Origin of the sequence: Rhizobium sp. NPDC090275 (assembly GCF_044772225.1) — a bacterium.
Lineage (GTDB): Bacteria > Pseudomonadota > Alphaproteobacteria > Rhizobiales > Rhizobiaceae > Rhizobium.
On record NZ_JBIVYL010000007.1, the window covers coordinates 224,907 to 279,849 of the forward strand.

Genomic DNA, 54,943 nt, shown 5'->3' on the forward strand with positions numbered 1-54,943 from the left:
CCTGCTCGCAGGCCAGCTTCCCAAGGCCGGTACCGTGAGCTTCACGCGCCAGCAGGAGCCGCTCGGCCTCGGTCACGCCGTATGGTGCGCCCGCGAGATCATCGGCGACGAGCCCTTCGCGCTGCTGCTTCCCGACATGATCATGAAGAGCGAAGCCAAGGGCTGCATGAAGGGCATGATCGACCTTTATGCCCAGAGCGGCGGCAACATCATCGCCGTCGAAGAGTGCGCGCCCGATCAGGCCCACAAGTACGGCATTGTCGGCGTCGGCGACGCGATCGGTGACGGCTTCCGCATCACCGGCATGGTCGAAAAGCCCGCCAAGGGCACCGCGCCGTCGAACTTCTTCATCAACGGCCGCTACATCCTGCAGCCCGAAGTGTTCAAGATCCTGGAAACTCAGGAACGCGGCGCCGGCAACGAGATTCAGCTCACCGACGGCATGCTGAAGCTCCTGAAGGACCAGGCTTTCGCCGGTTACCACTTCAAGGGCACGACCTATGACTGCGGCGCCAAGGATGGCTTCATCCTCGCCAACGTCGCCTTCGCGCTCGAGCGTGCGGATATCCGCCCGACAGTGATCGAAGGCTTCAAGGACCTGCTCAAGGGTCTCTGATATCAGGCGATCGAAGGGGAGGCCGCAGCGCGGTCTTCCCGATTGCTCTCAGCGTTTGAGCTTCAAACCGACGCCGGCTCGCCATTGCTGCGAGTCGGCGCCGACTTTTCTGGAGGTGAGTTCGTAGCCGATGGTGCTCGTCAGATCGAGATATCGGTTGATGTTCCAGGTCAGGCCGGCGCTGGTCGTATAGACCGTCTCGTCGCTGATCGTGCTATCCGACGGATAGTCGCGCAAGGTTATCCCACCCAGGAAGGTTCCGACCAGATTGTCGCGCAGCTGATGCGTGACCGTCGTCGTCATGGCGCGCGAGATATAGCCGGCGACACCCGGCGTGGTGGATGGCTGCAGGCTGGTCTGCAGGCCGAAATCGATATCCGTGCCACGCAGAGGCGACCAGCGGACGCTGGCATCGAGCACGGTTGCGTCGATATCGGAGAGCCTGTTGTCGTCGAAGCTGGCGATCTCGTAGCCGACGCCCACTTCGCCTCGCAGCTTTTCGCCGAGATCCACCTCGACGCCGACCTTGGCGCCGTAGCTGTCGCCGGAGCGCTGGTAGCCCGCCACGTCCGTCGTCTGGTCATACACCGTCTTGCCGACATTGCCTTCGAGGAAGGGGATCAGGGCCGGCGAGAGCTCGTAGCCGATGCGGCCGCGCAGGGTGCCCGATGTCTGGTCGCGGTCGCTGAGGGATACCACGGTGCCATCAGACAGCGTGGCGTCGGAATAGATCGTGCGGGTGAAATCGATGCCGGTGCTGCCGCGCAGGATGCCGAAGTCGCGCTCGATCGAGGCGCCTAGGGTGAACTCCTGCACGTCGGATTGTTGGTCGGCGTTCTGGATGGCGTTCGGGTCGTCGGTGTCTTCGCGGTAGAAGTGGTAGCCGCCGGTGATGTGGGCCGTGGTTTCCTCGGGGAGATCGAGCCTCAGATCGCCGTTGATCCGGAAGTCCGGCTGCTCCTCGCCTTCGCCGCTGACATTCTTCTGCCAGGCGCCCTCGCTGGTGATCAGCAGCTGATGCAGCGCCCAGTCCGACGTCAGCGTCGTCTTCATGTCGGTTTCGAGGAAGGCGCGCGTCTGCTTGACGTCGCCGTCCTTCTGCGTCTCGGTGTTGATGCTCTGCGTCACGGTCGGGCGCAGCACGAAGGTGCCGACGCGGATGCCAGGCGTTTCCTCGGTCGAGAGATTGACGTCGGGCTTGCGCGGCCTGCGCTCGTCGAGCGGCGCCTCGCGGGTGTTCAGCCGCATCATGTCTTCGTCGAGAATGGAGCCGGTGGTCTCATCGCTCGGCTGGTCGCCCGATGTGGTTTGCCGTGTGGTCGCGGTGGTGGCGTTGGCGGTGCCGTCGTTCGCATTGGCCGGGTCGTCGGCGGAGGCCGTGGCGCCGGGTATGGCCGTGCCGTCATCCGGTTGATCGCCCGTGGCATCGGGGGTGGCGATGTAGGCGGACTGGGAGAGCGGGGAGGAGGATGCGGCCGTGCGGGCCGATTGGGCGAGCGCCGAAGTGGGGGCTGCGAGCTCAAGACCTGCCAACACCACAGACACGGCAACGCCCGCCGCGCGGAGCGGCGTCAGACTGCTCGTATGTCTCCAATGGCCCATATGGTCGCGCTCGGCATGCTTCGAAGTGGTTACCCGAACGTAAAGCCTCGTGGTTAACCATTCGTTGCCATTTGGCCGAAGGCGGTGCTCAATCCGCCGCTATGGTGGACACCGCGCTGGAAAGCGGCTAACGGATGGCGATGATCAAGCGAGCGGTAAATCTCATCGACAACGGCGTGATCGACTCGGCCAGGCGCACACTCGCCACCGAACGACAGTCGTTGGTGTCCCTCGAACAGGCCTTTGACGGCGATCTCGCCGGGCCTTTCATGCAGGCCGTCGAAACGATCGGCGGGATTTCGGGGCGGGTGATCGTCACCGGCGTCGGCAAGAGCGGCCATATCGGCGTCAAGATCGCCGCGACGCTGGCATCAACAGGAACGCCCGCCTTCTTCATGCACGCCGCCGAGGCCAATCACGGCGATCTCGGCATGGTGGGGCTGGGGGATGCGGTGCTGGCGCTGTCGAAGGGCGGCGAGAGCGCGGAACTGCGCAACGTGATCGCCTATACGCGCCGCTTCTCCATTCCGCTGATCTCCATGACCTGCTCGCCGGACTCATCGCTGGCCAAGGCCTCCGATGTCGTGCTGTTGATGCCGAATGTCGAGGAAGCCTGCCCGCACGGCTTGGCGCCGACCACGTCGACCATGATGCAGCTGGCGCTCGGCGATGCACTGGCAATCGCTCTTCTGGAGGCGCGTGGCTTTACGGCGCGCGATTTCCATGTGTTCCATCCCGGCGGCAAGCTCGGTGCGGCCTTGAGCCACGTCGCCGACGTCATGCACACTGGCGAGCGCGTGCCGCTGGTTGCCAAGGGCACACCGCTGCCGGAGGCGATCTCGACGCTATCGCGCAAGCATTTCGGCTGCGTCGGCATTTTGGACGATGACGGCCGGCTTTGCGGTATCGTCACCGAGGGCGACATGGCGCGCAATCTGTCGCGCAACCTTTCGGAGCTCGTGGTTGACGATATCATGACGCGTTCGCCGAAGACGGTGAAGCCGAATGTCCTGGCGACCGCGGCGCTGGCATTGCTCAACAAGCACAGCATCGGCGCGCTCATCGTCGTCGATGATGACAACAAGCCGGTCGGGCTCATTCATTTCCACGATCTTCTCAGGATCGGCGTGGCCTGATCAAGGCCAGCTTGATCGGGATCAAGGCCAGCTTGATCGAGATCAGGCTTCCTCGACCGTCAGGTCGCGGCCGTTGCTTGATATGACCTTGACGCGCGCGCCCACGGGCAGATCCGGGCCGCTCACTTTCCATTGCGTGTCATCCAGCTTGATACGGCCGCGGCCCTCGGTGATCGGCTCGGCGAGCGTGGCCGTGCGGCCGACGAGGCTGGCGCCGCGCTGGTTGAGGAAGGGCTCGTCCGTCTCGCCATGATCGCGCGTCAGCTTGCGGCCGATGAAAGTGGCGGCGACGGCGAAGGCGGCGAACAGGATCGCCTGTAGCTGCCAGACCCAGAAGGCGCTATCCCAGAAGAGCAGCGACAGCGCGCCGACGGCGATTGCCGCAAGGCCGATCCAGACGAGGAAGAAGCCGGGCACCAGCATCTCGGCGGCGAGCAGCACGAGGCCGACGACCCACCAGCTCCATGGCCCCAATTCCGATGTGATGGCGGCCAGCATCTATCAGCGCTCCGGGTTCTGGTTGAACGGGTTGACCTGCGGCGTGGTGCGCGGTGCCTGAACCTGACGCGGGGCAGGGGCTGCCGGCGGAGTGTCGCCGCCGCCGAAGACTTCCTTGGCAATGGCGCCGATGCCGCTCAGCGAGCCGATGATTGACGAGGCCTCGATCGGCATCAGCACGACCTTGGAATTGGTGGCCGAGCCGATAGCGGTCAGCGCCTCTGTGTATTTCTGCGCCACGAAGTAGTTGATCGCCTGCACGTCGCCGGCGGCGATCGCTTCCGACACCATCTTGGTGGCCTTGGCCTCGGCCTCGGCCAGACGTTCGCGCGCCTCGGCGTTGCGGAAGGCGGATTCGCGCTGTCCTTCCGCCTGCAGGATCGCCGACTGCTTGGCGCCCTCGGCGCGCAGGATCTGCGCGTTTCTTGAGCCTTCGGCCTCCAGCACCTGGGCGCGCTTCTCGCGCTCGGCCTTCATCTGGCGGGCCATGGCGTCGACGAGATCGCGCGGCGGCTGGATGTCCTTGATCTCGACGCGGGTGACCTTGATGCCCCAGGGCTGGACGGCATCGTCAACGACGCGCAGCAGGCGGTCGTTGATGGCGTCGCGGTTGGAAAGCAGCTCGTCGAGGTCCATCGAGCCCATGACCGAGCGGATGTTGGTCATGGTCAGGTTGAGGATGGCGTTTTCGAGGTTGGAGACCTGGTAGGCCGCCTGGGCGGCATTGAGGATCTGGTAGAAGGCGACTGCATCGGCCGAGACGGAGGCATTGTCGCGGGTGATGACTTCTTGCGTCGGAACGTCGAGCACCTGCTCCATGACATTCATGCGGGCGCCGACGCGCTCGATGAAGGGGGTGATGATGTTGAGGCCGGGACCCAGCGTGCGGGTGTAGCGGCCGAAGCGTTCGACCGTGTACTGATAACCCTGCGGGACCGTCTTGATGCCGGCGAAGAGCACCAGGATGACGAAGACCACCAGCGCGATGACCACGATGTCGAAGCCGCCCAAAACCATGAAATACCTCCCAAATCCGAATCGAATAGCCGCACCTTAGCCGAGACGATTTCAAAAGCCACGCTCTCAGGTAGTCGTGCCGCGTTACCCATCAAATATGGGGGTTCGATTGGTTCTTCACAATGCGGTCCCTTTGGCCTAGAACGCGCCTATCCGGTCGCAGCCCACCCGGTCAAAACAAGGGATCAAACATCATGAAGACTATCGTCATCTGCTCCGGCGGATTGGACTCCGTTTCGCTTGCGCACAGGATCGCCGCGGAACAGCAACTTATCGGCCTGCTCTCGTTCGATTACGGCCAGCGTCACCGCAAGGAACTCGACTATGCCGCCGCCTGCGCAAAGCGGCTCGGCGTGCCGCATCAGATCATCGACATCAGGCCGATCGGCAGCCATCTCACCGGCTCGGCGCTGACCGACAATATCGACGTGCCCGACGGCCACTATGCCGAGGAAACCATGAAGGCGACGGTGGTTCCGAACCGCAACGCCATCATGCTCGCCATCGCCTTCGGGCTTGCCGCCGCGCAGAAGGCGGATGCCGTTGCCGTTGCCGTGCATGGCGGCGATCACTTCATCTATCCCGATTGCCGCCCCGGCTTCATCGACGCGTTTCAGGTGATGCAGGATGCCGCGCTGGACGGCTATGCCAGCGTCAAGCTGCAGGCGCCCTACGTCAATGCCACCAAGGCTGATATCGTCACGGATGGGGCAAAGCACGGCACGCCGTTTGCGGAGACGTGGTCGTGCTACAAGGGCGGGGCGCGCCATTGTGGGCGCTGCGGCACCTGCGTCGAGCGGCGCGAGGCCTTCCATCTGGCTGGCGTCGCGGACCCGACGGAGTACGAGGACGCGGATTTCTGGAAGTCGGCGACATCGGGCTTCTCGGCCACGGAGGTGTAACCCCGTGTTCCGCATTACCAAGGAATTCCACTTCTCCGCCTCGCATCAGCTCTCGCACCTGCCCGCCGATCACCAGTGCGCGCGGCTGCATGGCCACAACTATATCGTCGTCGTAGAGCTTGCCGCGTCAGAGCTCGACGCGGACGGCTTCGTGCGCGATTATCACGAGCTTGCCCCGCTGAAGCGCTATATCGACGATCGTTTCGACCACCGGCATCTGAACGAGGTGCTTGGTCATGATCGGGTGACGTCGGAATATCTCGCCAAGCACTTTTACGACTGGTGTAAGGCGATCCTGCCGGAAACGTCGGCCGTCCGGGTCAGCGAGACGCCGAAGACGTGGGCGGAGTATCGGCCATGAGCGCCGATCACAAGATCCGCGTCAGCGAGATCTTCGGGCCGACCATCCAGGGCGAGGGGGTGCTGATCGGCCTGCCGACGGTGTTTGTGCGTACCGGCGGCTGCGATTACCGCTGTTCGTGGTGCGACACGCTGCATGCCGTCGACAGCGAATATCGCGATCAATGGACGCCGATGTTGGTGGAGGAGATTTGGGCCGAGGTCGTTTCGCTCTCGGGCGGGCAGCCGCTGACCGTCTCGCTCTCCGGCGGCAATCCGGCGATCCAGCCGCTCGGGCCGCTGATTGCGCGCGGCCATGGCGAGGGCTATCGGTTCGCGCTGGAGACGCAGGGCAGTGTCGCCAGGGATTGGTTTGCCGATCTCGACACGCTGGTCTTGAGCCCGAAGCCGCCGTCGAGCGGCATGGAGACGGATTGGGGGCAGTTCGAGGACTGTCTGCGGAAGGCTGCCGGCGGGCCTGAGGTTGCGTTGAAGATCGTGGTGTTCGATGAGCGGGATTATCGATATGCGCGGGAGGTTGCGGGACGGTATCCGGATTTGCCGGTCTATCTGCAGCCGGGCAACCACACGCCACCGCCTGCCGATGACGATGATGCCAGGATCGATATCGACGGGATCATGGAGCGGATGTTGTGGCTGGTGGGGAAGGTGACCGAGGATCGGTGGTTCGAGGCGAGGGTGCTGCCGCAGCTGCATGTGTTGTTGTGGGGGAATCGGCGGGGGGTGTGAGTGGGATTGGTGGGGTGCTCGATAAAAGACCCCTCCCAACCCTCCCCACAAGGGGGAGGGCTTAACCTAGCCTCGCGCTCGGTGCGCAATTGAGGCAGTCGAGTGCCGCGGGTCTTCTCCCCCCTTGTGGGGGAGATGGCCGGCAGGCCAGAGAGGGTGTTTCAGGCCGCAGCGTAACTTATCTCAAACCCATCCCAACAATTCCCGCCGCACCACCTTCTCCAGCACCGCCATCCCATCATCGCTGTCGTTCAGACACGGAATATGCGCGAATTTCTCGCCGCCGTTCTCATGGAAGGAATGGGCCGCCTGCTCGGCGATCTCTTCCAGCGTCTCCAGACAGTCGGAGACGAAGCCGGGGTTGAGGACAGCGATCTTTCTCACGCCGTCCTTGGCGAGCTGCTCCACCGTCTTGTCGGTGTAGGGCTGCAGCCACTCTTCCGGGCCGAAGCGGGACTGGAAGGTGACCATGAACTGGTCTTTCGACAGACCGAGCTTTTCGCGCAGCAGGCGGCCGGTCTTCTGGCACTGGCAGTAATAGGGATCGCCCTTCTTGAAGTAGGACATGGGGATGCCGTGGAAGGAGGCGATGATCTTTTCCGGTTGCCAGTCGAGCGTCGACAGGTGCTTCGTGATCGAGTTGGCCAGCGCCTCGATATAGGTGTCGTCGTCGTGATAATCGGGCACGGTGCGCAGCGCCGGCTGCCAGCGCATCGTCAAGAGGTGCTGGAAGGCCTTGTCGTTGACGGTCGCGGTGGTGGCGGCGGCATATTGCGGATAGAGCGGGAAGAGCACAATGCGGTCGCAGCCGTCGTCCTTCAGCGCCTGGATGCGCGAGGCGATCGAGGGGGTGCCGTAGCGCATGGCCCAGTCGACCTTGACGTTCTCCAAATCCTTCAGCCGCTCGGCCATCAGGTCGGACTGGCTGCGCGTGTAGGTGCGCAGATAGCTCTCGTCTTTTTCCTTGTTCCAGATCAGCTCGTAAGCCTTGCCGACCTTGCCCGGGCGGGTGTTCAGTACGATGCCGAAGAGGATCGGATACCACTTCCAGGGCGACCACTCGATGACGCGCTTGTCGGTCAGGAATTCCTTGAGATAGCGGCGCATCGAGGTGTAGTCGGTGCCGTCAGGCGTGCCGAGATTGACGAGCAGGACGCCCACCTTGCCATAGTTCACCTTCGGGTGGTTCGCCGGATGGTGCGTGGTATCAACGGTCGTCATTCAAACCTCAGTTCTGCTGCTCAGCCGCTCATACGCGGACGAGATCGAATGGTTCACCCTATAGGAACAAAAGCCGGCCCGGGAAACCCCGGACCGGCTCACATCATTGGGACAAATCGTCATACTTTATGCCGTCCAGCCGCAAGGCTTACTTGGACGGGATCTGCAGCTCCTTGCCAACAGTCAGGTGGCGCGGGGTCGGCTTGCCGTTGGCCTCGGAGATCTTCTTCCAGAGCGTGCCGTCGCCATAGAACTGCTTGGCGAGATCCCACAGCGTGTCGCCCGATGCGATGACGTGGGTGGTCGGCGTGTTCGGAGCGAGGGCCGCAGGGGCTTCCGTGGACGGTGCGGTTGCTGCCGGAGCGGTGGGAGCGGGCGTTGCCTCAGGCGTGGCCGGTGCCGGTGCGGTTGCTGCCGGTGCCGAGGGGGCTGCCGGTATGGTCGTCTCGGATGCCGTCGGTGCAGGCGCTGCGGCCGAAGAGGCGACCTCGGTCACACGTCCATCCGTGTAGGGCTTGTAGGGCGAATGGGCGGCGAGGAAGTCCGCGGTGACGTCGGCGAGATCGGGGCCGAAGTCATAGGCGTTCTTGCCCGCCGTGGCGAAGATCGAATAGCCGTCGCCGCCTGCGCGCATGTAGTTGTTGGTGACCACGCCGTAGGTCTTGGCGTCGTCGAGGGGCACAAAGGCATCGCCGTCCTTGACCTCGACGGAGACGACGCGGCTGCCTGGCGGCTTCGACTTGTCGAAGCTGTACTTCAAGCCCGCAACCTGCGGGAAGCGGCCGGCGCCTTCCTCGATCTTGCCGAGGCCGTTTTCCAGCGCTGCGCGGATATCGGCGCCTGTCAGCTGGAAGGTTGCGAGCGTGTTCTGGAAGGGGAGGACGGTGACGACTTCGCCCTGGGTGACGTCGCCGCCGTCGATCGACGAGCGCAGGCCGCCGCCGTTCTGGATGGCGATCTGCATGCCCTGGCTCTTGCCGCGATCGAGCATGGCGTCGGCGACGAGGTTGCCCATCGAGCACTCCTCGACGCGGCAGACCTTGCGGTCGCCTTCGATCGGGCCCTCGGAGGAGCCGATGACCTTCTTGCGCAGGTCCTCGATCGGCTTGGCGAGCTCGGTGATGCGGGCGGCGATTTCGGGATCGGGCGTGAACGAGCTGTCGATCAGGATCGGATCGCCCTTGGCTTCCTTGACGACGCCGTTGTCGTCGAAAGTGATCACGACATCGCCGAGATACTTGCTGTAGGAGGCGGCGGTGACGACGGGGACCTTATAGCCACCGGGATTGTCGACCATGGTCGGATAGGGACCTTCGGCCTTCGGGTCGGTGTTCGACAGCAGCGTGTGCGAGTGGCCGCCGACGACGACATCGACATCGGGGATCTTGGCGATGTCGGAGAGGTCCCTGGTATAGCCGACATGCGTCAGCGCGATGATCTTGTTGACGCCCTCGGCCTTGAGCTTGGCGGCTTCCTTGGTGATAGCCGCGACATCGTCGGTGAACTTGACGTTCGGGCCGGGGGAGGCGAGCTCCGGGGTTTCGGTGGTGACGACGCCGATGATGCCGATCTTCTGGCCGCCGATCTCGAGCACGACCGACGGTTCCGGCTTCTTCTTGATCGTCGAGGCGTCGGAGATTTCGACATTGGCGGCGGTGACGGGGAAGGCGACCTTGTCCATGAACGGCGCCAGCGCCTTTTCGCCATCATCGAATTCATGGTTGCCGAGCGTCATGGCGTCGAACTTGATCGCGTTGACCATCTCCAGTTCGGCGGTGCCCTTGTATGTCGAGTAGAAGAGCGAGCCCTGGAAATTGTCGCCGGCGTTGAGCGTCAGCACGTTCTGGCCGGCCAATGCCGCGCGGCGCTGGTCGATCGCGGTCTTGAGGCGTGCGGCGCCGCCGAAGCATTCCTTCTTGCTCTCCTCTTCGGCCGAGCAGGTGGAATCGAACTTGTTGATCGCCTCGATGCGCGAATGGAAATCGTTGATGTGCAAAATATTGAGCTGGTAATCGGCAAAGGCGGCGCTGCTCGACAGCGCCAATACGGACGCGGTCAGCAGACCGAATTGAAACGACTTCGTCATCCTGTTCTCCTGGTTTTTATCGGCGACGCTCGAACCCGATCCGTTTTGCCGGATGCCAGTCCCCCAAGCCCCGCCGTCCCTACACGGTCGATGTTTCCATCAACCCTTAGTGGCCGCAAGAGAAAAACCTGTGACAGCGCGGGTGCATTCCAAGAGCGGTAAACAAAAAAAGCTCCCGCGAGGGGAGCTTTTCCGATCGACCATACAAGGCGATTTACATGTGGCGGTTGAGGCTGAACTGCGAGCCGCTGTCGGAGGTGCAGTTGAGCTGGCTCTGGGTGACCAGCGCGCAGTTGACCTTGGACTGCGTCTTGCGCACCAGCGAGGTCATGTTGATCTCGACCAGCGTCGGCGACGTGTTGATGTAGGTGCCGGAGGCCAGCATCTGGTTGGTGTCGGTCGTGCGCGTCGTGAACGTCCCGGCCTGGAAGGTGGAGATGATGCCGTTCGGATCCGACCAGGAGCCTTCCACGCCTGTCGGCGCCGGGGCGGCGGCAACGGGCATCGGACGCGGTGACTGCGGAACGCAGGCCGAAAGGGCCGCCGAAGCACTCGCGATCACGAGGAGGGTTTTGAGTCTCATAAGATTCTCCCGGAAGTTCAGACCGAAAAACATAACGCTTGGTTAACGAACACATGGCGCGAGCGTTCCGGGAAGGCAAGGCTTCTTGCGCGCGTCAGGGCATTTATACAGCAGGCGTTACAAAAATGCCCGCCTTGCGGCGGGCATCTGGTGATCGTGATCTCGTTTCTATCAGCGAACGAGGATGTTCTTGAACTGCCAAGGATCCTTGGTGTCGATGTCCTCTGGGAAGAGGCCCGGGCGGCCATCGAGCGGGGTCCAGTCGGTATAGTGACCTTCGACCGGGCCGAGGTAGGGCAGCTGTACTTCGAGGCAGCGCTTGTAGTCGATCTCGTCGGCTTCGACGATGCCGGCCCTCGGGTTTTCAAGCGCGTAGACCATGCCGGCCAGAACCGCCGAGGTGACCTGCAGGCCGGTGGCGTTCTGGTAAGGCGCGATGCGGCGGGTCTCTTCGAGCGACAGGCGCGAGCCGAACCAGTAGGCGTTCTTCTCGTGGCCGTAGAGCAGCACGCCGAGTTCGTCGACGCCGTCAACGAGTTCGTGCTCGTCGAGAACGTGGTGAACCGGCTGCGCGGTGCCGCCATTGCCGAACATCTCATGCAGCGACAGAACGGCGTCGTTGGCGGGATGGTAGGCATAGTGGCAGGTCGGGCGGAAGGTCACTTCGCCGTCCTTGTCGCGCACCGTGAAGTAGTCGGCGATCGAGATGGACTCGTTGTGGGTGACGAGGAAGCCATACTGCGGGCCAGGCGTCGGGCACCAGGTGCGAACGCGGGTGTTGGCGCCCGGCTGCTCGAGGTAGATGGCGGCCTGGCAGCCCTTCTTGTGCTTCTTGGCGTTCTTCGGCATCCAGTTTTCGTGGGTGCCCCAGCCGAGTTCGGCCGGCTGCAGGCCTTCGGAAATGAAGCCTTCGACGGACCAGGTGTTCCAGAAGACGTTGAGCGGCTTCGGGGTCTTGGTGAGCTGCGTGTCGCGCTCTGCGATGTGGACGCCCTTGACGCCGAGCTTCTTCATCAGCTTGGCCCAGCCTTCGCGGTCATGCTGATCCGGCTCGTCGAACTTGAGGCCGGTGTCGTTGGCGAGGTTGACCAGCGCCTGCTTGACGAACCAGGAAACCATGCCCGGGTTTGCGCCGCAGGTGGAAACGGCGGTGGCGCCACCAGGGTTCTTGGCCTTTTCCTTGCGAACGGTTTCGCGCAGCGCATAGTTGGTGCGGTCGGCGTTCTTCATGGACTTGTCGAAGTAGAAACCGAGCCACGGCTCGACGACGGTGTCGATGTAGAGAACGTCGAGCTTGCGGCAGAGCTTCATCAGGTCGAGCGAGCCGGTGTCGACCGAGAGGTTGACGCAGAAGCCCTGGCCTTCGCCTTCGGTCAGAAGCGGCTTCAGGAGTTCCTTGTAGTTGTCCTTCGTCACATATTCCTTGATGTGACGGACGCCGTGCTGCTTGAGGATCTCCATGTCGGAGGGCTCTTCACGCGGGTCGATGACGACCATCCGGCTCTTGTCGAACTTGAAGTGGCGCTCGATCAGGGGCAGCGTGCCGCGGCCAATGGAGCCAAAGCCGATCATGACGATCGGGCCGGTAATTTCGGCATATACCGGGTGGTTCTGTTCCGTCATTCTTTTCTCCTGTGGAAGGCGACGAAGGCGAGAAGCCTCTAAGAATTCATTTGAAATCGTTCAAATACCGCTAGGTGACCGGCTCTAATCACAAAATCACGTCACAATAAAGAGCGTTCCGGTCGGGAATGTAAATATCAGGTGAAGCGATCGTTGCTTGCAAACGCGTGCAATTTCGCCGCGAGTTCGCGCTTCTGCAGGCTCAGTCCCTTGTAGGCCGCCTGGTGCTCGTCGAGGCTTTCGAGCTGGGCTGCGAAGCTTAGCGCCAGGCTTTGTGCCTGCGGGTGATGGGCAATAGCGGAGATCGGATCGACGTAGACGCGGATCGTGAAGAGGATATCGCCCGAGCGTGGGAGCTTGCGCAGCGTCTGGCGCTCGACGCGGGCGAAGCGATCGGCCAGCGTGAACGGTTCTGCCTGCGGCGGGCGGCGGTGCTTGGAGAGCGGCAGGAAGAGGGCGCTGGAGGTGTTGACCGACCAGTTCAGCCGCTCGACCGGTTGAGAAACCTGAAGATTGTCGAAAATGCGGTGGATGAGGGTGGCGTTGCGCGTGCCCTCTCCGAAGCCCGGCACATCCGCATGGATCGCATGCATGGGCCGGCCGAATTTTTCGCGCAGCGACCAGGAGGAGGGGAAGGCGACGAAGCCGGCCACGAGATGCCAGCCATCTTGCTTGCGGCGCATGATGACGAGATCGTCCTGGATCATCAGGCCAGCGCGGAGCAGCGGCGGGAGATCGCTGCGAGTGTCTAGCAAGTCGGCACAGAGGTTGGGGTGGCGTTCGCGCAGATGTTGCCGCAGCAGGTCGAGCGCTTCCTGCTGTGCGTCCAATGTGTCGGCTTCGGCGACGAAGATATCGTCGCGCCTGCTCTCGACCAGCGCACGCTTTTCGCCAACATAGCGAGCCCAGTCGGCATCGGGCTCGATCCAGCGGTCGGCATCGAGCGGCATCAGGCCGATGGTGAAAGGCTTGGCCGAGCCGTCATAGGGCGTGTAGGTCGGTGGCGTCATGGATGAACTCTAGCGCTCCGGCGTACCCTGATGGAAGACCATGCGCCACGTGCCGTTGGCATCGCGGCGCCAGATGGAGCTGCGGAGCGCCTGGACGGGCGGCTCCCCCCGGACGATGCGCTCCGAGCGATAGGTGGCGAGAACCACGTCGGATGCGAGTGTTTGAATTTCGAAATCCGTCAGCTGGCGCGTCGTGCCGTCGCTGGGCTCTTCCAGCAGAGCGGCGATGATCTCCTCGTAACGATAAAGGCGACCGGAGCTGCCGATCTCGCGAAAATCCGGTGAGAGCAGGGTCTCGAGCAGGCTGCGCTTGTTGCGGACCGTCTGGTCGAACAACCTCTCTTCCAGCAAACGGATATGGTCGCGCAGTTCGCTGTTCATCGGCTTACCCCTCCCAAACCTCCAGCCCGGCTATCTCCGCCGTGAACCAAGGCGTCGCATTCCGGAACAACCAAATAGTGCAATTGCGCCGAAACCATCCATCTTCTTTTCAGATTTCTGCGTCAAACTGCGAATCATCTTATATCCACGCCCCGGAACCATCGGATGAACCAGATATCGGAGCGGCTTGCGGAATTGCAGGAGGACAGTTCCGTCCTGATCGCGCTTTATGATCAGGACGATCGTCTGTGCTATGCAAACCCGGCCTTTCGCACGACCTTTGCCTTGGAACCCGAGGAATGCCCGCTATGGGCCGACTTGATGCGGCGCAATACGCGCAGCGGCAAGGGAACGATCATCCGGACCTCCGACTTCGAGACCTGGCTGGTCTCGGCGCAATCGCGGCGCGGCAAGCTGCCGTTTCGTGCCTTCGAGACGGATGTGGTCGACGGGCGCTGGCTGTGGATGACGGAGACGGTTCAGAAGGACGGCTGGATGCTTTGCATCGCCAGCGACATCACGCATCTGAAGGCCAGCGAGCGGGATATCAGACAGGATCGCGACTTCGCGCTGAAGGCATCGCAGACGGACGAGCTCACCAGCGTCTCCAACCGCCGCTTCATGATGGCGGCGCTCGACAGTCTTGCCAACGGGCATGCCGCGCCGCGGCCCATGGGTGGCTGCATCTGCATCATCGACCTCGATTTCTTCAAGCGCATCAACGATCTCTACGGGCATCAGACGGGTGACGACGTGCTGGTCGATTTCGCCCGCCGGGTGCATCCCCTCGTGCGCCGTCGCGACAGCTTTGGGCGGATCGGCGGCGAGGAGTTCATGCTGATCCTGCCGGACACGACCCTGGCGCAGGGCGAGCTGATCATCGAGCGGATATTGACGACGGTGCGCGGCGCCCGGCCGATCCAGAATGCGCCGAGTTTCTCCTACACCTGCTCGGCCGGGCTTGCGGAACTGCATCCCGGCGATACGGCACGCGAACTTTATGCGCGGGCCGACGAGGCGCTCTATCATGCCAAGCAGGGTGGGCGGGATCGGTTGCGGATCGTGGCCTAGTCAATGAGCCTTGCCGGGATCAGCCCGCGCAGGGAGTTGCCGACATAGAGTTTTCCCGTCTTCAGATCGTCGCGCGTGATGCGGCCGACGCGGGCCTTGCGCTGGCAGATCAGCTCTGTACGCAATACCCCCGCGAGAAGGCCGCAGGAGATCGGTGGCGTGCGCAGCATGCCCGAGCCATCGTCGAGGAAGATCGAGGTGATCGTGCCCTCGCAGGCCTCGCCGCGCTCGTTCAGCATCAGCACTTCGTCGGCTTCATCACTGGTGTATTCGGTGCGCGCGGCCTCGTAGACGGCGCGGCGCGTGGTCTTGATTCGCAGCAGCTTGTCGGCGGAGTCCAGCCGTTGATCGGCGATGCGGATGGTCCAGGTGGTATCCGGCGCGAGCGGCGTGAAGGGCGCGGTGGTGACCTCGATATTCGCGTTCTCGTCGAAGGTCAGCCGGACGCGCTGGTGAGATGTGGCGCCGGCGACGGCTTGCTGCAATCTTTCGAGCGCGCCCACCGGCTGCGGGAAACCAATGCGGCGGGCGGAGCGGGTGAGGCGGGCGAGATGCAGGCGCAGGCGGATGAAGCCGGTGTCCGGCTCGTAGCGCAGGGTTTCGATCAGCGAGAAGTCGGCCACGGTCAGACGCTCCCCGTTCCTGCGATCGGCTGGTCGCCGATGGCGAAGCGGGCCTTCAGGAGGCACTCCTCGTATTCGGCTTCCGCGGTGGAATCGATGACGATGCCGCCGCCGACATTGAAGACGGCGCGGCCGTCGTCGAAGAGGGTGAGCGTGCGGATGGCGACGGAAAAGCGCATGGCGCCCGAGGGCGCGATCATGCCGATGGCGCCGCAATAGACGTCGCGTGGGCCGTCTTCCAGCTCGTGCAGGATGGTCATCGCGCTGATCTTCGGCGCGCCCGTTATCGAGCCGCAGGGGAAGAGGGCGGCGAGGATGTCGCGGATTTCGAGGTTGGGCAGGAGCTTTGCCTGCACGTGGCTCACCATCTGGTGCACCGTAGGATAAGTCTCGATGTCGAAGAGTTTTGGGACGTCGAGCGTGCCGACCTCAGTGATGCGGGAGATGTCGTTGCGCAGGAGATCGACGATCATGCGGTTTTCGGCCTGCGTCTTGATGTCGGCGAGCATGGCTCGCTTGATCGCCTCGTCCTCGGCGGGGGTGCCGCCGCGCCTTGCCGTGCCCTTCATCGGATGCGTCTCGATCCAGCCTTCCTCGTCGGTGCGGAAAAAGAGCTCGGGCGAGCGCGACAGGATGACCGGGCCGCCGAGATCGACCAGCGCGCCGTATTTCACCGGCTGTCGTTCGATTAACGACCAGAAGGCGGCACTGACATCGCCGGACCAGCGGGCCTCTATCGGCATGGTGAGATTGGCCTGGTAGCAATCGCCCTGCATGAGGTGGTGGTGGAGGCGGTCGAAGCGGTTCTGGTAGGTGGAAAAATCCCATGCGGCTTTCGGCGCGGTCAGGAACTCTTCGTTTTCAAGTCGCTGCGCGGGCTGTGCGAGCGGGTGGTCGTCCGGTTGAGGGTTGTCGAATATGCCGAAGCAGAGAAGTGGGGTTTCGCGGTTCTCGATGGCGAAACGGGCGAGCTTGTCCTCGAAGAGATGGCCGGCTTCGTAGGCGATGTAGCCGGCGAGCCACTTGCCCGCCTTTCTGGCCTCCTCCATGCGGGCGAGGCCGGTAAAGACCTCGGCGCGGGTGTGGGCGACGATGATCTCGGTCGGGTCGGCGAAGAGCATGACCTGGCCGGATGTGTCGTCGCGGAAGAGGATGTGGGGGGCGCGCCCGTTCATGCTGAGTCCTGATTATGAAGCGGGGCGGTGCGGCAATCTCCCTTCTCCCCGTCGGGGAGAAGGGACCACACCTCAGCCCTTATCTAGCGCTTCCAGCTCGTCGATCAGCCCCTCGATCATCGACAAACCCTTGCTCCAGAACGACGGATCGGTGGCGTCGAGGCCGAAGGGCTTGAGGAGTTCGGAGTGGTGCTTGGTGCCGCCGGCCTTCAGGAGTTCGAAATACTTGTCCTGGAAGCCCTGATCCGCCTTCTGGTAGACGGCGTAGAGCGAGTTTACCAGGCAGTCGCCGAAGGCGTAGGCGTAGACGTAGAAGGGCGAGTGGATGAAGTGAGGGATGTAGGTCCAGTAGGTCTCGTAACCCTCGGAGATCTTGATCGCCGGGCCGAGGCTTTCGGCCTGGACGGACAGCCACAGTTCGCCGATCTGCTCGGCCGTCAGCTCGCCTTCTTTGCGGGCGGTGTGAACCTTGCGCTCGAATTCGTAGAAGGCGATCTGGCGCACGACCGTGTTGATCATGTCCTCGACCTTCTGCGCGAGCATCGCCTTGCGCTCGCGCTTGTCCTTTGTCTTGTCGAGAAGGGCGCGGAAGGTCAGCATTTCGCCGAAGACGGAGGCGGTTTCGGCAAGCGTCAGCGGCGTCTGGCACATCAGCGCGCCCTGGCCGCCGGCGAGCACCTGGTGAACGCCGTGGCCGAGCTCATGGGCGAGCGTCATCACGTCGCGCGGCTTGCCGAGATAGTTGACGAGCACATAGGGGTGGGCGGAGGGAACGGTCGGGTGCGCGAAGGCGCCCGGCGCCTTGCCGCGGCGAACCGGCGCGTCGATCCACTCCTCGTCGAAGAAGCGCTTGGCGATCGCGGCCATCTCTGGAGCGAAATTGCCATAGGCTGAGAGAACGGTGTCCTTGGCCTCGGTCCAGGAAATGACGGCGTTGGAGGTTTCCGGCAGCGGCGCGTTGCGGTCCCAGAACTCCATCTGATCCATTCCGAGCCACTTCGCCTTCATCGTATAGTAGCGGTGCGACAGGCGAGGATAGGCGTCGCGGACGGCGGCTGCCAGCGCATCGACCACTTCGCGCTCGACGCGGTTGGCGAGGTGTCTTGAATCGGCGATGTCCTCGAAGCCGCGCCAGCGGTCGGAAATGTCCTTGTCCTTGGCGAGCGTGTTGGTGATCAGCGTGAAGATGCGCAGATTGTCCTTGAAGGTCTTGGCGAGCGCCATGGCGCCCTTGCGGCGCACTTCGGGGTCGCGGTCCTGCAGCATGTTCAGCGTCACTTCGATCGACAGCATCTCGCCATCCACCTCGAAGCGCAGCTCGGCCATGGTCTCGTCGAACAGGCGGTTGAAGGCGGCGGCCGAGGTCATCGACTTCTCGAGGAAGAGTTGCTCCAGCTTGTCGTCGAGCTGGTAGGGCTTGTCCTTGCGCAGGTCGACCAGCCAGGGGCGATAGTGGCCGGCATCGGGGTCGTTGGCCATACAGGCGTCGATCACGGCGTCGTCGATGCGGTTGAGCTCGAGCGTGAAGAACAGCAGGTGGCCGGAGAAATTGGTGATCTTCGCCTGCACGTCGCCGTAGAGCTTGCCGTTGGTCGGGCTCGAGGTGTCGGAGAAATAGGTGAGGCCGGCGAATGAACCGAGGCGGCCGATGATGTCGTCCAGCGCTTCATATTCCTTCAGCGCCTGGCCGATGCCGTCTGCGCCCTTCTTCGTTGCGGCGTCCGAGAGCTTGCCCTTCCACTTGGCTTCGAAGGCAAGAGAATCCTTTTCGGCCTTCGCCATGTCGGCCTTGAAGGCGTCGGAGGTGGCGGAAGGATAGAGGTCCTGAAGCTTCCAGGTCGGGAGGTCGCCGAGTTCGATCGTCTTCGCGGAACCGGCATTGCTTACCGAAAAGTTGTATTCGGCGCCGAAGAGCGGGTTTTTCATAAGCGGGATCCTCTTCCTATTTTACGACAGCTCTGACTGTCTAAGCGCCCAAAGCCTTGGCATCAAGGGGCTTTTCGTCGCGCAGGAGCGTCGTTTCGAGGCGAATCCGCCTTCGTCACAAACGTTAAAATGCGATTATTTCTCAAAACTGGATGTTCAAGCCTTTCTGCGACATTGCCATTCAAGGTTTCGCATGAAGTGAGGCAGCAATGACCGGTTACAACGAGCACAAGGGTGCAGCGCAGATACTTGTCGTCGAAGACGATCCTGTACAGCGCAGACTGCTGAAGAACGCCATCGAGCGTCACGGACACGTCGTCCACCAGGCAGAGAATGGCCGGATCGGTCTTGAGATGGTGAAGAGGGCCGGCGGCCTCTACAACGTCATCGTTCTCGACCTGATGATGCCCGAGATGACGGGCCTCGAGTTTCTCGAGGCGATCCACGCCTTCGGTACGCAAATTCCCGTGATCGTCCAGACCGGGCAGGGCGGGATCGAGACGGTGGTGCAGGCGATGCGCGCCGGTGCCTTCGATTTCGTGGTCAAGCCCGTCTCGCCGGAGCGGATTTCCAATTCGATCGCCAATGCGCTGAAGCTCGATCAACGCGAGGTCAAGGCACGCGCCGGACGGCGTTCGCGCTCCGGTGCCGTCGGCTTCGACGATATCGTGTCGGCAAGCCCGGCGATGATCCGCGTGCTGGATCTCGCCCAGCGCGCCGCGCAATCCAACATTCCCGTCGTGCTCGAAGGTGAATCCGGCGTCGGCAAGGAGCTGGTGGCCCGCGCCATCCAGTCCGGCAGCGACCGTTCCGGCAAGCCTTTCGTCACCGTCAACTGTGGCGCCATTCCGCACAATCTGGTCGAGAGCATTCTCTTCGGCCATGAGAAGGGTGCCTTTACGGGCGCCACCGAACGGCATGTCGGCAAGTTCATGGAAGCCGATGGCGGCACCATCTTCCTCGACGAGATCGGCGACTTGCCGCTCGACGTGCAGGTGAAGCTGTTGCGCGCCGTGCAGCAGGGCGAGATCGAGACCGTCGGCGCGCGCACCGCGCACAAGGTCAACGTCCGCCTGATCTCGGCGACCAACAAGGATCTGATCGAAGAGGTCAAGAACGGTCACTTCCGTGAAGATCTCTACTACCGCCTCAACGTGTTCCCCATCACCATCCCGGCGCTGCGCAAGCGCAAGGAAGACATTCCGCATCTGGTGCGGGTGTTCACGGAGCGCTTCTCGAGCGAGCAGAAGAATGGCAACCGCATGACGGTCAATGCCGGCGCGCTGGCGCTGCTCACCGCTTACGACTGGCCGGGCAATATCCGGCAGCTGGAAAACGCGATCTTCCGTGCCGTGGTTCTGGCCGACGGTCCGGAGCTGACGGAAGCCGACTTCCCGCAGATCGCGGCGCAGCTTCCGGAATATGATGTGGTCGATCATCTGGCGCTGGTTGCCGACAACAGCAGCAATGTTCGCCTCGGCGAGATCGCCGCTGCCGAATTCGGTGTCTCGCAGACGGTGGCCGACAATGTCGCGGCGCGGATCAACGACGCTCCCGACAACGCGATTTCGAGCACCAATCCATCAGGCGACGTGCGCAAGCTAGCCGATGTCGAAGAAGAGCTGATCCGATTCGCGCTCAAGTTCTATCGTGGCCAAATGAGCCAGGTCGCGCGCAAGCTGGGCATCGGTCGCTCGACGCTTTACAGAAAGTTGAAGGACTACGGGATCGACCCCGACAACCCGCAAAAGGACGCTGCATAGGGTGTTTCAGTTAAGATTCCGGCAATCATCTTTTGTTACCAATCATAAACCACTTGTTAGTGGCCTGTTCACTATGTAAAGAAAAGGTTGATCATGTGTGGCATTTTTGCCATCGTGTGACCGCATTTCACAGTCAAGGGTCAGATTGAGGGACCATCGGCTGTCTGACGGGGATTGAGTTTGCCGGATCTGAATTGGAATACGAAGCCTTCGCGCCCGACATGGCGCAACAGGTGCGCAGACCTTTGCGGAAAGGTGACAAGGACGGCTATGGCCGCCCTTCTCGCAGTTGCAGTTTCGTCCCCGGTGCTCGTCGGCTCCAGTACGCCGTCCGAAGCGGCGGGCGAAACGCGTAGTCTCAAGCTTTACTTCATTCACACGGGTGAAAAGGCTGTCATCACCTATAAGCGCAACGGCAGGTTCGACCCCAAGGGTCTCGAGCAGCTGAACCGCTTCCTTCGCGACTGGCGCAAGAACCAGCCGACGAAGATGGACCCGCGCCTCTTCGACTTGATCTGGGAAGTCTACCGCCAGAGCGGTTCCAAGGATTACATCAACGTCGTCTGCGGTTTCCGTTCGCCGGGCACCAACGCCATGCTGAAGAACCGCTCGCGCAATTCCGGCGTCGCCGAGAAGAGCCAGCACATGCTCGGCAAGGCGATGGACTTCTTCATTCCTGACGTAAAACTGGCGACTTTGCGCGCGATCGGCATGAAAATGCAGGTCGGCGGCGTTGGTTTCTATCCGAAATCCGGTTCGCCCTTCGTGCACATGGATGTCGGCGGCGTTCGCGCATGGCCGCGCATGAACCGCGACGAACTCGTCCGTCTCTTCCCGAACGGCAACACGATGCACATCCCGGCCGACGGCAAGCCGCTGCCGGGTTATGAGCAGGCGGTCGCCGATTACAAGCGTCGCGTCAGCGACAGCTCGGTGCAGATGGCAAGCTCCGGCGCCTATACCGGTTCGGCCAGCGAAGAGCGCAAGAAGCCGAAGACCTTGTTTGCAGCCCTGTTTGGTGGTGGCGCGGACGAGGAAGAGGATAACTCCGACGACAGCACGCCAGCCGTTGCCAAGGCAACGCCGCCGAAGGCCGCCGATATGCCGAACGCAGCTGATCCGAGCCAGGGCGCCCCGGCTCAGGCAGAAGCTTCGCAGCAGACCGAAGTCGCAAGCGTCAACGCGCCGATCCCGCAGGTGCGGCCGGCGTTCGCAAATCAGCCTGGCGGCAGCGAAGTGGCCAGCGCCCTTGTCGCCCCGCAATCGGGTAATGCCGCGCAGGATGCTCTTGCCGCTGTGACCGATCAGGGCCAGCAGGGCTATGCGGATCTCAGCGCGTATAGCGTTCCGGTGCCTTCGCTCCTCGGTGCACGTCGTTCTCCGGGAGACGCGGAAGTCGCTTCAGCCGATCCGGCTGCCGCGATGACGGGGAATCTCGCGGCCGTGCCGACGCCGGCTGAGCGTCCGGCTCTGGCAGAAAAGCTCCTGGCGGCGGCGAATGCCGATCCGGAAGCCGGTGTCGATGAGGCAGATCAGCAGGGTACGCTTTCTCCAGCTGTTGCCGATGCTCTCAACCAGCAGAACACTGCCAATCACGGCCAGCTTGCAGCCAACCAGCCGCCGGTATCGAGCGTCGAACAGGCTATAAACGCAGCGATGCCACAAAAGGTTCCGGCCGAAAAACCGCCGGTGCAGCTGGCAGCGCTTGCGCCCGCGACCAAGTCGGCAAGCTTCGGCGATGCCTTCGATGTGCCGAAGCCGGCAATCGAGCCGAGTGCGGCTCAGAGCCTGCCCTCGAAGGGTGGCCGCCCGACCAAGCATGAAGCCGCTGAGGCCGATGCCAGCCGCGCGACTGTGACCACCGAGCCGAAGCTGACGCAGAAGATCATCTCGCAGTGGGCGCTCAGCAATGCGCGCATGGAAATGGTGACCAAGCCGGTCAAGGCACCGCGTTTCGTCAGCCAGACGCTGCGCGCGCAGCCGAAGGCCGTCTATGCCGAGGGCTTCACCAAGACGGCGTCGATCGATACGGGCCGTTTCAGCGGTACGGCGGTCAACTTCATGGAAGTGCGCAAGTTCGAATCGAACTAAGCCATCTTCCAGATCAGACAATCAGAACCGTCGGAGCGATCCGGCGGTTTTTTGTTGGTGGCGTTGGATGCGCGCAAGTAACGGAGAGCGGTGATGAAGATTGGGTTCGTGGGCACGGGGATGATCACCGAGGCCATGGTCAAGGGGATGCTCGGCTCGTCGCTCGACTTGTCGCGGATCACCGTTTCGCCGCGCAATGGCGAGATCGCGGCGCGCCTTGCGGAATCGTCGCCGCTGGTCGAGATCGGCGCCGACAACCAGGCCGTGGTTGATGCCGCCGATATTCTGTTCCTGGCGATCCGGCCGCAGATATCAGAAGAGGTGATCAAGGGCCTGCGGTTCCGTGCCGGGCAGAGCGTCATCAGCGTGGTTGCGGCCACGGATCGGGCGAAGCTCGAGGACTGGATCGATACGCCTGTCGAAATCACCCAGGCCATTCCGCTGCCCTTCGTTGCCGCGCGCGCAGGCGTGACCGCGATCTATCCTGGGAATGATACGGTGGCTGCGATCTTTTCGGCGCTAGGCAGTGCCGTCGCCTGCGAGACGCGCGCGGAGTATGATCTGCTGGCGGCCGCAAGCTCACTGATGGCCACCTATTTCGGCATTCTCGACCGCACCACCGGCTGGCTCGCCGATCAGGGGATGCCCGAGGATAAGGCGCGGGCCTATCTGGCGCCGTTGTTCCTCAGCCTCGCGCATGAGGCGGTCAAGCATGGCGAGACGCCGCTCACCGCACTCAAGGAGGAGTTCTCCACCAAGGGTGGCTTGAACGAGCAGGTGTTCGAGGACTTCGACCACAAGGGCGGCAGCGGCGCGCTGATCGCGGCGCTCGATCGCGTGCTGGCACGGATCAAGGGGTAGGGCAGCCCGGTTCAGGGCTTGCCGGGATTGTCGTTGGCGGTCGTGCGAAACTGCTCGTCCTCGAGCACGCGCGCGCCGGTATCGAGCACCCGGATCACCATCTCGTAGATGTTGAGCGCGCGTTTGCTTGAAGGCATGCTGTTGTCGAGAATCGTGAGCGCCTGGCGCAGGCGCTCGGCCAGTTCCTTGTCGGTGATCGTTTTCACGAAATGCGCTCCGCAAGTTGCTCCTCTGACTGTGCAATCTACCGCGAATTGCGTGGTGAAACCACTATCCGAAGGTTGGAGACGGGCGTTGTGCGCCACCTTTCAGCCGGCGATTTCGGACATGACGTGTTCGGCGATTGCAAGCGACGAGGTAAGACCCGGGCTCTCGATGCCATAGAGATGCACCATGCCGCTGACGCCGTGGACTGAGGGGCCGTGAATGGCGAAGTCGGCGGCGGGCTGGCCGGGGCCGGAGAGTTTGGGGCGGATGCCGCTATAGGCGGGCTGCAGGCAGTTGTCGGGCAGGCCGGGCCAGTAGCGGCGGATTTCGTCGTAGAACCGCTCGCAGCGCGTAGGATCGACCTCGTAGTCGATCGCGTCGATCCACTCGACATCGGGCCCGAAGCGGATGGAACCGCCAAGATCCATGGTCAGGTGCACGCCGAGGCCGCCATCCTCCGGCACCGGATAGATCAGCCGCGAGAAGACGTTGCGTGTCGGGGCGGCGAAATAGTTGCCCTTGGCGAGGTGGAGCCTGGGCACCGTGGCGTGGTCGAAGCCCGAGACGAGCCGGGCGAGATCATTGGCGCGCAGGCCGGCGGTGTTGATGAAGTGGCGCGATGATACGTCGTATTCCTCGCCGCTCGTCTTGTCGCGGGTGCGCAGGACGAAGCGGTTGTCGGCGGCCTCGCCTGACATGATCTCGGTGTTGAGGGCGATGAAGGCGCCGTTCTCCTCGGCATCCCCGCGCAAGGCGAGCATCAGCGCATGGCTGTCGATGATGCCGGTCGAGGGCGAGGCGAGGGCGGCGACGCAGTTCAGCGCCGGTTCGCGCGCCGTCGCTTCCTCGCCTGAGATCAGCACGAGATCATCGACGCCGCATTCGGCCGCCTTGATGCGGATGGCTTCCAGTTTTTCGACCTGCGATTGGCTGGTGGCGACGATGAACTTGCCGCAGCGGGCGTGAGGAATGTGCCTGTCCTCAGCGTAGCGATAAAGCTTTCCGCGCCCTTCGATGCAGAGCCGCGCCTTCAGCGATCCCGGTGGATAGTAGATGCCTGCGTGGATGACTTCGGAATTGCGGGAGCTGGTCTCCATGCCGATCATCGGGTTGGCCTCGATGACCAGCGTCTCCAGACCGCGTATCGCCGCTTCGCGCGCGATCGCCAGCCCGATTACGCCGGCCCCGGCGATGATGCAGCCGACCTCATCCATTCCAATCCTCCTGCGACGCCTCGATCACTACCGCAATCGGCAGGGCGATCAAAGTCCTGCAATCCTAGAGCTTTTGGCGTAGAGCTTTTGGCATGAGTGGCATGACCGATTGGGGGGAGACACAGGCCTATTTCGGTTTATAACGTCGCATGCCCTGAGAAACAGCATCCGTTCGGCCTATATGAGGCATGTGCGTAGCGTGCCCCCGGCGCGCCGTTCGCTGTCCGACAAATTGATTTGATGAAGACGACAAGGATTAATCATGCAGACCTATCCCGATGTGAAGCTGTTCATCGACGGCGAATGGAAGAATGCCGCCTCCGGCAAGACGCTGCCCGTCACCGACCCGGCCACGGGTGAGACCATCGGCACCATTCCGCATGCCTCCCGCGAGGATCTCGACGCAGCACTCGCCGCAGCCGACAAGGGCTTCCGCGTCTGGCGCGATACCTCTCCCTTCGACCGTTCGAAGATGATGCGCCGCGCCGCCGACCTGTTGCGCGAGCGCAAGGAAACCATCGCCTGGATGATGACGCGCGAGCAGGGCAAGCCGCTGGCGCAGTCGCTGGTCGAAATCGCCGGTGCAGCAGACGTGATCGACTGGTTCGCCGAAGAAGCGCGCCGTACCTATGGTCAGATCATCCCGTCGCGCGCGCCGAATGTCACGCAGCTGGCGATCAAGTCGCCGGTCGGCCCGGTCGCGGCGTTTACGCCGTGGAATTTCCCGATCAACCAGGTGGTGCGCAAGCTTTCGGCCGCTATCGCCGCCGGCTGCTCGATCATCGTCAAGGCGCCCGAGGAAACCCCGGCATCGCCGGCTGAACTCATCCGCGTCTTCGCCGATGCGGGCATTCCCAATGGTGTCGTCAACCTCGTCTACGGCATTCCGGCCGAGATCTCCGAGTATTTGATCTCGCACCCCGTCATCCGCAAGATCTCGTTCACCGGCTCGACGCCTGTCGGCAAGCAGCTGGCGGCGCTGGCCGGCCTGCACATGAAGCGGGCGACCATGGAGCTCGGCGGTCACGCCCCGGTCATGGTGTTCGATGATGCCAATGTCGATCAGGCCGTGTCGATCATGGCCGGCTCGAAATTCCGCAACGCTGGCCAGGTCTGCGTCGCGCCGACGCGCTTTCTGGTGCAGGACGGCGTCATGGACCAGTTCACGGATGGCTTCGTCAAGGCCGCGCAGGCGGTCAAGGTCGGCAATGGCCTGGACGCAGGCGTCGAGATGGGTCCGCTTGCCAATGAGCGTCGTATCCCGGCTCTCGAAGAGCTGATCAACGATGCCGTCTCGAAGGGTGCTGAACTGAAGACCGGCGGCCGCCGCATCGGCAACACCGGCAACTTCTTCGAGCCGACGGTGCTTGCCAACGTGCCGCTTTCGGCGCGCGTGATGAACGAGGAGCCCTTCGGCCCGCTCGCCATCATCAACCGCTTCTCGACGCTCGACGACGCGATCACCGAAGCAAACCGCCTGCCGTTCGGCCTGGCCTCCTTCGCCTTCACCAGCTCCAGCGCCACCGCGCAGGCGCTTGGCCGCCGCGTGGAAGCCGGCATGCTGTCGATCAACCACAACGGCCTTGCGCTGCCAGAAGTGCCGTTCGGCGGCATCAAGGATTCGGGCTACGGCACGGAAGGCGGCTCGGAAGCGATCAACGCCTATCTCGACGTGCGCTACGTCACGCAGCTCGGCTGATTGCCGAGCAGAGAGACAAAAAGAAAGCCGCCGGGGCGACCCGGCGGCTTTCTTGTTTGGTTCGATCGTAACCGGAAATCAGGCTTCAGCCGGACCTTCGATCATGCCGAGGGCGGCGAGGTAGGTGTCGAGGATTGCTTCTTCCTCGAGACGCTCCTGCTCATCCTTCTTGCGCAACGCGATGACCTTTTTCAGGATCTTGGTGTCGAAGCCGGTTCCCTTGGCTTCGCCGTAGACGTCCTTGATATCGTCGGCGATGGTCTTCTTTTCTTCTTCCAACCGTTCAATGCGCTCGATGAAAGCGCGAAGCTGGTCGCGGGCAACGCCGTGGGCATCAGACATCGTGTTCTCCTGCTAGGGGGATAAAAATTCGGATGGCGTTGACTGCCGTGAAGATCAGCCGGGGTCAAGCCTATTCGACAGAGCCGGGGCTCATTTGTGCGGGTTGTTGCTTTCGAATGCGGCTTTTTGTTGGGGCGACGCTTCGGTCTGGTAGCGGCTTTTCCACTCGTCGAAGGGCATGCCGTAGACGATCTCGCGGGCCTCGTCCTTCGTCAATTCGACGCCATCGGCATCGGCCGCGTCCTTGTACCAGTTCGATAGGCAGTTGCGGCAGAAGCCGGCCAGATTCATCATGTCGATGTTCTGCACATCGGTGCGTTCGCGCAGGTGCGCGACGAGACGACGGAAGGCGGCGGCTTCGAATTCGGTCTGTTGTTCCTTGCTGAGCTCGGTCATTGCGCTCTCCTCTTCTCAGTATGGGCCGGTGCGCGAGGCGTGCACCTGGTATTGATGCAGCGCCGGGTCGGCGTTCATGGTCGCGAAGATCGGCGCCAGCCGGTCGGCCCAGGCGGCGATGCCGGCCGCGTCGCCGATCAGGTCCTGGCGAACCTCCAGCAGCGCGTGCGGGATGCCCGTGACCATGCAATGCTGGTACATGGTGTCACCCTTCAGCGCGCCATCATAGGGCTCGTTGTCGCCGATCACCAGATCGGCATCGGCACGCAGCAAGTCAAGCAGCGGGGCGACGGCGCGGTGGTCGCTGTCCCACAACACGGCGGCGTGCCATGGGCGCGGCACGTTTTTCCAGGCGGGCGTGAAAGAATGCAGCGAAAGGACCAGCGGCGCCTTGCCGGTCGCGGCGGCGACCTTTGCAATCGTCTCGCTGACGGCATTGTGATAGGGGCGGTGGAAATTGGCGATGCGGCCGTTCCACTCCTCCTGGGTGATCGGGTGATTGCCCGGAATGATGGCGCCGTCGGAGATCTTCATGATCAGCGTCGGGTCGTCCTCGCCCCGGTTCGGGTCGATCAGCAGCCGCGAGAAGCCGCCGAGCACGGCGGGCACGCCAAGCTTCTCAGACAGCGCCCGCGTCAGTCCCTCGATGCCGATGTCATAGGCGATATGCCGGGCAAAGGCGCTCTCGGGCAGGCCCAGGCTGCCATAGCGTTTCGGCAGGCGGTTCATCGCATGGTCACCCAGGAGCACCATACCCCTGTCATGATGTCCGCCTAGAATTTCGAAGGATTGGAAGTCGTTCATCGAGGACAATGCCATTGAGTGTTTGCAAGCGTGTCTCTGATCGCACGGGCAGGGGAAGGGTTCAAGCGCGCGCCGCGATCAATCACTTCGCTATGGCTTGGCAATCTCCGCGCGATCCTTGCGGCGGCGACTGCGCCTCTTGTTTGATGTCAGAAATATAATCGATTAGCATTGCGTTGACTTTCGCCGGGAGGCAGCGCAAGAAGGCACGACAACGAATAACCGGGAGCCAATTGGAAGTCGTGTTGATCCAGACCGCGCCATGTTTCCTTACGCGTTCCGGGCCGCTTGCCCGTTTTGCTCTTTTTGTTCTCGCGGCGTTCTCGCCGTTCTTCATTGCCGATGTGGCGCGCGCTGATTTCCGCGTCTGCAACGGTACGCAGAATCTAGTCGGCGTGGCGATCGGGTACCGGGCCAAGGACGGCTGGATGACGGAAGGCTGGTGGCAGGTCCCGGCAACGACCTGCGCGACACTGATCGAGGGAGAACTTCAGTCTCGCTACTACTACCTCTACGCCGAAGACGCCGCCCGGGGAGGACGATGGACGGGCGACGTGCAGATGTGCGTGGCGGAGAACGAATTCAAGATCACGGGCGTCAATGATTGCTACGCCCGTGGCTATCAGAAGATGGGGTTCAAGGAATATGACACGGGCCGCCAGGGCAGCTGGATGGTTCAACTTTCCGATACCCCAGGCACCCAGGAAAGTCCGAACTGATGAAGCGTAACCGCAAAGTAAAAATCCTCGCAACGCTCGGACCCGCCTCGTCCGAAGAAGCGATGATCGAGAAGCTGCACCAGGCCGGTGCCGACGTTTTCCGCATCAACATGAGCCATGCGAGCCATGACACGATGCGCACGCTGATCCAGCGCATCCGCGCCGTCGAAGCGCGCAGCGGCCGCCCGATCGGCATTCTCGCCGACCTTCAGGGCCCGAAGCTGCGCGTCGGCAAGTTCGCCGACGTCAAGGTCGACCTGAAGCCGGGCGACACGTTCACGCTCGACAACAACGACACCCCCGGCGACAAGAACCGCGTGTTCCTGCCGCATCCCGAAATTCTCGAAGCCGTGAAGCCAGGCGACCGCCTGCTGATCGACGACGGCAAGCTCGCTCTGCGCGCTGAAAAGTGCGACGGCAAGAGCATCGTCACGACGGTCATCTCCGGCACCCGGATTTCCGACCGCAAGGGCGTCAGCCTTCCCGACACGATCCTCACCGCCGGCGTCCTGACCGACAAGGACCGGGCCGACCTCGATGCGGTTCTCGCAACCGACGACGTCGACTGGGTTGCGCTCTCCTTCGTGCAGCGTCCGGAAGATCTGGTCGAAGTGCGCAAGATCGCCCGCGGCCGCGTCGGCCTGATGGCGAAGATCGAAAAGCCGCAGGCGATCGAGCGGATCGAAGAAATCATCGAGCTCTCCGACGCGCTGATGGTTGCCCGTGGCGACCTCGGTGTCGAAATGCCGCTCGAATCCGTTCCCGGTATCCAGAAGCAGCTGATCCGCGCCTGCCGCCGTTCGGGCAAGCCGGTCGTCGTCGCCACGCAGATGCTGGAATCGATGATTTCTGCTCCGGTCCCGACCCGCGCCGAAGTCTCCGACGTCGCGACCGCCGTCTTTGAAGGCGCCGACGCCGTCATGCTCTCGGCTGAATCCGCCTCCGGCGATTATCCTGTTGAAGCCGTCTCGACCATGGCATCGATCGCCAGCACCATCGAGCGCGAGCCGCATTATCCCGGCATCATCTACGCCCAGCGCGCCCAGGCGGAAGCCACCGGCGCCGATGCGATTTCACTGGCTGCCCGCCAGATCGCCGAAACGCTGCGCCTGTCGGCCATCGTCTGCTACACCTCGTCGGGCACGACGGGCCTGCGCGCCTCGCGCGAGCGTCCGCAGGTGCCGATCCTGGCGCTGTCGCCTGTTATTCAGACCGCGCGTCGCCTCGCCATCGTGTGGGGCCTGCACTGTGTGGTCACGCATGACGCGACCGACCTCGACGACATGGTCAACCGCGCCTGCCGCATCGTCGCCGACGAAGGCTTCGGCAAGCCGGGCGACCGCATCATCATCTCGGCCGGCGTGCCGCTCGGGACACCGGGCGCGACCAACATGCTGCGCATCGCCTATATCGGTTCGGACGGCCAGAGCGGGTTTTGATCCGGATTTGGTTTGATTGAATTGAGAACCCGCTGCCTCCAGGAGGTGGCGGGTTTTTTCGTTGTTGGGTTGTGGCTTGGTGCATTGCCGGTTTGGTGGGTGGGATACCCCCTCTGCCCTGCCGGGCATCTCCCCCACAAGGGGGGAGATCGGCAAGTGGCTTGCTGCCCAATCAAACAACGAAGGTTGAGCGAGCGGCCGCGCCCAGCCAATCTCCCCACCTGTGGGGGAGATGCCCGGCAGGGCAGAGGGGGGTAACACGCCGACTGGCCTCTCAATCAGCATCCCTCTGCACCTGTCGAGAACTCGCGATCGCCCCTCACCGAAGCGACACATGACCAACGCGATAGATCCGCGTCGACGGCGACACAGCAGGCGCATCCGCGTGCAGCGCAAAGCGCACCATCGTCCAACCCGAGGGATCGAACGCCGCGACGGAGGCGAGCACGCCGGGTTGATCCAACCGCTCACGGGCGTAGGCGGTTTCGCTCTCCCGAACCGATGCGAGCGAAACGTCCGTACCCAGCGGCAATATCTCGCGCGTCGCGAAGCGCGCCTTCGTCACATCCGGCGCCACATCGCCATGCCAGACAATCCACGTCGCCACCTGTGGCCGGCCGAAGGATTGGCTGACGGCCTCAAAGCCGGGGCCGCAGAGGAAGTCGCTCGCGCCTTCAGCATGCCGCCACAGATAGAAGGGCGCGTAGAGATTGTCGGTTGCGCCGAGTTCGCCCTTGCGTGCCGTGAGATAGGCCTTGAAGCCGAGCTTGGGGAAGCCGTCTGTCATCGGGCCCTTGTCGCGGATGCGGCGGTCGATGATCGCCATGTCGTAATCGGCGGGCAGGGTGAAAGCGTATTGCATGGCAATCATGGCGCGGTCTCCATCGCGCGGATTTCCCAGCCGGGCTCCAGCATCTGCTGGCCACCATTGCCGAAGGACCATTCGTCCGGCGCCGTGGTGTTGATGACGATCATCACATCCTCAGGCCGCAGGCCCGGCGACTGACCGAGCAGTTCGACCGCGCGTTTGAAAAAGGCGGTGCGCGCCGCCGCTGTGCGCGGCTTGCCGGCGGTGATGGCGATCAGCACGAAATCGTCGGAGCGTGGGCCGGCGAGATAGTTGCGGTCGAAGATCAGTTCGCCCCGTTCATGCTGGTGAATGATGTGAAAGCGATCGGCCGGCGGGACGTTGAAGGTTTCCACCATGGCGCGGTGGAGGCTCTCGGAAAGCGCCGCGATATAATCAGGCGACTTGCCTTTCAGAAGCGAGATACGAGTGAAGGGCATGTTTGCCTCCTTTTCCCAGATGTTGACAAGGAGAGGATCGCACGGCACGATAATGCAGAAAATCAGAATATAATGGATCATTGATCCCGAAAATACGGACTATTTAATGCGGCGGACGATCTTCGACCTCGACGTTCTCAGAACCTTCGTCACCGGCATGGAGCTCGGCAATTTCGCGCGCGCCGCCGACCGGCTGGGGCGTTCGACGTCGGCGGTGAGCGCGCAGCTGAAGAAGCTGGAGGAGCAGGCGGGCACGCCGATCTTCCGCAAGTCCGGTCGCGGGCTGGCGTTGACCGATGCCGGCGAAACCATGCTCGGCTATGCGCGGCGCCTGCTTGAGCTGAACGACGAGGCGGCGGCGGCCGTGCACAGCGTGGAGCTGGAGGGCTGGGTGCGGCTTGGCTTGCAGGAGGATTTCGGGGAGACGCTGCTGCCCGATGTGCTCGGGCGTTTCGCGCGGGCGCATCCGAAGGTCAGGATCGAGGCGCGCGTGGTGCGCAACGTCGAGCTGATCGAGCGGGTAACGTCGGGCAAGCTCGACCTCGCGCTCGCATGGAGCGACGGGACGCTGACACCGCATTGCGACCGGATCGGCGAGGTGCCGATGCGCTGGATCGGCTCGGCCTCGGTGTCATCGGGGTGGGACCGGACGAGCGGAGAGCCGCTGCCGCTTGCGGCACTCGAGGCGCCCTGCCTGATGCGCAGCGCTGCGACCAAGGCGCTGGATGCGGCGGGGATTTCCTGGCGGCTCGCCTTTGTGAGCCCCAGCCTCGGCGGCTTGTGGGCGGCGACGGCGGCGGGGCTCGGCATCACGCTGCGCACGCCGGTCGGCCTGCCCGCGAAGGTGCGGCCGCTAATCGTTGAGGGACTGGCGCTGCCTGAATTGCCGGGGCTCGGACTGGTGCTGCATCGCGCCGAGGCCGAGAGCGCGCCGGCGGTGGCGAGGCTGGCCGGGCTGGTGCGGCAGTCGGTTTTTGATGTGCTTGGCGAGGTTGCAAGGCCCGTTGGTGGGGTGGTGCGGGTGGTGCGGTAAGGGCGCGGTTGACCCGTTCGCCGGCCGCTGTTAGCCTTCACCCATCATGATGACGCTCACGCTCAACATCGCTTCGGTCTTCTTCTTGAGCCGCTGAAGGCTCGGCCACCACTGTGGCCCTGAAGACGCGACCGCAACCCGGCCCTTCGGCCGGCAGCGGCGCTTGACCGAAATCCGCCTCCTGTCAGACGAGCGACGCTCTGGGGAGGCGCAGATGGAGCAATTTCCATGACCGACAAAACCTATCCGCCTGTGCTCAGCGCGGCCGAGATCGAGCTGTTCATCGAGCGCGGCTTCATCCGCATCGACAACGCCTTTCCGCGTGAACTGGCCGAGGAGGCGCGCGACTTCATGTGGCGCGATATTCCCTGCGATCGCGACGATCCCTCAACCTGGACCCATCCCGTCATCAGGCTTCCGGGCTATGGCGGCGGGCCTTTCGCAGCGGCTGCCAACACGCCGGTGCTGCATCAGGCGTTCGACCAGCTGGTGGGCAAGGGGCGGTGGCTGCCGCGCGATGGGCTCGGCAGCTTTCCGGTACGGTTTCCGCATCCGGATGATCCCGGGGATGCCGGCTGGCATGTGGATCTGAGCTTCGCCGGGGAGACGGGCGACCCGAACGAGCGCAGCGATTTCTCGGCGTGGCGGGTGAATGTCACTTCGCGCGACCGGGCGTTGCTGATGCTCTTTCTGTTTTCCGATGTCGGCGAGGAGGATGCGCCGACGCGTATCCGGGTGGGCTCGCACAAGGATATGGCGCGCTATCTGGCGCCGGCGGGCGAGGCGGGGCGGTCGCATATGTATCTAGAGCAGATGGGGGCGGAGCGGCCGCAGGCGCTGGCGACGGGGGCGGCGGGCACGGTCTATCTGTGCCATCCGTTCGTGGTGCATGCGGCGCAGATGCATCGCGGCAAGACCCCGCGCTTCATGGCGCAGCCGCCGCTCGGGCTGCGGCAGCCGTTCTCGCTCGAGCGGGCGGATGGGGATTATTGCCCGGTGGAGATGGCGATCCGGCGGGGGCTTGCGGAGGGGTAGGGAGCCGGTTGGTGCGGGTGTAATTGCGGGCTTGGTGGGGCCGTGCGGTAAGTGAGTTCGCCGCAGGTTCAGTGCGTGTGATACCCCCCTCTGCCCTGCCGGGCATCTCCCCTACAGGTGGGGAGATTGGCTGGGGGCGGTCGCTCGCTCCTACCTTGATGTTTGGCTGAAAGCGGGCCACGGGTCGATCTCCCCCCTTGTGGGGGAGATGCCCGGCAGGGCAGAGGGGGGTAACACGCCCGCCAAGACCTCGGTCATGGAGCCGGCTATAGCACCCGCCGATCTTCCGGTCTCGCAGCTACCTCCCGCAACACCAACCTCGCGATCCTACCCCTGCAACGTCAGCGCCCGGCCAAACATCTCGTCATCGACATTGCCACCCGAGGTCACCACGATCGCGGCATCCTCCTGCAACTGCTCGCCATGAAACAGCGCGGCGGCCAGTGCGACCGCGCCGCCGGGTTCGACGACGATCTTCAGGCGGGTGAAGGCGAGTGCCATGGCGCGCAGCGCCTCTTCGTCGGTGACGACGAGGCCGGGGCCGGCGAGGCGTTTGAGGATGGGGAAGGTGATGTTGCCGGGCTGCGGGGTGATGATGGCGTCGCAGATCGAGCCTGATAGCGTGGCGTTGCGCTCGATCTTGCCTGAGGCCAGCGAGCGGGTGGTGTCGTCGAAGCCTTCGGGCTCGCAGGGGCGGACGCGGAAGCTTGGCGTGCGGGCTTCGAGTGCCAGCGCGATGCCCGAGGTCAGGCCGCCGCCGCCGCAGGGGACCAGCACTTCGGCCGCGGTCACGCCTTCCTCTTCCGCCTGTTCGGCGATCTCCAGCCCGGTCGTGCCCTGGCCGGCGATGACCTGCGGTTCGTCGAAGGGCTTGATCAGGGTCAGGCGGCGTTCTTCCGAGAGACGCGCGCCGATCGCGTCGCGGTCTTCGGTGGCGCGGTCGTAGAGCACGACCTCGGCGCCGAGCGCGCGGGTATTGGCGATCTTCAGCTTGGGGGCGTCGGAGGGCATGATGATGACGGAGGGGACGCCGTGCAGCTTGGCGGCAAGGGCGACGCCCTGCGCGTGGTTTCCGGAAGAAAACGCGATGACGCCGCGGGCGCGCACCTCTGGCTCAAGTGCCGAGACGGCCGACCAGCCGCCGCGGAACTTGAAGGAGCCGGTGTGCTGCAGGCATTCGGCCTTGATGAACAGCCGGCGCCCGGCGATCTCGTCGAGAAACGGAGAGGAAAGAAGCGGGGTGCGGCGGGCATGTCCACGCAGGCGGGCGCGGGCGGCGACGATCATTTCAATGCTGACCATGGAAAGCTCTTTCGGATGATGATGCCGTCATGCATAGGACGGCGCTTTCACGTTGTGAACGGCTGCTTTGTCACGGTGACATGAAAAGCGTCTTTTGCGGCGCGGGCAGGAATTCCGGCTCCGGCGCAGGCTTTGGGTTGACCGGCCGGGTCTGGTGGCGCCTGCGGTAATCGGTGGGGTTGGTGGCGGTGACGCGCAGGAATTCGCGGTTGAAATTCGACTTGCTGATGAAGCCGCAGTCGAACATCAGCCGGGTCACAGGCTCATCGGTCGTTTCGAGCATCTGGCAGGCGGCACGGATGCGGAAGTCGTTGACATATTGCGAGACGCTCGCCCCGTGCACCCGGTTGACCGCGATCGATACGCGCCGGGCGGGGAGGTTCATCCTGCGCGCGATGCGGCCGAGATTGAGCTCGGGGTCGCGGTAGAGTTGGCGTGATTGCATGAGTTCGTCCAGCGAGCGGGCGATGGCGCCGTCTTCCTCTGTCGGGCCGGATGCGGGTGCCGGTGGTTGTGGCTGCGGCGAAGGCGTAGGTTCGGTGGTCTGGCTGCCGCTGGCGATGGCGGCGGCGGTGCCGAGTGCGAGCAGCGAGATGACATTGCCGATCGCGACCACAGCGCCAGCGTGAGCGCCGCCGGTTCTATAGAAATCGAAGCTGATGACAATATCGGCGGTGGCGGAGGCAAGGAGAGCTGCTGCGGTGATCAGCAGCGAGCGGTAGGAGAGGAGCGCGCCGTCGAGCCGCGAGGAAATAAGGCCATCGGGGCCATGACGGGCGAGCCAGAAGAGGGCGGCGCCATAGGTCGTGAAGGTGGCGGTGATGAAAATACCGACGGGGCCACGCCAGAAGATCATCAGCACGAGGACGATGGCGGCCGGTAGGAGATGCGGCGCAAGACGCAGCCAGGAGAGGGTATTGTCGCGGGCGAGGTTGCTGAAGCTGATCCAGGCAAAGGCGGCGATCAGGGCGGCGAGCACCGCCTGGCCGGGCATCAGGGCGATGATGTCATAGCCCCAGCGCAGGCCGAGCAGCACCGATTGCAGCGCGTAGAGCCCGATCAGGATCAGGAAGGGCCGCCGTTCAGGGGCCAGCCCATCGCTTTGCCTCACCATCCGGACAAGCAGGATGGCGAGCAGCAATGTGACGACGAAGGGCAGCGGCACGAAGATCATGGGTGCGGATCCAGCAACAGAAGAGCGATATGAGCACGACAATGACCTCGATCGCAATCGCGGGCGACCCGGATCGCGATCGAGGTCTCGATTTCCTGTGTTCTCAGCGACCTTGGGTCCGCCGCTCGATGGGAGCGGTGTCACGCAAGGAGACTGCCATGATGATCATCCTAACCATACCCCTGCTCCTGTTCACGCTGGTTTCAAGCTATGCCGATGGCTGGCGGACGGGAGAGACGATCGACGTCTCGGCGATCCGCTCGATCGTGATAACAGGCGACGCCAGCTCGATCCGGATCAGCGCCAATTCAGACGAGCCCTATCGGGCCGAGACGCGCGGGCGGCGCGACGGCTGGTTCAGCCGCTGGTATTCGAGCTGGTTCTTCAGCGGTTGCGAGGACCAGAGCAGGATGACGATCGATGGCACGACGCTGTCGATCGTGGTCGCCTCGACGAAGTGGTTCGATCTCTCCGATTGCTCGCCCGAGGTCGTCGCCAACATCCCGCCGGGCGGGTCGATCGAGGTCAACCAACAGGCCGTGATGGCGCGGTTCGACGGGGAGTTTGCGACGCTCGGCCTGTCGAGCAAGGCCGCTGACGTGACCTTGCTAGGGCATGCCTCGAACGTCGCCATCGATAGTGCCGCGCTCAGGGCGCATCTGACCTATGACAAGCTCAACGCCGACGAGACGATCGACGTCAAGGCGCATTCGGTCGACAGCTATCTCGACTTCGGCAAGGACGTGCCTGTCGATTACACCGTCACCGCGAAGGCGTCGCTGATCGACAGCCCCCGGCCGAGTGTGGTCGGCGCCAAGCCTCTCGTCACCATCAAGGCCGAGTATGCGCATACGACGATCCGCTGACCGGCTTGGAGCCTTCCTGCCTCGATTGCCTAATAGCCGCCGGCCGAGCCCTCGGTCGAGCGGCTGTCCATGGCGCCGTAATAGCGGGCGCCGCCGCCTTTCTCGATATCTTTCAGGCTCTTGCCGCCGACGAGGATGCCGGCGGCCTGGCCCCAGACGGGCGGGCCGCTGCCGTCGTCCATGGTGTGGCCCATGGCGATCAGCGCGCGGATCGTGTCGGGTGAGAGCGAGTAAGGCTCGAAATAGATCTTGTCGGGCTGCCACTGGTGGTGGATGCGCGGGGCGTTGACGGCCTGGCTGATGTCCATGCCGAAATCGACGACATTCAGAATGGCTTCCAGCGTAATCGTGATGATGCGCGAGCCGCCGGGGCTGCCGATCACCATGAAGGGCTTGCCGTCCTTGGTCACGATGGTGGGGCTCATCGACGAGAGCGGGGTCTTCTTGGGCGCGATGGCGTTGGCTTCGCCCTGGACGAGGCCGTAGAGATTGGGGACGCCGGGCTTTGAGGTGAAGTCGTCCATCTCGTTGTTCAGCAATATGCCGGTGCCGGGCGCCACGACGCCGGCACCGAAATTGCCGTTCAGCGTATAGGTGACGGCGACCGCGTTGCCCTCGTCGTCGATGATCGAATAATGCGTGGTCTCGGTGCTCTCCTTGGCGCCGAGCGGCTTCAGGTTGGCGGAGGTGCCTGATTTGTTGATGTCGATCTTGGCGCGGATAGCCTTGGCGTAGCTCTTGTCGAGAAGAGTGGTGACCGGGTTGTCGACGAAATCCGGGTCGCCGAGGGCGGCGTTGCGGTCGACATAGGCGTAGCGCATGGCCTCGGTCATGAGGTGCACGGTCTCGGCCGAGCCGTAGCCGAGGAAGGAGAGCGGATAGCCTTCCAGGATGTTCAGGATCTCGCAGATGATGACGCCGCCGGAGGAGGGCGGGGGCGAGGAAATGATGTCATAGCCGCGATAGCTGCATTCCACCGGCTTCAGTTCGCGCACCTGATATCGCTCGAAATCCTCCTTGGCCAAAATGCCGCCCTTGGCCTGGCTGGCCTTCACGATCGCATCCGCCGGCATGCCCTTGTAGAAGGCGTCGGTGCCCTTGTCGGATATGCTCGACAGCACTGAGGCGAGTTCCGGCTGCACCAGCTTTTCCCCTGACGTGAAGAGCTTGCCGTCGGGCTTGAGGAAGATCTTGGCGGCGGCCTCGTCCTTGGCCAGCCGCTTGGCGCTGTTTTCGATCGAGGCGACGTCGCCCTGTTCGAGGGTGAAGCCATCTTTGGCGTAGCGGATGGCGGGGGCAAGGAGATCCTGGCGCGACTTGGTGCCGTATTTCTCGCGCGCGGTCTCGAAGCCCATGACGGAGCCGGGCACGCCGACGGCCAGATAGCCGTCGAGGCTGGCGCGGGACACGATATCGCCCTTGGCGTCGAGATACATGGTCTTGGTGGCGGCAAGCGGCGCGCGTTCGCGGAAATCGAGGAAACTGGTCTTGCCGTCCTTCATGCGGATGGTCATGAAGCCGCCGCCGCCGATATTGCCGGCGGTCGGATAGACCACGGCCAGCGCATAGCCGACGGCAACCGCCGCATCCACGGCATTGCCGCCGTTCTTCAGCACCTCGACGCCGACATCGGTCGCCAGATGCTGGGCGGTGACGACCATGCCATGCTCAGCCTCGACCGGCGCGGGCGAGGCGGCAAGCGCCGGTGCGATTGGCGCCAGCGTCAGCGACAGGGCAGCGATGAGGGCTGCGGATTTCGTGGGAAGGCGGTCCATGATGTTCCCCTCGTTGGACTGACATGGGGAACATATGGGGTTGCAGGCGTGGCAGGCAATGCGCGGTGGGCGCTAAGTGGTGCCTTGCAGGTCCGGCGTTGCGACGGGCTTTGGCGCCGAGGTCGGCTGCGGGATAGACGGCAATTTGGCTTCCGGCGCTGGAGGTGCGGTCGCGGCAAGCCTTGCCTCGGCGATCCGTGCGGCGGCCTGCAGGTCGCGGTCGTGGCCTGACATCTTCTCCATTGCCGCGATGGCGACGTCGGTGGCGAGGTAATCGGGCTTGTGGCCGACGCCCTTGATCTTGACCAGTTCTGAGCCGGCGATGTCGCGGGCCAAACCTTGCGAGTGCAGGTGCTCCCAGACGATGTCGTCGCTATCACCGGTGATGATGACCGTGGGTGCCGAGATCTGCACATAGAGATGCGACTGGGTCTTGAAGTAATCGAGCAGGCGCACGAAGTCGGCGGCGTTGTTGTGGAAGGTGGCGGGGCGCAGCACCAGCGAGGGGCCGGTTTTCATGATGTAATCGTCCGGCCGTGGATTGGGGCGGAAGACGTTGAGGGTGCCGCGTTCGAGGCGTCGGAGGCCGAGCGGCACGACGAGCGCGTGGTTGAAGAGCCAGCCGATCACCGGTGCTGTCGAGACGTGATAGTACCAATCGATGCCGCCGGGCCATGGGTGCGTCGCGGGCGCCAGGAAGAGCAGGCCGGCCGTCTTTTCCGGATGGCGGACGCCGAATGCGGCGGCGATTGCGCCGCCGAAGGAATGGCCGACGATGATCGCCTTGTCGATACCGCGCTTTTCCATCAATGCGGCGATGGCGTCCGCCTGGCCTGAGGGGAGGGCGTTATCCGGTCCGCCGCGTTCGGAATAGCCGTGGCCGGGGCGGTCGATGAAGAGCATTTCGGCGCGGCCACGCAAGGGCTCAAGGAAAGCGCCGATCTGGTCGAGCAGGTTGCCGCTGGCGCCGTGGATGAAGACGAGCGCCGGCAGGTCGGCGGTTTCGGGGCGCTCGATGTGGACGGCGTTCATGCGGTAGCCGCCGATATCGGTCAGCTCGCCAATGTTCGGATAGGCCTGCTCGAACTGGCGGGCCTTATAGGACGAGTAGCCGATTGCTGCGGCTAGGGGGGCGAGAAGGGCGGAGACGAGGGTAAGCATGGTGCGACCTGCGGCAGGGACTAACGGACCATACGTTAGATTGGCTCGCGCGGTTCACCTTCAAGAGGGGCCGGGCAAGAGGGGAACCTGTCACACAGTAATATGTCAGGTGCGGCTGCCGGCGAGCTTTTCGGAGAGCGTGTTCAGCTGTTCCTGCGCATTGCGGTTTGCGGGGTAGATTTCGAGAAAGCGCTCCCATGCCTTCAGCGCCAGCTGGTCGTTGCCGCTGTCACCAAGAATGGAGGCCATGCCGGCAAGCGCGCCGAAATGGCGCGGCTCGATGTCCAGCACATGTTCGATATCGGACATGGATTTGCGCATCGCGCCGTTGGTGTAGTTCAGCGTGGCGCGACGGTTCCAGCTCTCGGAGTAGCCGGGCTTCAGCGCGATCGCCTGGTCGAGGAAATCGAGTGCGGCGCTGTTGCGCTTCTCTTCGATCGCCTTGTCGGCCCATTGCATCAGCAGGTTGACGGTGGCGCTGCCCGAATCGTTCCATTCTGCGCGGATCTCGTTGGCGATGTCGTCGGCCTTGTCGGCGTCGCGCTCGCGCTTCAGTGCTGCGAAAAGCTGATCGAGATGTTCTTTGGGCGAGAGGTTCGCGGCCTGCTGCTCGACGATCTTTTCCTTGTCCCGCGCGGGTGCGGGTTCCTGCGCATGGGCAGGCAAGGCAACTGAGAGCAGGGCGAGGGAGAGCGGCAGTGCCGCGCAGGTCATGGCCAAAAAACGCATGGCGGGCATAATAGCCCGCCAACGCGAAAGATCAAAACACTTTAACGGGATCACAAAAGGACCCTTCCAGACAGGCTCAGGCGCGCAAGCGCTGCCGAGCCATCCGGCCAGCCAAATCAGCCCTGGCGAGCCTTGAAGCGTGGGTTCAGCTTGTTGATGATGTAGATGCGGCCCTTGCGGCGAACCAGGCGGTTGTCACGGTGACGAGCCTTGAGCGACTTGAGCGAATTCTTGATCTTCATTGTTTTGATCCGCGATGTTGGGGGGAATTCACATTCGCCCGTATCTATTACATTCAAAAGCGCGCTCAGGGCGCGCTCTTCAGGTTGGGCGTGCAGATAACCCGGCCTCTTGTCTGTGTCAACCACGTGAAGGTGTTTTTCCCGTGGCAGTGGCCGGTTTTGTCAGGGGAAAACCCTTATTTCCCCGCCCGTGCGCTGGCAAGTGTGGTGACGTGACCCATCTTGCGACCGGGTCTCGATTCCGTCTTTCCATAGAGGTGAACCAGCGTGTCACGCCGCTTCAGCCAGTCCGGAAGAGCAAGGATATCGTCGCCGATCAGGTTCTGCATCACGCAGTCGGAGTGGCGATCGGCGTTGCCGAGCGGCAGGCCGGCGACGGCGCGGATATGCTGCTCGAACTGCGAGATCACGCAGGCCGCTTCCGTCCAGTGGCCGGAATTGTGCACGCGCGGCGCCATCTCGTTGGCGATCAGGCTGCCGTCGGCGAGCGCGAAGAACTCGATGCCGATGACGCCGACATAGCCGAGCGTCGTCAGGATCTTCTCGGCGGCTTCGCGGGCTGCGGCGGCCGTGGCGTCGGTGATCGATGCCGGGACCGTCGAGGTGTGCAGGATGCCGTTGCGGTGGACGTTTTCGGCCGGGTCGTAGCAGGCGACGCTGCCATCGGTGGCGCGGGCGGCGATGACCGAGATCTCGCGCTCAAAGGCAACGAAGCTCTCGAGGATCAGCGGCACGCTGCCGAGCTCGGCAAAGGCGCCATCGGCGCTATCGGCGGCTGAACGGAAGACTTTCTGTCCCTTGCCGTCGTAGCCGAGGCGGCGCGTCTTCAAGACACCCTGGCCGCCGAAATCGGCGAGGGCTGCTTCGAGATCGGCCTGGCTGTCGATAGCGTGGAATTTCGCGGTCGGAATGCCGCAATCATTGATGAAGCGCTTTTCGACGAGGCGGTCCTGGGCGGCTTCCAGCGCTTTCGGCGGCGGATAGACCGGCACGGTCTGCGCTAAGGCCTCGGCTGCGGAGACGGGGACGTTTTCGAATTCGTAGGTGACGACGTCGCAGACGGTCGCCAGTTCCTCGAGTGCCGCAGGATCATCATAGGCGGCGACGATCTGCCGGTTGGCGACCTGCGCTGCCGGGCAATCGGCCTGCGGCTCGAGAATGATGGTGCGGAAGTTCAGGCGGGCGGCAGCCATGGCCAGCATGCGGCCAAGCTGGCCGCCGCCGATGATGCCGATCGTTGTCATGCTCATAGGTCGTCCATCGGGTATTCGGCGATCGCCGCACTTTGGCTCTCGCGCCATTCGTCAAGCCGGTCTGCAAGGTCTTCGTCCGACAGCGCCAGAACCGCTGCGGCAAGAAGTGCCGCGTTGATGGCGCCGGCCTTGCCGATCGCCAGCGTTCCTACCGGGATGCCGCCGGGCATCTGCACGATCGACAGCAGGCTGTCCTGTCCGGACATCGTCTTCGACTGCACGGGAACGCCGAACACAGGAAGCGGGGTCATCGCCGCGGTCATGCCGGGAAGATGGGCTGCGCCGCCGGCGCCGGCGATGATGACCTTGAAGCCTTCCGACTTGGCGCCCTTGGCGAACTCGACCATGCGATCGGGCGTACGATGTGCCGATATGATCCTGGCGTCATAGGGAATCTCGAGCGCCTCCAGCGTATCGGCGGCGTTCTTCATGGTCTCCCAATCGGACTGGCTTCCCATGATGATGGCAACGGTCGGTCTGTCTGTCATCGTCACGACACTTCCTTCAAGCGATGATACCGGGGCTTCAGGCGATGATATCCGGGATGATCTGGTCTTCGAGCTTCGACAGCTTGTCCTTGATAACAAGCTTCTTTTTCTTCATGCGCTGAACGCGCAGCGCATCGCAGCCAGTCGCGATCATGGCGTTGATGGCGACATCGTAGTCCTCATGCTCCTGGCGCAGGCGCGCCACTATGAGCCTGACTTCCGCCTGTTCCTGATCCGGCATACGCATTCCCCATGATCGTCTTCAGACCTTCTCCGGTCTGTCGCTAATTTTTGCAAGCTCCTATCACCAAATAGCGGTAACGGCTAGTTAGTCTCGATCATGAATTTGCCACGCTCTCTCCTTGTTTTCGCCTTCGACAAGCCTTCAAAAATGTGTCACAGTTTGAGGGTTGACGCCTTGGATCTCCGGCGGTGTTGGCTGGAGAAAGGCTAGAGGAAGGAAGGGTCATATGACTGTTCAAGCTCATCTTGAATCACTCCAGAAGAAGCATGGCGCTCTCGAAGACGAGCTCCATTCACTGATGGCATCCCCCTCCAGAGACGACCGTGAGGTTGCCGAGTGCAAGCGCAGGAAGCTGCGTATCAAAGACGAGATTGAGCGTCTCAAATCATCCGTACACTAAGCAGGATAGAACGTTACAGGGCGTGGTCGACGCGATTCAAAGGGTAAATATCGCAATATAACCAGTTGTTTAGTAGTCTTTCGCGTCCGTTGGAATGTTCCTGCGCGTCGGTTGCCGAAAAGGTCGCAGCCGGCGCGTTTTCATGTCTGGATGGCGTTATGCCCAGAACTGATCCAGCCAGAGATTGAGCCTGTCGAAGCCGCGATTGTTGACCGCGTAGATGCGCTTCGTGCCATCGGCGGTGACCGAGACGAGGTCGCAATCGAGCAGGGCCTTGAGGTGCTGGGAGACGGCCGGACGGCTGATCGGAAGGCCTTCGGCGAGCTCGTTGACGGTGCGCGGCGAGCGCCGCAACTCCTCCAGCAGGAAGCGCCGGTGAGGGTCGGCAATCGCAGTGAAAGGGTCCACGTTCGACATGGCGAAAAGCTACGTCAATCGGAGAATTAGGGCAAGCGAATTGTGCGCCGCAACAAGGCCCTTAAGGCCTAAAATCCAAGGCCTTCGCGGGCAATCAGGACGGCTGCGATCAGCGCCATCGCATACATGAAGGGATAGAATATTTTCGGCTGCATGCGCTTCACGCACCAGGCGCCGGCGATGGTGGCGAGCGGCGCGAAGGGGAGCAGCGTGGCGGAGGCGGCTAGGTTCTGGGTGTCGAGCTGGCCGAGCGCGAAATAGGGGATCAGCTTGACGGCGTTGAGGATCGCGAAGAAGCGGGCGCTGGTGCCGGTATATTCGCGCGGCGGCATCTGCAGCGGCAGCACGTAGATCTGGAACGGCGCGCCGCCGGCGTGCGCGACGAAGCTGCCGTAACCGGAAAAGGTGCCCCAGAGCGTGGCGCGGACCGGCCGCTGGCCGTGTGGCGGCACGATTTTTCCTCTGCCGGGGCCGAAGTTGTTCCAGAAATAGCGCAGGCAAAAGAGGATGGTGACGATGCCGATGACGACGCGCAAGACGCTGCCGGGAACCAGTGCTGAGGTGGCCCAGCCGAGCGCGATGCCGGCCAGCGCGCCCGGGAGCATGATCTTCAGCGTCGTCCAATCGCCATGCTTGCGCCAGATGACCAGCGATATCATGTCCATGAAGATCAGGATCGGCAGCAGGATGGCCGCGGCCTGCACGGGGGAGACGACGAGAGCCAGAAAAGGCAATCCAATCAGCGACAAGGCGTCGCCCATACCGCCCTTCGCGAGACCGACCAGAATGACGGCGGGAATGGCGGCGTAGTAAAATGACACGTCCATCGGCATGCTTTTGAAGTCCTCCCCTTGCCAGCCCGGTCTAACGGAATTACTCACACAAAACGAGTGCGGAGCTGCCGGCAAACGGCGAAATCCGCTGGAAATGGAAAGAGTTCATGAGCGAACCTGAAAACCGCTGCCGCCTGGTGCTGATCGTGCCCGATATCGCCGATGCAGATGAGCAGGCGAAAATCGTCGGTGATGCGCTGAAGGGGGGCGATGTCGCCTCGATCATCCTGCCGCAATACGGGCTTGGTGACGGCGAGTTTCAGAAACATGCTGAAAAGATCGTGCCGCTGGCGCAGAACGCGGGTGCCGCGGCGCTGCTTGCCGGCGACAGCCGGGTCGTCGGTCGCACCAAGGCGGATGGCCTGCATATTACCGGCGGTGCCGCGGAGATTTCCGAGGCGGTCGAGAAATATGCAGACAAGCTGATCGTCGGCGGCGGCAATGCGGCCGACCGGCATCATGCACTTGAGATCGGCGAGGAGCGGCCCGAGTATGTCTTCTTCGGCAAGCTCGAAGGCGACATCAAGCCGGAGGCGCATCCGAAGAACCTGGCGCTTGCCGAATGGTGGGCCTCGATGATCGAGATCCCGTGCATCGTCATGGGCGGCACCGATCCGGCGTCGGCGCTTGCCGTTGCCGAAAGCGGGGCGGAATTCGTGGCCATGCGTCTTGCCGTTTTCGGCGAGCCGGCGCGCGCGGCCCTGGTGGTTGCCGAAATCAACGCACTTCTTGACGAAAAAGCGCCACGGTTTGAGGGTTGATATCGCCCTCATGCCCATGCTGACACGCCATTTGCGCCTTTCTCTTCTTGCCGCCGCCACATGTGTGGCGGTTTTCGCGCATGGCGCATCGGCCCAGCAGGTCGACAATATGGTGACGCGACCGCTTACCGGCGCGCCCGAGACATTGAAATCAGGCCGAGCCCAACCGGACGGGGTAACGCCATCCACCGGTGTCGGCGTCTTCGATCGCATGGGCGCGAAGCTGCCCGATTTGCCGGCCGAGAAGGACTATCACGGCAAGGTCGACGATGCCTACGGCGCCTATCAGCGCGGCTATTATCTGACGGCGATGGGGATTGCGCTGCCTCGCGCGCAGCTTGGCGATGCGGCGGCGCAGACGCTTATGGGTGAACTGTTGGCGGATGGCCTCGGCGTCAAGCGCGACGCGAAGGCGGCTGCCTTCTGGTACGGGAAGGCCGCCGAGGGCGGTGATCCGGCGGCGATGTTCAAATACGCGCTCATCCTGATGGAAGGCCGCATCGTCAAGCGCGACAAGACGCTTGCAGACACCTACATGCGCAAGGCGGCCGAGGCCGGCAATGCGTCGGCCGAGTTCAACTGGGGGCAGATCCTGGTGGCCGACAATCCCGGCGACAAGGGGTTGAAGCTGGCACTGCCGTTCTACGAGAAATCGGCGGAAAAGGGCGTCGCCGACGCGCAATACGCGGTGGCTGAGATTTACTCGTCGTTGCCCGATCTGCCGCCCGAGAAGAAGCAGCTTGCCCGCGAATGGATGGCGCGCGCCGCGCATGCCGGGTTCGATACCGCACAGCTCGATCTCGGCGTCTGGTTCGTCAACGGAACCAATGGCCCGCGCGATTTCGAAAAGGGCTTCCAGTGGCTGAGAATCGCGGCCAATGACGGCAACGTCGTGGCGCAGAACAAGCTGGCGCATCTCTATATCAACGCGCTCGGCACGAAGCCGGATCCTGTCGAGGCTGCCAAGTGGTATGTGCTCTCGCGCCGTGCCGGTCTGCCCGACCCGGCGCTTGAGGATTTCTACCTCGGTATCGAGGAAGAGCAGCAGAAGGCGGGGATCGAAGCCGCCAACAAATTCCGCCGCCTGCGCTGACCGCGCTCGATCTGTTTAGAAGAGCGCGTCCTCGAAAAGGTCTTCGTCGCTGGTCGCAGCACTTGCCGGCTCTGGCTCTACTGCTGCCGTCTCTTCGACCGCTGCGATGATGTCGCGGTGGACGTTGCGCTCCTGCACCATCGTGTAGAGCTTGAAGATCTTGCGATCGAGCGGGGCGATGGCCTCGGCGAGATCCGAGATGTCGGCGATCTCGGCGCCAGCGGCATCTTCCAGCGTATCGGCGCAGCCCGCCAACACATCGCCGAGGTCCTTCTGGAAATCCAGCGTGCCGATCAACAGGTTGATCTTGCCGGCGACCTCGCGGCCGTGTTCCGACAGCGTCTTCAGTTCGGCTTCCATCGTATCGGCGGCGGTGCGGATATCGGCGACGGCGGTCGTCAGGTTTTCAGCAAGGCCGCCTGATGCCGTCTCGCTTGATGGGGCCACGCGACCGGCAGCTTCCTCCAGCGCCGGCAGGCCGTTGACGATGGCGTCGGCGCTGTCATCCAGCTTGCCGGCAAAGATGCGCAGCTCGGCCGTGACGACGTTGATCGACTTGCCGGCTTCGCCAAGACGGCTGCAGCGCAGATTGGTGTTCAGCGCCATGTAATGGATGTCGGTCTTCACCGCCTTGATGTTGCCGATCGCTTCCAGAAGCTTGACGGTGGTGTCGCGGGTCGACTGGCTGACCTGATCGGCCTTGAGGGTGACGGCATCGACCTGCTTGACGATCTCGTGGGCGGCCGAGACGCTGGATTCGAGCGCGCGGATGAAGTTGCCCTGGCCGCCGCCGCTCATCTGGTCGCGCAGCCGCAAGATCTCCTGCGTGTCGTGGCCGAAGCTGGCGATCGTCTTCACGACATTCTGGGAATCGCGATGAAAATCGCGGCACATCTCGTTCATCTGCGCGGCCGTCAGGTGTTGGATGACGTTTTGCAGGCGCGCGCGGGCGTCGGCGTTCAGACCGCGGCCGTCCTCGCTGTCGAGGAACTCGTCGAGCAGCGTGAAGGTGCTCTGCACATGCTCAATGCGCTGGCGGGTGATGTCGCCGATCTGCAGCGCCGACAGGGTCGAGGCGACCTTGCTCTGCACGCCTCTGGCGACCGCGCCAACGTCGCGGGCGATGGCGCTCAGGTTCTGACGGTGTTCGGCGATCTTGCGGGCGTCGCCGTCAAGGGCGCTTGCCACGGCGGGAACGGTGTCGGCGTAGCTCTTGGAGACGTCGGTGCCGAAGGTCAGCGCGAGCTTCACTTCCTTTTCCAGTTCCTCGATCCGGCCGGCGAAACGGTTGACCTCATCGGTGCCGGAATAGATGCGCTCGAGAATTTCCTGGGCGAAGCCGGCGAACTCGGCAAGGCCGGCGCCGGTGATCTTCACGGTGACGGCGAAGGTGCGCAGGTAGCGCATGGTTTCCTGCATGTCCGAGACGTGCCGGCGCAGCGAATATCCTGTCTCGGCGAGCGACGAAAGCGCGTCGCGGCGGGACTTTTCGGCAGTCGGGAGATCGCTGAGGCTCTTCACCGTTGCGCGCAGTTCGGCGCCGGCATCACCATTCTCGCCGGCGTCCAGCGCCTTGGTGATGTTGTCGAGCGAGCTCAACAATCGGTTGAGGACGTCCATGACCGAAAGCAGGACGGTGCCGCCTTCGAGAAAGCGCTCCTCGACCTTGCTGCGCGCCGCTTCCAGTGTTTGGCTGATGGCTGATCCAGATGCCTGGAATGCAGTCACTGCCGATGTCGCCCCGTTCGTCATTTTATTGTCCTTTACTTAAAACCTCAGCAAGGTTCGGGACTATTTTTACGGGCATCATGGAAACGGCGAGTAAACACGCCAGACTCGTCAACGTTGTGCTTAACATAGCGTGAATTGCATGGCCGGAATTGCGTTCGGTTCCGCTAAATTTCGATAACTGCATGATATTCATGCAATTATAGGATATGATAGAATGCTAATTATTATTTCTGCCGGGTGATATTTCAGGGAGTCGGGACTCGTCTCAATTGCATTTCGCTGCAACCTACTTTTACGTGTTGTTAAGCGTGCCGTGAGATTCCTCAACGGGTTGAAAAAGTATTTCTCCGCCCTAGGAGGCCGAAGTGAGTGTGCGTGAACAGTATTCCGAGTCTATATCCCTGCCGGAAGTTCTAACCATCAGGAATATCTCGGATATATTCTCAAAAATTGCGTCTTTATTTAAGAATAACAGTTCCGTTGTTCTCGATATTCCCGAAAAAGCTGAGGCCGACTTGAGTTTTGTGCAGCTGATAGAAGCTGTCCGCCGGCACGCTGAAACAAACGACAAAGCGCTCGCACTCGCGGCTCCCGCCCGCGGCCAAGTCCTGAAGGTGCTGGAGCGCGCCGGCTTCGTGGAAGCCTTCAACAGCGAAGATACAAAATTCTGGTTGCATGAAGAGGTAAAGCCATGAGCGCCAACATTCTCACCGTCGACGATTCCGCAAGCATTCGACTGACGACCAAGGTCACGCTGACCAATGCGGGCTACACCGTCAGCGAGGCGGCCGATGGCGCGCAGGGCCTGGCGGCTGCCAAGGCCGGCAATTACGACCTGATCATCACCGATCTCAACATGCCCGTCATGGACGGCCTGACGATGATCGAGGAGCTGCGCAAGCTGCCGGAGCATACCGGCGTGCCGATCATCTTCCTGACGACCGAATCCGACGCCGACCTCAAGGCCCGCGCCAAGGCCGCCGGCGCCACCGGCTGGCTGACCAAGCCGTTCGACCCGGAAAACCTCGTCAAGATAGCCAGGAAGGTGCTCGGCAGATGAGCTCTCTCGATCCTGTAGCGGTCTTTCGCACAGAGGCGGCCGAATGCCTCGAAGCCATCGAGACGGGTCTTCTCGATCTGACGCACAAGCTCGACGACAAGGACGTCGTCGATGCCGTCTTCCGCGGCCTTCACACGCTGAAGGGCTCGGGCTCGATGTTCGGCTTCGATGCGCTGGCCGCCTTCACGCATCATTGCGAAACGGCATTCGACCGGGTTCGCAAGGGCGAGGTGCCGGCGACGGCCGAACTCGTCGCCGCCGTGCTTGCCGCTCAGGATCACATGCGTGCGCTGGTCGATCGGCCGGATGCCGATCACGGTGACACCGGCCAGCGGCTGCTGGCTCAGCTTCAGGCCGCCGTCGGCGAGACCTCGGCTGGTGCCGCCGCTCCCGCTGCTCAACCGGCCCCGGTTGCCGCTCCCGCCGCTGCCGCCGCCAAGACCACCACCTGGCGCATCCGCTTCAGCCTGCCCTCGAACTCTATGGCGAACGGCACCAATCCGCTCGGCCTGCTCGATGAGCTGCGCGATCTCGGTGAATGCAGCGTCAAGGCCAACCTCTCCGCCATTCCTGTCCTCGACGAGATGGTGCCGACGGATCTCTACGTCACCTGGGACGTCACCCTCACCAGCACGCAGGACCGCTCGGCGATCGACGACGTGTTCATCTTCGTCATGGACGACATGGAGCTTGAGGTCGAGGAGATCGCCGGTCCTGTGGCTCCGGAAGCCAAGGCTGAACCCGTCGCTGTTGTGGCAGAGGTCAAGGCTGAACCTGTCGTCGCTGCTGCGCCTGCAATCCCCGCCACACCCGAATTCAAGCCTGTCGAGGCGGTTCCCGCCAAGCGCGAGAGCGCAGCACAGGCCGACCAGCGCCAGGCGAAAGCGGCCGAAAACGTTCGCGTTCCGGCCGAGCGTCTCGACGAACTGATGGACCGCGTCGGCGAGCTCGTCATTGCCCAGTCGCGTCTCAGCCAGCTGGCGAGCGCCAGCGCCGATATCGCGCTGCGCTCGGTGTCGGAAGAAATCGAGCGCCTGTCGGGCGAACTGCGCGACACGATGATGGTGCTTCGCATGGTGCCGGTCGCGACGCTGTTCTCACGCTTCCGCCGCCTCGTTCACGATCTTGCCCGCGAAACGGGCAAGGTGATCGAGCTGGTCACCGAAGGCGAAAGCACCGAGGTCGACAAGACCGTGATCGAGCGTCTCGCCGATCCGCTCGTGCATCTGGTGCGCAATTCGATCGACCACGGTCTTGAGACACCGGCCGAGCGTCTGGCCGCGGGCAAGAGCGAAGCCGGCACGGTGACGCTGTCGGCACGCCAGGCGGGCGGCGAGGTGATCATCTCGATCAAGGACGACGGCCGCGGCATCAACCGCGATCGGGTCCGCGCCAAGGCGGAATCCTCCGGCCTCATCGCGCCGGGTCAGCCGCTCACCGATTCCGAACTGCTGCAGCTGATCTTCGCGCCGGGCTTCTCGACGGCTGCCGCGATCACCAATCTCTCCGGCCGTGGCGTCGGCATGGATGTGGTCAAGAAGACCGTCGAGGCGCTGCGTGGCGCGATCGATATCACCAGCCTGAATGGTCAGGGTTCGGAAGTGTCGCTGCGCATCCCGCTGACGCTTGCGATCATCGACGGCCTGCTCGTGCGCGTCGGCAACGGCAGCTACGTCATTCCGCTGTCGGCTGTTGAGGAGTGCTTGGAGCTGTCGCTCGAAGAGGACCTGCGTTCGCGCGGCCGTAGCTTTATCTCGCTGCGTGACAGCCTCGTGCCGTTCCTGAGGCTCCGCGATCTCTTCCGCACCGGCACCAAGCCCGACGTGCACCAGAAGGTCGTGGTCATCTCCACCGGCACGGAGCGCGTCGGTCTGGTCGTCGACCAGATCATCGGCGATCACCAGACGGTCATCAAGTCGATGTCGAAGCTGCACAACGACGTGTCCACCTTCTCGGGCGCGACCATTCTCGGTGACGGCAGCGTCGCCCTCATTCTCGACGTCGGCCATCTCGTGGCCGCCGGTCAGCAACAGGAAACACAGATGCGGGTGGCAGGATGAGCGCGGCAGCCGAGAAGATCGACCATCATTGGAACTATGCCGACGAAGTCGAGGTCCTGACTTTCGACATGAACGGCGAGACCTTCGCGCTCGAGGCGGTGATCGTTCAGGAAATCCTGGACCTGCTGCCTGAGACGGCGGTGCCGGGCGCGCAGCCATTCGTCGCCAGCGTCATCAACTTCCGCGGCAAGGTCATTCCGCTGGCTGACCTGCGCCTCGCGTTCGGGATGGACGGCACGGAAGCGACGATCGACAGCCGCATCATCGTCATCGAGCTCGATCTCGATGGCGAGGCGACGCTGGTCGGCCTGCGCACCGACAAGGTCAACGAGGTGACGACGCTGGCACGGGCAGCCAGCGAACCGCCACCGAGCGTCGGCATGCGCTGGCGCGCCGACTATATCAACTGCCTGGTGAAACGCGGGGGCGAGTTCATCATCCTGCCCAATCTGCAAGCACTGTTTTCTTCGAGACACGAGACATCGACCGCCGTTTAGGCAGCGTCATCTAGGGGTAAGGGGTTAGAGATGCGATTGACGATCAAGACGAAACTGGTGTCGGCGTTTGCCTTCATCATCCTCATGTTGCTGGGCACATCGACCTATTCGATCATCAGCCTCAGCGGCCTGAATGATTCCATCGGCGCCGTATTGGCAGGTCCGGCCGCACGGCTGGAGCTGGCGCAGACCATCAATATCGGCCAGCTGGAAGCGATCCGCCAGCAGAAGAACCTGCTGATGGCCAAGGATCAAGCCGAAGTGAACAATTCCATCGCCAAGGGCGATGTCGGGCGCAAGGAATTCACGCAGGCGCTGGCATCGGTGCTCAAGATCGCCACCGAACAGGGCCGCCCGCGCTGGGAACAGGTTTCCGAACTCTCGAAGCAGTTCTTCCAGGCTGACGACCAGATCCGCGAATTCGTGAAGGCAGGCAATGCCGAAGCGGCCAACAATATCTCGGTCACCACGGCACGCGCTGCGGCCAACCAGATCGATACGGCGCTCGCAGAAATTCTCAAGCTCGAGAAGGAGCGCATGAGCGTTGCCGATGACGACGCGGAAGCAAGCTACCAGGCGACCCGCCTGACAATGATCATTGCCGTCGCTGCTGCCTTCCTCTTCGCCGCCATCACCGCCTTCTGGATTGCCAGCACCATCTCCAAGGGCCTGAACCGCGCCAACACCGTGGTGCGCGAAGTCGCCGAGGGCGACCTCACGAAGATGGCCGAAATCACCAATCGCGACGAGATCGGCGAGATGCTCGGGAACGTCAACCTGATGATCGAGCGTCTTCGCGGTGTGGTCGGCGATGCACTCTCTGCTTCGGAAAATGTCTCGGCCGGCAGCCAGGAGCTCTCCGCAAGCTCCGAGCAGGTGTCGCAGGGCGCGACCGAGCAGGCGGCGTCGGCTGAAGAAGCTTCGGCTTCGATGGAAGAAATGGCCGCCAACATCAAGCAGAACGCTGATAACGCCGCGCAGACCGAGAAGATTGCTCGCCAGTCGGCCAAGGACGCGGAAGAGAGCGGCGCTGCCGTGAGCCGTGCCGTCGAAGCCATGCGCACCATCGCCGACAAGATCGTCATCGTGCAGGAAATCGCACGCCAGACCGATCTGCTTGCGCTCAATGCCGCCGTCGAGGCAGCGCGTGCCGGTGAACATGGCAAGGGCTTCGCGGTCGTGGCTTCCGAAGTGCGTAAGCTTGCCGAACGCAGCCAGTCGGCAGCCGCCGAGATCAGCGCCATGTCTGGCGATACGGTCAAGGCCGCCAGCAATGCCGGCGACATGCTCGGCCGCCTGGTTCCTGACATTCGCAAGACGGCCGAACTCGTCTCCGAGATCAGCGCCGCTTGCCGCGAGCAGGATATCGGTGCTGCCCAGATCAACGAAGCGATCCAGCAGCTCGACAAGGTGACCCAGCAAAATGCCGGCGCCTCCGAGCAGATGTCGGCAACTTCGGAAGAACTCGCGGCGCAGGCTGAAGAACTTCAGGCCTCGATCGCCTTCTTCAAGGTCGACGGCGCGGGCAGCAAGGCCGGCTTCAAGAAACCCGCAGCCAAGTCGGCCGCCAAGGCTCCCGCTTCCCGGCCTGCTGCGGTCGTCAGCAACAAGAACGTCGCCACCCGCTCGGTCGCCGCACAGCAGGCACGCGCCAAGGGCTTTGCTCTCGACATGTCGATGGGCGGTCCTGACGCCAGCGACGACGATTTCCGCGAAAGCGCGTGATCAGTGACCCCGTCGTGGCCGCATGACCGGCCACGACATCAAGACTGCCAACGAATGGATCGTTGGAGGCGGGGCGTGCGAAAGCCGCCGGCCATGAGCGAATGAAAGCTCCCATCTCATTTCCGAAATCGCGTGGTCCGAAATCGCCTGGATGATCGGAAACCCAGGATCGCCATCGCGGTTTCACCCAGCGATTTTCAAAGGCCGGAGTTTTCACATGCGCATTACGCTCAAGCTCAAATTATCATTCGCTTTCTCTCTGCTGATCCTGCTCATCATCGGTTCCGTCGGCCTTGGCATCCACGGGTTGCAATCGATGAACACGCTGCGCAACGAGCTTCTGGAAGGTCCGGTGGAGCAAGATCATTACGCCGGCAGGCTGACTGCCGCCTTTGATGGTCTCGGTCTGGCGGTGGGCGACCTGCTCGTCGCCAACAGCCCTGAATTCACGGCACGGGCAAACGCGGCCATCGATGCCGAACGCAAGGGTTTCGAAAAGGCGCTCGACGAGGGCGAGCACGACGCGCCGCCGGAATTCAAGGATGAGTGGAACCAGATCCGCGAGTTCTGGACCGGTTATGTCGTCCTCAACGACCGCATTCGTGGCCTCATCACCTCCGGCCAGAAAGAGATGGGCCTGCAGCTGAACGAGACCGACGGTGTCGTCGCGCGCCAGAAGCTCGATGGCATGACCGCTGCGCTGACGGCCCTGACCGCACAGGCTGTGACCGAGGCCGATGCTCTGGGCGACAAGGCCTATGACATGACTTTCATGATGCTGCTGATCGTGGCGGGCGTCGCGCTCGTCATCGCCATCGGCGCAACCATCTGGATCGCAACGACGATCAGCTCGGGTCTGCGCAAGGTGAAGGCGGTGGCCGACGCGGTGGCGATCGGCGATCTCAACCAGAACATTGAGATCAAGAGCAATGACGAGATCAAGGACCTTGTCGACACGATCAACGTCATGACCGCCAATCTTCGCCAGACGGCCGGGATTGCCGACCAGGTCGCGCAGGGCGATCTCTCCATCGATCCGCGCCCGCTTTCGGAGAAGGACGTGCTCGGCATCGCCATGAAGGACATGGTCACTAATCTGCGAGCCACGTCTGCCATCGCCGACCGCATCGCCAATGGCGACCTGACCGTTTCGCCGAAGCCGCTGTCGGACAAGGACACGCTCGGCATCGCGCTGGAGCAGATGGTCGAGCGGCTGCGCGGTGTCGTCGCCGATGCGCTTTCGGCGTCCGAGAATGTTTCCGCCGGCAGCCAGGAACTGTCGGCCAGCTCCGAGCAGGTGTCGCAGGGTGCGACCGAGCAGGCCGCGTCCGCCGAGGAAGCTTCGGCTTCGATGGAAGAGATGGCCGCCAACATCAAGCAGAACGCCGACAACGCCGCGCAGACCGAGAAGATTGCTCGCCAGTCGGCCAAGGATGCCGAGGAGAGCGGTGCTGCTGTCACCCGCGCCGTGATCGCCATGCGCACGATCGCCGACAAGATCGTCATCGTGCAGGAAATCGCCCGCCAGACCGATCTGCTTGCCCTCAACGCAGCCGTTGAGGCCGCCCGTGCCGGCGAGCACGGCAAGGGTTTTGCGGTCGTGGCTTCCGAAGTCCGCAAGCTTGCAGAGCGCAGCCAGTCCGCCGCCGCCGAGATCAGCGCCATGTCGGGTGACACGGTGAA

Annotated in this window: 54 protein-coding genes and 2 pseudogenes (2 of these 56 only partly in view); 25 read left to right on the forward strand and 31 right to left on the reverse strand. The window is 63.0% G+C overall.

What is annotated here, in order from left to right:
* Window positions 1-616: the 3' portion of a UTP--glucose-1-phosphate uridylyltransferase GalU gene (galU, locus tag ACIQUB_RS19260; RefSeq protein WP_018899750.1), read on the forward strand. Its footprint begins 272 nt before the window's first position; only the last 616 of its 888 coding nucleotides appear in the window; its start codon lies beyond the left edge, outside the window; its stop codon occupies window positions 614-616.
* A gap of 48 nt (window positions 617-664) precedes the next feature.
* On the opposite strand, the gene ACIQUB_RS19265 is transcribed toward galU, so the two are convergent.
* On the reverse strand, window positions 665-2,218 hold the full coding sequence (locus tag ACIQUB_RS19265; RefSeq protein ID WP_113237068.1) for an outer membrane beta-barrel protein: 1,554 nt from the start codon (window positions 2,216-2,218) through the stop codon (window positions 665-667).
* Between the two features lie 140 nt (window positions 2,219-2,358).
* On the opposite strand from ACIQUB_RS19265, the gene ACIQUB_RS19270 reads away from it, so the two are divergent.
* Entirely contained in the window at window positions 2,359-3,354 is a 996-nt protein-coding gene (locus ACIQUB_RS19270) for a KpsF/GutQ family sugar-phosphate isomerase (protein WP_113237074.1), read from the forward strand.
* Between the two features lie 42 nt (window positions 3,355-3,396).
* Here the strand turns inward: ACIQUB_RS19270 and ACIQUB_RS19275 are convergent, their stop codons facing one another.
* On the reverse strand, window positions 3,397-3,852 hold the full coding sequence (locus tag ACIQUB_RS19275) for an NfeD family protein (RefSeq protein WP_047509498.1): 456 nt from the start codon (window positions 3,850-3,852) through the stop codon (window positions 3,397-3,399).
* A gap of 3 nt (window positions 3,853-3,855) precedes the next feature.
* Window positions 3,856-4,869, reverse strand: coding sequence for an SPFH domain-containing protein (locus ACIQUB_RS19280; protein ID WP_112945244.1), 1,014 nt, complete (start codon window positions 4,867-4,869; stop codon window positions 3,856-3,858).
* 194 nt (window positions 4,870-5,063) lie between these two features.
* Between ACIQUB_RS19280 and queC the strand changes: the two genes are divergently transcribed.
* Genes queC through queE form a run of 3 tightly spaced genes read left to right on the forward strand, consistent with a single transcriptional unit; the run spans window position 5,064 to window position 6,860 of the window.
* Window positions 5,064-5,771: a 7-cyano-7-deazaguanine synthase QueC gene (queC, locus tag ACIQUB_RS19285; protein ID WP_113237069.1), complete on the forward strand. Its 708-nt coding sequence runs from the start codon at window positions 5,064-5,066 to the stop codon at window positions 5,769-5,771.
* 4 nt (window positions 5,772-5,775) lie between these two features.
* A complete protein-coding gene (gene queD / locus ACIQUB_RS19290) occupies window positions 5,776-6,132 on the forward strand; it encodes a 6-carboxytetrahydropterin synthase QueD (protein WP_113237070.1) in 357 nt (118 codons plus the stop codon).
* Window positions 6,129-6,860 carry a 7-carboxy-7-deazaguanine synthase QueE gene (queE, locus tag ACIQUB_RS19295; protein WP_113237071.1) on the forward strand — a complete coding sequence of 244 codons (732 nt, stop codon included), beginning with the start codon at window positions 6,129-6,131 and terminating at the stop codon, window positions 6,858-6,860. The genes queD and queE overlap by 4 nt, the downstream gene beginning before the upstream one ends.
* A gap of 183 nt (window positions 6,861-7,043) precedes the next feature.
* Here queE and hemH read toward each other — a convergent pair whose 3' ends face one another.
* From hemH to ACIQUB_RS19325, 6 genes are all read right to left on the reverse strand, one after another.
* Window positions 7,044-8,081, reverse strand: a complete 1,038-nt coding sequence (gene hemH, locus ACIQUB_RS19300) for a ferrochelatase (RefSeq protein ID WP_402931393.1) — start codon at window positions 8,079-8,081, stop codon at window positions 7,044-7,046.
* Window positions 8,082-8,229: 148 nt separating this feature from the next.
* The gene (locus ACIQUB_RS19305; RefSeq protein ID WP_402931395.1) at window positions 8,230-10,167 is read right to left on the reverse strand and encodes a 5'-nucleotidase C-terminal domain-containing protein; all 1,938 of its coding nucleotides are present in this window, start codon (window positions 10,165-10,167) and stop codon (window positions 8,230-8,232) included.
* Between the two features lie 214 nt (window positions 10,168-10,381).
* The gene (gene omp10, locus ACIQUB_RS19310) at window positions 10,382-10,750 is read right to left on the reverse strand and encodes an outer membrane lipoprotein Omp10 (RefSeq protein ID WP_113236461.1); all 369 of its coding nucleotides are present in this window, start codon (window positions 10,748-10,750) and stop codon (window positions 10,382-10,384) included.
* Between the two features lie 171 nt (window positions 10,751-10,921).
* Window positions 10,922-12,373, reverse strand: coding sequence for a homospermidine synthase (locus ACIQUB_RS19315; protein WP_113236412.1), 1,452 nt, complete (start codon window positions 12,371-12,373; stop codon window positions 10,922-10,924).
* A gap of 137 nt (window positions 12,374-12,510) precedes the next feature.
* Window positions 12,511-13,383, reverse strand: a complete 873-nt coding sequence (locus ACIQUB_RS19320) for a DUF3445 domain-containing protein (RefSeq protein ID WP_113236413.1) — start codon at window positions 13,381-13,383, stop codon at window positions 12,511-12,513.
* A gap of 9 nt (window positions 13,384-13,392) precedes the next feature.
* Window positions 13,393-13,764 carry a DUF4440 domain-containing protein gene (locus ACIQUB_RS19325; RefSeq protein WP_113236414.1) on the reverse strand — a complete coding sequence of 124 codons (372 nt, stop codon included), beginning with the start codon at window positions 13,762-13,764 and terminating at the stop codon, window positions 13,393-13,395.
* A gap of 165 nt (window positions 13,765-13,929) precedes the next feature.
* Between ACIQUB_RS19325 and ACIQUB_RS19330 the strand changes: the two genes are divergently transcribed.
* Window positions 13,930-14,835 carry a sensor domain-containing diguanylate cyclase gene (locus ACIQUB_RS19330; protein WP_113236415.1) on the forward strand — a complete coding sequence of 302 codons (906 nt, stop codon included), beginning with the start codon at window positions 13,930-13,932 and terminating at the stop codon, window positions 14,833-14,835.
* Here ACIQUB_RS19330 and ACIQUB_RS19335 read toward each other — a convergent pair.
* The 3 genes from ACIQUB_RS19335 to ACIQUB_RS19345 form a co-directional block, all read right to left on the reverse strand.
* Window positions 14,832-15,458, reverse strand: a complete 627-nt coding sequence (locus tag ACIQUB_RS19335) for an aminotransferase class IV family protein (RefSeq protein ID WP_113236416.1) — start codon at window positions 15,456-15,458, stop codon at window positions 14,832-14,834. The genes ACIQUB_RS19330 and ACIQUB_RS19335 overlap by 4 nt on opposite strands.
* Before the next feature lie 2 nt (window positions 15,459-15,460).
* Window positions 15,461-16,633, reverse strand: coding sequence for an aminodeoxychorismate synthase component I (locus ACIQUB_RS19340; protein ID WP_113236417.1), 1,173 nt, complete (start codon window positions 16,631-16,633; stop codon window positions 15,461-15,463).
* Between the two features lie 72 nt (window positions 16,634-16,705).
* Entirely contained in the window at window positions 16,706-18,559 is a 1,854-nt protein-coding gene (locus ACIQUB_RS19345) for a M3 family oligoendopeptidase (RefSeq protein ID WP_402931401.1), read from the reverse strand.
* Between the two features lie 209 nt (window positions 18,560-18,768).
* Between ACIQUB_RS19345 and ACIQUB_RS19350 the strand changes: the two are divergent.
* The 4 genes and pseudogenes from ACIQUB_RS19350 to ACIQUB_RS19365 all read left to right on the forward strand — a co-directional run.
* Window positions 18,769-20,023 (forward strand): annotated as a pseudogene (locus ACIQUB_RS19350) (sigma-54-dependent transcriptional regulator); the annotation flags it as partial.
* Between the two features lie 86 nt (window positions 20,024-20,109).
* Window positions 20,110-20,322: pseudogene (locus tag ACIQUB_RS19355) on the forward strand (helix-turn-helix domain-containing protein); the annotation flags it as partial.
* 180 nt (window positions 20,323-20,502) lie between these two features.
* The gene (locus tag ACIQUB_RS19360; protein ID WP_113236419.1) at window positions 20,503-22,413 is read left to right on the forward strand and encodes a DUF882 domain-containing protein; all 1,911 of its coding nucleotides are present in this window, start codon (window positions 20,503-20,505) and stop codon (window positions 22,411-22,413) included.
* Window positions 22,414-22,506: 93 nt separating this feature from the next.
* On the forward strand, window positions 22,507-23,274 hold the full coding sequence (locus ACIQUB_RS19365) for a pyrroline-5-carboxylate reductase (RefSeq protein ID WP_113236420.1): 768 nt from the start codon (window positions 22,507-22,509) through the stop codon (window positions 23,272-23,274).
* Window positions 23,275-23,285: 11 nt separating this feature from the next.
* Here ACIQUB_RS19365 and ACIQUB_RS19370 read toward each other — a convergent pair whose 3' ends face one another.
* A complete protein-coding gene (locus ACIQUB_RS19370) occupies window positions 23,286-23,480 on the reverse strand; it encodes a hypothetical protein (protein WP_047509466.1) in 195 nt (64 codons plus the stop codon).
* A gap of 102 nt (window positions 23,481-23,582) precedes the next feature.
* Window positions 23,583-24,695: an NAD(P)/FAD-dependent oxidoreductase gene (locus ACIQUB_RS19375; RefSeq protein WP_113236421.1), complete on the reverse strand. Its 1,113-nt coding sequence runs from the start codon at window positions 24,693-24,695 to the stop codon at window positions 23,583-23,585.
* A gap of 262 nt (window positions 24,696-24,957) precedes the next feature.
* Here ACIQUB_RS19375 and ACIQUB_RS19380 point away from each other — a divergent pair, with 262 nt between their 5' ends.
* A complete protein-coding gene (locus tag ACIQUB_RS19380) occupies window positions 24,958-26,394 on the forward strand; it encodes an NAD-dependent succinate-semialdehyde dehydrogenase (RefSeq protein ID WP_402931404.1) in 1,437 nt (478 codons plus the stop codon).
* Window positions 26,395-26,472: 78 nt separating this feature from the next.
* Here ACIQUB_RS19380 and ACIQUB_RS19385 read toward each other — a convergent pair whose 3' ends face one another.
* The 3 genes from ACIQUB_RS19385 to ACIQUB_RS19395 form a co-directional block, all read right to left on the reverse strand.
* Window positions 26,473-26,736, reverse strand: a complete 264-nt coding sequence (locus ACIQUB_RS19385; RefSeq protein ID WP_018899724.1) for a DUF2312 domain-containing protein — start codon at window positions 26,734-26,736, stop codon at window positions 26,473-26,475.
* A 90-nt stretch (window positions 26,737-26,826) separates the two neighbouring features.
* Complete coding sequence (locus ACIQUB_RS19390; RefSeq protein ID WP_113236460.1) at window positions 26,827-27,132, reverse strand: DUF1244 domain-containing protein; 306 nt, start codon at window positions 27,130-27,132, stop codon at window positions 26,827-26,829.
* Between the two features lie 15 nt (window positions 27,133-27,147).
* Window positions 27,148-27,936: an N-formylglutamate amidohydrolase gene (locus tag ACIQUB_RS19395; RefSeq protein ID WP_113236464.1), complete on the reverse strand. Its 789-nt coding sequence runs from the start codon at window positions 27,934-27,936 to the stop codon at window positions 27,148-27,150.
* A gap of 233 nt (window positions 27,937-28,169) precedes the next feature.
* Between ACIQUB_RS19395 and ACIQUB_RS19400 the strand changes: the two genes are divergently transcribed.
* Window positions 28,170-28,655, forward strand: a complete 486-nt coding sequence (locus ACIQUB_RS19400) for a DUF1036 domain-containing protein (RefSeq protein WP_111563360.1) — start codon at window positions 28,170-28,172, stop codon at window positions 28,653-28,655.
* On the forward strand, window positions 28,655-30,094 hold the full coding sequence (gene pyk / locus ACIQUB_RS19405; protein WP_047509459.1) for a pyruvate kinase: 1,440 nt from the start codon (window positions 28,655-28,657) through the stop codon (window positions 30,092-30,094). Before ACIQUB_RS19400 ends, pyk begins: the two co-directional genes overlap by 1 nt.
* A 319-nt stretch (window positions 30,095-30,413) precedes the next feature.
* On the opposite strand, the gene ACIQUB_RS19410 is transcribed toward pyk, so the two are convergent.
* Both ACIQUB_RS19410 and ACIQUB_RS19415 read right to left on the reverse strand, forming a co-directional pair.
* Window positions 30,414-30,965, reverse strand: coding sequence for a DUF4865 family protein (locus ACIQUB_RS19410; protein WP_113235178.1), 552 nt, complete (start codon window positions 30,963-30,965; stop codon window positions 30,414-30,416).
* A complete protein-coding gene (locus ACIQUB_RS19415; protein ID WP_113235235.1) occupies window positions 30,962-31,381 on the reverse strand; it encodes a tautomerase family protein in 420 nt (139 codons plus the stop codon). The genes ACIQUB_RS19410 and ACIQUB_RS19415 overlap by 4 nt, the downstream gene beginning before the upstream one ends.
* Window positions 31,382-31,487: 106 nt before the next feature.
* Between ACIQUB_RS19415 and ACIQUB_RS19420 the strand changes: the two genes are divergently transcribed.
* Both ACIQUB_RS19420 and ACIQUB_RS19425 read left to right on the forward strand, forming a co-directional pair.
* On the forward strand, window positions 31,488-32,414 hold the full coding sequence (locus ACIQUB_RS19420) for a LysR substrate-binding domain-containing protein (RefSeq protein WP_113235180.1): 927 nt from the start codon (window positions 31,488-31,490) through the stop codon (window positions 32,412-32,414).
* 228 nt (window positions 32,415-32,642) lie between these two features.
* Window positions 32,643-33,449 carry a phytanoyl-CoA dioxygenase family protein gene (locus tag ACIQUB_RS19425; protein ID WP_113235182.1) on the forward strand — a complete coding sequence of 269 codons (807 nt, stop codon included), beginning with the start codon at window positions 32,643-32,645 and terminating at the stop codon, window positions 33,447-33,449.
* A gap of 327 nt (window positions 33,450-33,776) precedes the next feature.
* On the opposite strand, the gene ACIQUB_RS19430 is transcribed toward ACIQUB_RS19425, so the two are convergent.
* On the reverse strand, window positions 33,777-34,751 hold the full coding sequence (locus tag ACIQUB_RS19430) for a threonine/serine dehydratase (RefSeq protein ID WP_113235184.1): 975 nt from the start codon (window positions 34,749-34,751) through the stop codon (window positions 33,777-33,779).
* Between the two features lie 70 nt (window positions 34,752-34,821).
* Window positions 34,822-35,925, reverse strand: a complete 1,104-nt coding sequence (locus ACIQUB_RS19435) for a helix-turn-helix domain-containing protein (protein ID WP_113235186.1) — start codon at window positions 35,923-35,925, stop codon at window positions 34,822-34,824.
* 158 nt (window positions 35,926-36,083) lie between these two features.
* Here ACIQUB_RS19435 and ACIQUB_RS19440 point away from each other — a divergent pair, with 158 nt between their 5' ends.
* Window positions 36,084-36,791: a hypothetical protein gene (locus ACIQUB_RS19440; protein WP_113235188.1), complete on the forward strand. Its 708-nt coding sequence runs from the start codon at window positions 36,084-36,086 to the stop codon at window positions 36,789-36,791.
* A gap of 29 nt (window positions 36,792-36,820) precedes the next feature.
* Here ACIQUB_RS19440 and ggt read toward each other — a convergent pair whose 3' ends face one another.
* The 7 genes from ggt to ACIQUB_RS19475 all read right to left on the reverse strand — a co-directional run bounded on the left by ggt (window position 36,821) and on the right by ACIQUB_RS19475 (window position 42,680).
* Window positions 36,821-38,566: a gamma-glutamyltransferase gene (gene ggt, locus ACIQUB_RS19445; RefSeq protein WP_113235190.1), complete on the reverse strand. Its 1,746-nt coding sequence runs from the start codon at window positions 38,564-38,566 to the stop codon at window positions 36,821-36,823.
* Window positions 38,567-38,638: 72 nt separating this feature from the next.
* The gene (locus tag ACIQUB_RS19450; RefSeq protein WP_113235191.1) at window positions 38,639-39,727 is read right to left on the reverse strand and encodes an alpha/beta fold hydrolase; all 1,089 of its coding nucleotides are present in this window, start codon (window positions 39,725-39,727) and stop codon (window positions 38,639-38,641) included.
* A gap of 105 nt (window positions 39,728-39,832) precedes the next feature.
* Window positions 39,833-40,465, reverse strand: a complete 633-nt coding sequence (locus ACIQUB_RS19455) for a hypothetical protein (RefSeq protein WP_113235193.1) — start codon at window positions 40,463-40,465, stop codon at window positions 39,833-39,835.
* Window positions 40,466-40,572: 107 nt separating this feature from the next.
* Window positions 40,573-40,698, reverse strand: coding sequence for a type B 50S ribosomal protein L36 (gene ykgO / locus ACIQUB_RS19460; RefSeq protein WP_003566454.1), 126 nt, complete (start codon window positions 40,696-40,698; stop codon window positions 40,573-40,575).
* 176 nt (window positions 40,699-40,874) lie between these two features.
* Window positions 40,875-41,948: a 5-(carboxyamino)imidazole ribonucleotide synthase gene (locus ACIQUB_RS19465; protein ID WP_113235195.1), complete on the reverse strand. Its 1,074-nt coding sequence runs from the start codon at window positions 41,946-41,948 to the stop codon at window positions 40,875-40,877.
* The gene (purE, locus tag ACIQUB_RS19470) at window positions 41,945-42,439 is read right to left on the reverse strand and encodes a 5-(carboxyamino)imidazole ribonucleotide mutase (RefSeq protein ID WP_018899708.1); all 495 of its coding nucleotides are present in this window, start codon (window positions 42,437-42,439) and stop codon (window positions 41,945-41,947) included. Before purE ends, ACIQUB_RS19465 begins: the two co-directional genes overlap by 4 nt.
* Before the next feature lie 37 nt (window positions 42,440-42,476).
* Complete coding sequence (locus ACIQUB_RS19475) at window positions 42,477-42,680, reverse strand: YdcH family protein (RefSeq protein ID WP_112433111.1); 204 nt, start codon at window positions 42,678-42,680, stop codon at window positions 42,477-42,479.
* Between the two features lie 229 nt (window positions 42,681-42,909).
* On the opposite strand from ACIQUB_RS19475, the gene ACIQUB_RS19480 reads away from it, so the two are divergent.
* Window positions 42,910-43,083 (forward strand): YdcH family protein, encoded by a 174-nt coding sequence (locus tag ACIQUB_RS19480; RefSeq protein ID WP_018899706.1) that lies wholly within the window; start codon window positions 42,910-42,912, stop codon window positions 43,081-43,083.
* Window positions 43,084-43,239: 156 nt separating this feature from the next.
* Here the strand turns inward: ACIQUB_RS19480 and ACIQUB_RS19485 are convergent, their stop codons facing one another.
* Entirely contained in the window at window positions 43,240-43,500 is a 261-nt protein-coding gene (locus tag ACIQUB_RS19485) for a helix-turn-helix transcriptional regulator (protein WP_018899705.1), read from the reverse strand.
* Window positions 43,501-43,568: 68 nt separating this feature from the next.
* Entirely contained in the window at window positions 43,569-44,333 is a 765-nt protein-coding gene (locus ACIQUB_RS19490; RefSeq protein WP_113235197.1) for a sulfite exporter TauE/SafE family protein, read from the reverse strand.
* 107 nt (window positions 44,334-44,440) lie between these two features.
* Between ACIQUB_RS19490 and ACIQUB_RS19495 the strand changes: the two genes are divergently transcribed.
* Window positions 44,441-45,094 carry a thiamine phosphate synthase gene (locus tag ACIQUB_RS19495; protein WP_018899703.1) on the forward strand — a complete coding sequence of 218 codons (654 nt, stop codon included), beginning with the start codon at window positions 44,441-44,443 and terminating at the stop codon, window positions 45,092-45,094.
* A 10-nt stretch (window positions 45,095-45,104) separates the two neighbouring features.
* Window positions 45,105-46,187, forward strand: a complete 1,083-nt coding sequence (locus ACIQUB_RS19500) for a tetratricopeptide repeat protein (RefSeq protein ID WP_047509435.1) — start codon at window positions 45,105-45,107, stop codon at window positions 46,185-46,187.
* 15 nt (window positions 46,188-46,202) lie between these two features.
* Here the strand turns inward: ACIQUB_RS19500 and ACIQUB_RS19505 are convergent, their stop codons facing one another.
* Window positions 46,203-47,939: a chemotaxis protein gene (locus tag ACIQUB_RS19505; RefSeq protein ID WP_402931422.1), complete on the reverse strand. Its 1,737-nt coding sequence runs from the start codon at window positions 47,937-47,939 to the stop codon at window positions 46,203-46,205.
* A gap of 344 nt (window positions 47,940-48,283) precedes the next feature.
* On the opposite strand from ACIQUB_RS19505, the gene ACIQUB_RS19510 reads away from it, so the two are divergent.
* The 6 genes from ACIQUB_RS19510 to ACIQUB_RS19535 form a co-directional block, all read left to right on the forward strand.
* Entirely contained in the window at window positions 48,284-48,613 is a 330-nt protein-coding gene (locus ACIQUB_RS19510; RefSeq protein WP_018899700.1) for an STAS domain-containing protein, read from the forward strand.
* Complete coding sequence (locus ACIQUB_RS19515) at window positions 48,610-48,978, forward strand: response regulator (RefSeq protein WP_018899699.1); 369 nt, start codon at window positions 48,610-48,612, stop codon at window positions 48,976-48,978. The genes ACIQUB_RS19510 and ACIQUB_RS19515 overlap by 4 nt, the downstream gene beginning before the upstream one ends.
* The gene (locus tag ACIQUB_RS19520) at window positions 48,975-51,038 is read left to right on the forward strand and encodes a chemotaxis protein CheA (RefSeq protein WP_113235201.1); all 2,064 of its coding nucleotides are present in this window, start codon (window positions 48,975-48,977) and stop codon (window positions 51,036-51,038) included. The genes ACIQUB_RS19515 and ACIQUB_RS19520 overlap by 4 nt, the downstream gene beginning before the upstream one ends.
* Window positions 51,035-51,535, forward strand: coding sequence for a chemotaxis protein CheW (locus ACIQUB_RS19525; protein ID WP_113235203.1), 501 nt, complete (start codon window positions 51,035-51,037; stop codon window positions 51,533-51,535). Before ACIQUB_RS19520 ends, ACIQUB_RS19525 begins: the two co-directional genes overlap by 4 nt.
* Window positions 51,536-51,565: 30 nt before the next feature.
* Entirely contained in the window at window positions 51,566-53,260 is a 1,695-nt protein-coding gene (locus tag ACIQUB_RS19530) for a methyl-accepting chemotaxis protein (RefSeq protein ID WP_113235205.1), read from the forward strand.
* 217 nt (window positions 53,261-53,477) lie between these two features.
* Window positions 53,478-54,943 carry the 5' portion of a methyl-accepting chemotaxis protein gene (locus tag ACIQUB_RS19535; protein WP_113235207.1) on the forward strand. The gene runs 472 nt beyond the window's last position, so the window shows 1,466 of its 1,938 coding nt (coding positions 1-1,466); the start codon lies at window positions 53,478-53,480; its stop codon lies beyond the right edge, outside the window.

Bases quoted from the DNA above. Each gene is read 5' to 3' on its own strand.
- ACIQUB_RS19265 (WP_113237068.1), bottom strand. From the start codon at position 2,218: ATGGGCCATTGGAGACATACGAGCAGTCTGACGCCGCTCCGCGCGGCG.
- ACIQUB_RS19270 (WP_113237074.1), top strand. From the start codon at position 2,359: ATGATCAAGCGAGCGGTAAATCTCATCGACAACGGCGTGATCGACTCG.
- ACIQUB_RS19275 (WP_047509498.1), bottom strand. From the start codon at position 3,852: ATGCTGGCCGCCATCACATCGGAATTGGGGCCATGGAGCTGGTGGGTC.
- ACIQUB_RS19280 (WP_112945244.1), bottom strand. From the start codon at position 4,869: ATGGTTTTGGGCGGCTTCGACATCGTGGTCATCGCGCTGGTGGTCTTC.
- queC (WP_113237069.1), top strand. From the start codon at position 5,064: ATGAAGACTATCGTCATCTGCTCCGGCGGATTGGACTCCGTTTCGCTT.
- queE (WP_113237071.1), top strand. From the start codon at position 6,129: ATGAGCGCCGATCACAAGATCCGCGTCAGCGAGATCTTCGGGCCGACC.
- hemH (WP_402931393.1), bottom strand. From the start codon at position 8,081: ATGACGACCGTTGATACCACGCACCATCCGGCGAACCACCCGAAGGTG.
- ACIQUB_RS19305 (WP_402931395.1), bottom strand. From the start codon at position 10,167: ATGACGAAGTCGTTTCAATTCGGTCTGCTGACCGCGTCCGTATTGGCG.
- omp10 (WP_113236461.1), bottom strand. From the start codon at position 10,750: ATGAGACTCAAAACCCTCCTCGTGATCGCGAGTGCTTCGGCGGCCCTT.
- ACIQUB_RS19315 (WP_113236412.1), bottom strand. From the start codon at position 12,373: ATGACGGAACAGAACCACCCGGTATATGCCGAAATTACCGGCCCGATC.
- ACIQUB_RS19320 (WP_113236413.1), bottom strand. From the start codon at position 13,383: ATGACGCCACCGACCTACACGCCCTATGACGGCTCGGCCAAGCCTTTC.
- ACIQUB_RS19325 (WP_113236414.1), bottom strand. From the start codon at position 13,764: ATGAACAGCGAACTGCGCGACCATATCCGTTTGCTGGAAGAGAGGTTG.
- ACIQUB_RS19330 (WP_113236415.1), top strand. From the start codon at position 13,930: ATGAACCAGATATCGGAGCGGCTTGCGGAATTGCAGGAGGACAGTTCC.
- ACIQUB_RS19340 (WP_113236417.1), bottom strand. From the start codon at position 16,633: ATGAACGGGCGCGCCCCCCACATCCTCTTCCGCGACGACACATCCGGC.
- ACIQUB_RS19345 (WP_402931401.1), bottom strand. From the start codon at position 18,559: ATGAAAAACCCGCTCTTCGGCGCCGAATACAACTTTTCGGTAAGCAAT.
- ACIQUB_RS19365 (WP_113236420.1), top strand. From the start codon at position 22,507: ATGAAGATTGGGTTCGTGGGCACGGGGATGATCACCGAGGCCATGGTC.
- ACIQUB_RS19375 (WP_113236421.1), bottom strand. From the start codon at position 24,695: ATGGATGAGGTCGGCTGCATCATCGCCGGGGCCGGCGTAATCGGGCTG.
- ACIQUB_RS19380 (WP_402931404.1), top strand. From the start codon at position 24,958: ATGCAGACCTATCCCGATGTGAAGCTGTTCATCGACGGCGAATGGAAG.
- ACIQUB_RS19385 (WP_018899724.1), bottom strand. From the start codon at position 26,736: ATGTCTGATGCCCACGGCGTTGCCCGCGACCAGCTTCGCGCTTTCATC.
- ACIQUB_RS19390 (WP_113236460.1), bottom strand. From the start codon at position 27,132: ATGACCGAGCTCAGCAAGGAACAACAGACCGAATTCGAAGCCGCCGCC.
- ACIQUB_RS19395 (WP_113236464.1), bottom strand. From the start codon at position 27,936: ATGAACGACTTCCAATCCTTCGAAATTCTAGGCGGACATCATGACAGG.
- pyk (WP_047509459.1), top strand. From the start codon at position 28,655: ATGAAGCGTAACCGCAAAGTAAAAATCCTCGCAACGCTCGGACCCGCC.
- ACIQUB_RS19410 (WP_113235178.1), bottom strand. From the start codon at position 30,965: ATGATTGCCATGCAATACGCTTTCACCCTGCCCGCCGATTACGACATG.
- ACIQUB_RS19415 (WP_113235235.1), bottom strand. From the start codon at position 31,381: ATGCCCTTCACTCGTATCTCGCTTCTGAAAGGCAAGTCGCCTGATTAT.
- ACIQUB_RS19420 (WP_113235180.1), top strand. From the start codon at position 31,488: ATGCGGCGGACGATCTTCGACCTCGACGTTCTCAGAACCTTCGTCACC.
- ACIQUB_RS19425 (WP_113235182.1), top strand. From the start codon at position 32,643: ATGACCGACAAAACCTATCCGCCTGTGCTCAGCGCGGCCGAGATCGAG.
- ACIQUB_RS19430 (WP_113235184.1), bottom strand. From the start codon at position 34,751: ATGGTCAGCATTGAAATGATCGTCGCCGCCCGCGCCCGCCTGCGTGGA.
- ACIQUB_RS19435 (WP_113235186.1), bottom strand. From the start codon at position 35,925: ATGATCTTCGTGCCGCTGCCCTTCGTCGTCACATTGCTGCTCGCCATC.
- ACIQUB_RS19440 (WP_113235188.1), top strand. From the start codon at position 36,084: ATGATGATCATCCTAACCATACCCCTGCTCCTGTTCACGCTGGTTTCA.
- ggt (WP_113235190.1), bottom strand. From the start codon at position 38,566: ATGGACCGCCTTCCCACGAAATCCGCAGCCCTCATCGCTGCCCTGTCG.
- ACIQUB_RS19450 (WP_113235191.1), bottom strand. From the start codon at position 39,727: ATGCTTACCCTCGTCTCCGCCCTTCTCGCCCCCCTAGCCGCAGCAATC.
- ACIQUB_RS19455 (WP_113235193.1), bottom strand. From the start codon at position 40,465: ATGCCCGCCATGCGTTTTTTGGCCATGACCTGCGCGGCACTGCCGCTC.
- ykgO (WP_003566454.1), bottom strand. From the start codon at position 40,698: ATGAAGATCAAGAATTCGCTCAAGTCGCTCAAGGCTCGTCACCGTGAC.
- ACIQUB_RS19465 (WP_113235195.1), bottom strand. From the start codon at position 41,948: ATGAGCATGACAACGATCGGCATCATCGGCGGCGGCCAGCTTGGCCGC.
- purE (WP_018899708.1), bottom strand. From the start codon at position 42,439: ATGACAGACAGACCGACCGTTGCCATCATCATGGGAAGCCAGTCCGAT.
- ACIQUB_RS19475 (WP_112433111.1), bottom strand. From the start codon at position 42,680: ATGCCGGATCAGGAACAGGCGGAAGTCAGGCTCATAGTGGCGCGCCTG.
- ACIQUB_RS19480 (WP_018899706.1), top strand. From the start codon at position 42,910: ATGACTGTTCAAGCTCATCTTGAATCACTCCAGAAGAAGCATGGCGCT.
- ACIQUB_RS19485 (WP_018899705.1), bottom strand. From the start codon at position 43,500: ATGTCGAACGTGGACCCTTTCACTGCGATTGCCGACCCTCACCGGCGC.
- ACIQUB_RS19490 (WP_113235197.1), bottom strand. From the start codon at position 44,333: ATGCCGATGGACGTGTCATTTTACTACGCCGCCATTCCCGCCGTCATT.
- ACIQUB_RS19495 (WP_018899703.1), top strand. From the start codon at position 44,441: ATGAGCGAACCTGAAAACCGCTGCCGCCTGGTGCTGATCGTGCCCGAT.
- ACIQUB_RS19500 (WP_047509435.1), top strand. From the start codon at position 45,105: ATGCCCATGCTGACACGCCATTTGCGCCTTTCTCTTCTTGCCGCCGCC.
- ACIQUB_RS19505 (WP_402931422.1), bottom strand. From the start codon at position 47,939: ATGACGAACGGGGCGACATCGGCAGTGACTGCATTCCAGGCATCTGGA.
- ACIQUB_RS19515 (WP_018899699.1), top strand. From the start codon at position 48,610: ATGAGCGCCAACATTCTCACCGTCGACGATTCCGCAAGCATTCGACTG.
- ACIQUB_RS19520 (WP_113235201.1), top strand. From the start codon at position 48,975: ATGAGCTCTCTCGATCCTGTAGCGGTCTTTCGCACAGAGGCGGCCGAA.
- ACIQUB_RS19525 (WP_113235203.1), top strand. From the start codon at position 51,035: ATGAGCGCGGCAGCCGAGAAGATCGACCATCATTGGAACTATGCCGAC.
- ACIQUB_RS19530 (WP_113235205.1), top strand. From the start codon at position 51,566: ATGCGATTGACGATCAAGACGAAACTGGTGTCGGCGTTTGCCTTCATC.